Raw genomic sequence first — 55683 nt, forward strand, 5'->3', positions numbered from 1 at the left:
TGCACAAGATCAAGGAGAATATGGACAAGCAGCTGGAATGTTGCCACGAGGCGCCCTTCTACACGCTCGGCCCCCTGACCACCGATATCGCGCCCGGCTATGACCACATCACCTCCGGCATCGGCGCCGCCATGATCGGCTGGTTTGGCTGTGCCATGCTCTGCTATGTCACCCCGAAAGAGCATCTCGGCCTGCCCGACCGCAATGACGTCAAGACCGGCGTCATCACCTACAAGATCGCCGCCCATGCCGGCGACCTCGCCAAGGGCCACCCGGCCTCAAAAATCCGCGACGATGCCCTGTCCCGCGCCCGGTTCGAATTCCGCTGGGAAGACCAGTTCAACCTCGCCCTGGACCCGGAAACCGCCCGCGATTTCCACGACAAGACCCTGCCCAAGGACGCCCACAAGGTCGCCCATTTCTGCTCCATGTGCGGCCCGAAATTCTGCTCGATGGAGATCACGCGGGAGATCCGCGACAAGTTTGGCTCTGCGCGCGCGCCGAACGTGATCGCCGAGGCCGAAGCCGGCATGGCGGAGAAGGCGGCGGAGTTTCGTGAGAAGGGCGGGGAGATTTATCTCAGCGAGAGCGGCGAAGTCAGAGAGCCGATTGATTGACGGGCTGAGGGACTGGCACCTCCGGTGCCTGTCCCGGGGGAGACTCCGTTTTCCCATGGGACGCGTACCAGAGGTACACATCCCTCGTTGGGCGAAGCCAGGGAGGCGATTGATTGATGGAAGAGCACGACCCCTGGCGCCCATATGTGCGCATCGAGTCGGTCGATCCCAAGATGAGCTGGGGCCGTTGGGCCGGCGTGGCCTTGGGGGTCACCATGATCATCGTGCTGATCGTCCTGCCGGTCTGGATGGCGAAGTTTCAGGCCGCGCTCGTGCCCTGCGGCGAGTTGCGCACCGGTCTGGTCGAGCTGTCGGCGCTGCGGATCGATTCCGCTTCGCGCGGTTCAATCCGCAGAACCTGGACCACGCGCGTCCGCTTTCCCGAGGGCGATAGCATCACCCTGCGGCAGTCGCTGCCGAATGTACATCGCGGCGACCGCGTCACGCTCCAGGACCTGTGCCATCCGACGGGCGGCAATGTGCTGCGCCAGCGTGTGAATGCGGTCGAGCATATCGGTCATTGAACCAGGCTCGATTGACGCGATGAGGGACTGGCACCTCGGGTGCCTGTCCCGGGGAAGACTGAGACTATTGTGAATCGGCGGGTGTGCTGCTCTAATTGTGCCACCTTAGTATGTTTTTGACGTGGGGCCGATGTGCTTGAAGATATCGAACATCTCGTACTTCGATGCAGGTCAGAGCGGGCGCGCTCACACATCGAAGAGGCCCTCAAATGTTACCGAACCGGTGCAAATAGAGCGGCAATCGTATCTGCTTGGATCGCCTTCGTCTTTGATTTCATAGATAAATTATATGAATTGGCATCCGAAGGTGACGCTGAGGCAAAGGTGCAGGTGTCAAAATTTGAGAGCATTCAAAAAGCAATATTAGATGGCGATCCTCAGGGAATGGGTCGTTCGCTTGAATTTGAGAGAAGTGCACTTGACGTTGCGAGGGTAAAGCTCGAGCTACTAGATCACCATGCATATGAAGATTTGCGACGACTTAGAGAAGATAGAAGCAGATGTGCTCACCCTAGCCATAGAGCGGATGATCTTATCTATAGGCCGACGGGAGAGTTGGCGCGCCTGCATATTGTAAATGTTATTCTCCATATGCTCAGTCAAGCACCGTCTCGAGGACGGGCCCTTCGGGATCGTCTGATAGGAGTCATCCGCGATGACGGGTTCCCGACAGATGTTGAGGGTGCGCGAGGGTACTTGGAGCTGCACGGGTACGTTCGGCCACGAGAACCATTGGTCCGTGCGCTTGTGGATGCTGTTCAGTTCGGTCTCGTTGACTCGGAGCATCCGCTCTATCGGCTGACGAAAGCGATATCAGCGCTCCAGGCCGTCTATCAAATGAATATAGAGCTATCTGAACCACGGATCAGGGAGAATATGCGGAAGATCCGTGGCAGGGTCGCGGAGGTCGACGCGGTTCTCCTGATACCATTGGCGACTGCGTTGCCCCCCGTACGGGAAGAAATTAATGAAGCAACAGCGCGAAAGATAGTCGCTTCGTTGATGAAGTACTCCAAGCCGAAAAAGCATGACTTGCTTGCACAAGCTTTCGAGATACCGATTTTGCGAGAGCGAATTGCACCAAATCTTGGACAGGTTACTGATGCAGATCTTGGGATTGCCGCGGCTCTCGCCCAAAGCAAACCGCTGGTAGATCATGCTGTACAAAGGTTCGCGAAGGCGAGAAGTTGGATTGATGCCAACAGTAAATTTGAGACTCTTATTCTTCCTCTACTAGGAGTATTGGAGTTCGAGCATATTGAAATCATAGTTAGGGCGGCGGGAGATGGTTCGGCCGACTTGCTTGGCAGTCATGGATTTCACCGGTTCTTGAGTGAAATTTATGCCGAAGAGTCGAAATTTGAACGCGCCCGGTTGGACAAGTTGCTGACTGAGTGCGAATTGGAGAGAAAAATTCCTAAAGTCGAAGAGGTTGAGCTTGCATCCACCGAAGACGACGAAATTCCATTTTAGCCGCGGGAATGATCATTTTTGTGAAGCCCCCACACCCCACCTTAAACCCCATACCGAGAGTCAGCCTCAGGGGACAGGCACGGTCAAGGGCGTCGGAGGCGCCGCTTCGCGGTTTCACCTCCCGGGTCTGATGCTCCTGCGGTCAGAGGTTAGAATTAGGAGGGCGCATGTTTGATGCATTGAGGATTGAGCTTCAAAAGCGTGGAGTGGCAGAGGGTTTGATCGAAAAGGCGATATCCGCAGGGTATTTCCTTAAGGGATGGTTGGGTTCTGACGGAAAGCCATACTTCACTGTTAGCGATTCATTGTACGGAAACAAGGCATTATCTAGCTCTTTTGGTGTCGACCAATTTGCTCAATATTTGGTTGGCGAAAGTGTTTTCGATCAATTGCCGCCACTTAATCGAATTCGTGTTAAAAATAGAATGGAACTCGACGAATATCTGAATTGTGAACGTATAAAGAGGTATGTGAATGACGGCTCTTTAACCATGAGGGGGCAGTCGAGTGAGTATATGCTTCGTAGGGCAATACCTAACCCTGTGAGGGCGGATGCCCTTGGAAATGAGATTTCAATTATTCCAGGGTCGTATCGACAGCCTAGGGATAAGTATTACTCTTTAGAAGTTCCGATCCCGAGCGATTTTTCTATTAGGGAATATTGCCGTTATTTCGACGAAGAAAATGACGGGTACGCGATATACCACGGCTTCGATCATATGCGGGTAGAGCAGCATTACGCACGCCAAACGTCGGGCCTAGACATAACCTTCGATATCGACGTCGCGATCTTCTTCGCGACAAATAAGTCCTTTGAGCTGCCATCCGGCAGTTTTGGCTATGAACCAGTGCCCAGGGGCGAGCACGCAGGGGTCATCTATCTGTTTCGCTTTGGATCTCCTTCTGTCCGTCGGTCAGAGTTCCTAATTGAACGGTTTGATTTTTATAAAAGACACTATCCTCTACGTATTCTAAGGCAGATTTGTGGACTACCGCTGTTCGGACAGTACGAGCGAAACATCGCTGTTACCGACGTTGATACAGTAATAGAATTGGACCCCGATTTCGAAATGAGCTCAGTTTTGGCGCCCGAATTCATGTTTCCGAGTGCGGTGGAGGATAGCTTTTACGGCCAACTTCTTTCGTTGAAGGATCGCTTTCCGGAACGACTTGCTGATGTTGTCGAATACTCGTGGGCGCGGTGACATTTGGAAAACTGTCTGCACCGCGCCAGATACTGTCGCGCGTTGGAGTCTCAGTCGTGAAGGTAGTGGTCTATGGCTTCTTCTGCCACCCACACCCCACCTTAAACCCCATGCCGAGAGTCCGCCTCAGGGGACAGGCGCGGTCAAGGGCGCCGCAGGCGCCGCTTCGCGGTTTCACCCTTGACCGCGCCTGGCCCCTGAGGCCCTTTGGCTGGCAAGGGGTTTACGGGATGGCCTCGCCCGGGGGGAGGCTCAGGATGATGCAAAAGAAATTCAGATTGTATGGCCTGGTCTGCCTGGTTTCAGCGCTGCTCCTCGCAGCCTGTAACCCGCTTCGGATCAATGAAGCCGTGCTGGTCTGCCTGCCGGCGGGCACGGGACCTGCGGACATGCGGGGCTTTATGCTCGACCTGTCGCTGCGCCATGGATTCGAGTTTGAGGAGAATGGCGACCAGGTCGCGCGCGATTTGAGGGCGACGGGTGGGGGCGCCGCCAGAATACTGCCTGACGATCCCCTCAATGCCGGGCTCTATCAGCGCCGGCAGGCCGTTATGAAGGCGACAAATCTCGGGCTCGACGATCATGAGATACTGGTGTCCTTTGCGCGTCGTGACAGGCAAGCGGAGCTGGAGCGCTTCAAGGACGATGTCATTGCCGAGCTGAGTGAGCGCTGGGACACAAGGGTGTTCGACGGCTCGCCGGGGATCATCAAGGGGACATGCTCGTCGTCATCCGACTGACTCAACGCCAATCTCATCGTCATCCCGGCGCAGGCCGGGACGCAGGATCACGCACCCACGTCTTCCTTCTCCGCGAGGAGAAGGTGCCCCGGATTTGATCCGGGGCGGATGAGGCGGGCCATGTATCCGTCTGCAAGCGGGGCGCTGCCACCCTCACCCGCCCCTGCGGGGCACCCTCTCCCCAGGGAGAGGGCAGGGCTCGGCGCCCTTATCCCCGCCCCATCCCACCGCAAACCCCCGTCACCAAAGCCCAACCCGAAAATCCGCCCCGACTTGTCCCCGCCCCCTCGACCCGCGCCCATAATCGCCAACGGTTCCCGGGGTGGGAGGCGCAGGCCACGTCACTGATGCCCGGGAGCGAGCGGAGCCTGTCCGGGCGATCGGTGTGACGATCGAAAGCGCTGGCAGGGCGTCCTCTCTTCACGTCCGAGGGCACTAAACGACCGACCCGAGTACGTGTGAGGATTGGAAACGGGGTGGAGACGCCACGGGAAAACTCCGCAAGCGGGATGTCACGATGTCACGCGAATTTACATTACCGGTTCCCGGCATCGCCGGCATCCCGCTTGCCTCCCATCACTTCGGCGAACGCCGCGGAGCGCGCACCCCTGCGCGCGCGTGGCCACAAGACAAGGGATTTGATGATGACACGACGCCTGCAGACACAAGCCGCCAACCCCGTCCCGGCCAGCGAGCCGGTCTATGACGGGCTGGTCGCGATGTATGAGCACGAGGCGCTGAGACTGATGTTGCGCTGCCTCTACCGGCAATTCCTCGATGGGGAGAATGCCGCCGCCGTGCGCACCGCCGCCACCCTGCTCAAATCCCTGCCGGCGGCACGCCGCGGCGGCAAATGGATCGACCTGCTGGAGGAGATCAACCGGGACATCGCCCGGATGACGCCGGAGGAGATGGACGCGGAAATCCTGGAGGGCTTTGGTGTCGTGCCGGAGGCTGGGCAGGCCGGGGAGGCCGGGCAGGCTGGGGAGGCCGGGGGCGCTGAGGGCGAGGTCGAGTCTGGTGAGGTGGTGGGCGACTCTCGCACCCAACGCCAATCCCATCGTCATCCCGGCGAAGGCTGGGACCCGGATTCACGCACCGGCGCTGACAAGTCTGGCGCATAAACGCCTATCGGCCTGGCTCTACGAGGCTGGGTCCCAGCCTGCGCCGGGATGACGGTTGTGGGTTGGAGAGGGTGAGGTTGCGTCTGCAAAACTAGGCCGCCGGCGCCGCGCGCACCTTCTCGCCCATCACGCCATTGGCGCGGATTGCTTTCTGGCACTCAAAACTGCCGGCCCGGAAGGCGCGGCAGGCTTCGGGGCGGTGGTCGTAGACGGCGCACAGGGCCTCGCCGGTCTCAAGGCGTAGATGGGTGCAGTGGCCGCAGCTGAAATCGACAAAGGAGCGGCCGCCGTCCTCGAACAGGCTTTCCGGGGGCAGGGCGGCGGGGCCGATGCGGGCCTGGTCTTGCGGCAATAGAACGAGATAGCGCGGATGGCGGCTGAAACAACAGGCTCCGCAGGTGACGCAGTCAAACGCCAAATCCGACATGTGAAATAACAAGCCCACCGCGCGAGGACGGCCTTCCGCCCCGGCCCGCAGCGCGCGGGATTTACGCCAGTCGAGCGGGATTTGCATCCGGAAAATGCGGAGTCGCGCTGACCACACGTCCCGTTAATCCCGCCCGTGCTTGGCTGGCGTTTCAGCAAAACCTCGGGGAGGTCTTATGCATATGTCCATCCATGCCGGCTGTTTCGGGGCGCTTGCGGTTTGCGCTGCGGTCTTGATGCCGTTTGCAGTGCCCGCCGCCACGGCGCAGTCATCGGCCTCGCCCTCGGGGCAGGTCTATCAGACGCGCTTCGGGGCCGAGACGTCCACGAGGCTGGCGATCGAGTTCGGCAGCGGCGAGAGCGGCGGCACGGTGAGCATTACCGAGCTCGGTAATACACCCGCCCCGCCGCCGGCCGGCCTGGAATTCGGCATGCTGGGCCAATGGAGCCAGGCGGCGGACGGTTCGGTGACGGTCAGCGGTTCGCTCTATTTCCTGCCCGATGGCGGTCCGGCTCTGTGCGAGAGCTGGGCGGCGGATTATTCCGGGCAGGAGGAGACCTGCTGGTTCAACCATAATGACGCCAGCTATGGCCCGCTCCTGCTGCAATAGGTGCCGGCTGGCGGAAAACGCCTAAAATTGCAATGAATTCAGTGTGCCACCCTTAAACTCTGCCTGCTAGACCGGTGGGGAGGCTGACCGGAGACCAAGCATGATGAACCTGATGGCGACCCTGGCGCTGATGGCGCAGCCGGCCCTGACCGACACCTCCCATGCGGCCGTCCTGGACGAACCGGCGGCCCCGGCCGAGGATTTCGGCCTCACCAGGCATGGCGGCAGCTCCGGCGCGGAAGCACCGGCGTTCAATTTCCAGGCCGAAGGCCGGCGCTCCGACTAGCGGGCGTGCGCCAGTCTGGACCGTCCACCTGCCACCACAGCTGAAACCGCTCCTGTAGAGAAAAGGAAACTTCAATGAAAACTATCCTCCTGGCCAGCCTGAGCCTCGTCCTTCTCGCCCCTGTCGCGCTCGCCGATGACGGCCCTGCGGGACAGACCTTCACGGCGGTCGCGACCCGGGACACCGATTTCGCCCGCACCGGCCATACGGCAACCATCCGGTTCGAGAGCGGCGGCAATGTCACCGTGTCCGGCATTGCCGATGCAATGGGGTCCGACCCGTGGACGACCGACTGGCAGGAGCAATCCAACGGCGAGATCTCAAATGGCCTCTCCATCTTCTGGATGGATCCCTGGGGTGGCAGCCCGCTGTGCAGAAGCTGGCCGGACTATCCGATCGGCGCCGATGTCGAATCCGTCGGCGGCGACTGGGAAGCCACCGGCGTCTGCTGGCTTGGCCCCGAGGGTGGCGATCTGGCCTGGCGCATCACGCGCACCGAATAGGCTTCGGGCGGCGCGCCCGGCGACAAGCCACCAAATCTTAAGGATGATTGCCTAGCTCTGGTACCAGAGCTAGGCGGCCTGCCCGGGGTCGCAGCCAACCGGGAAGACTGCCATGCCCTTGACTGTTCCGGCCCGGATTGCGGCCGTCTTGCTGAGTGTCATCGCCCTTGGCGCTCCGGCCGGTGCCGAACTCCCGCAAGCCTATCAGGCGCTGCTGGCCGAGGCGGCTGACCGCCAGGATGATGATGCGCGCTTCCTCGAGACCGCCGACATGGTCGCCGTGCTGGTCGAGGGCGGGCGCGCCGCCGTGCATGCCGATATTCTCGCCCGTCTGCCGCATCGCGCCAGCGCTGTTGCCGACTGGCCCTTGCCGGCGCCTGCTGCATCTCCGGAGGGCGCTGCCGCACCGGCACCGCAGCCCGAGCATCGCAGCCTGGGCGGCGCGCCGATTGATCTGAGCGAGGCGCCCGAGGGTTCGGGCGGTTGGCTGGCCGGTTCGATCCGCATGCTGCGCCCGGACAGCTGGGCCGGTCATATTCGCGCCGGTATCCAGCTGGAACGTGGCAATTCCGAACTCACCGATTTCACCTTCGCCTTCGAGCTTGATCGCGAATTCGAGCAAGGCTGGCGCGTCGACAGCCAGTTCGAATACTTCCTCTCGGAAAGCGCCACAAATACCACGCGCGACAACTGGCTGGTCGAACTCCGCACAACGCGCGAACTCGATAGCGGGATCGGTTTCTATACCGGTGGTTCCTATGAGCGCGATCTGATCGGCCGTTATCAAAGCTCTGCCTTCCTGACCGCAGGCGGGATCTGGCATGTGCTCGACGGCGAGGCGGCCGACTGGGTGTTGCGCGCCGGTGCGGGCCAGCGCTATCGCGAGGACGCGGTGACCGGGGACAGGCTGAGCGACTGGGTTGCCGAGGCCGGGTCGAGTTTTCACTACCAGATTTCAGAGACCGCCAGCTTCGGCTCGGAAACCACGGCCTTTCTGGGCGGCGGTTCGCGCATCGACCAGCGCTTCACCCTGACCAATCGCCTGTTCGGCGACTGGGCGATCCAGACCGGTTTGCGCATCGAGCATGAATTCGAGGACCGCCCGGGCTATGAGCCGACCGATATGCGGCTGGACATTTCCCTGCTCTACGCCTTCGACTGATCTGCACTGGCGTCCGCGTGCCGTTCACGGCAAACTCGCAGCGCCGGCGGGAGCGCCGGCATGAGGGGGCGGGCATGAGCGAAATCCAACAGCGAGGAAAAGCCTGGATCTGGGTGGGCGCACGGCTCTTGCTCATTCTTGTCGCCGTGTGGCTGCTGGTGGCGCTGTTCTATGCGCTGCCCGGTTCGCGCTCGGCCGGCGGGCTGGCTGTCGGGCTATCCTCGCTCTTCATCCTGCCCTTCTGTCTGGGGGCTATTCTCGCCTTCGCCGTCGATCCGGGCGGGCAGGGCGGGCGTTTCGGTCCGGCGACACTGGCGGCCGCACTTTTGCTGGTGATCCTGGCGATTGCGGGCGCCTTCTTCCGCGAGGGCCTGATCTGCATGGTGATGCTGGCGCCGCTCTGGTGGGGCAGTGCCTGGCTGGGTGGCTCGACCGTGCGCGCGCTGCACAGGCGTTTTCGCGAACGCGCCCGGCTTCACGCCGCCGGCCTGATCGTGCTGCCCTTCGCCCTGTTGTTGCTGGGACCGCTGGCCGCCAATCCGACACATCATTTCGAGGTCCGGCGCTCGGTGGTGATCGAGGCCGGGGCGGAGCGCATCTGGCCGCATCTTCTGGCGCTGGACGACCTTTCGGAGGCCGAGGGTGTGTGGACAATTGCCCAGGACGTGCTGCGCATCCCGCGGCCGCGCTCGGCCCTGGTGGTCGGTGAGGGCGTTGGCGCCGTGCGGCTGGCGCGCTGGGGCGAGCAGATCGGTTTCGAGGAGCATGTGACGGGCTGGTCGCAGAACCGCCATCTGGCCTGGCGCTTCGTCTTCCCTGACGATTCAATCGCGCGTCATACCGATGCGCATATTGGTCCGGACAGCGAATATCTCGGCATCGAGACCGGCGGTTACACGCTGACCCCGCTCGCCGATGGCCGCACTCGCCTGACCCTGACGACGCGCTACCGCGCCAGTAGTCCGGCTAATCATTACAGCGCGGTGTGGGGCGAGATCATCCTCGGCGGTATCCAGCGCAATATCCTCACCGTGGTCGCAGACCGCAGTGAGGCGGAGGCGGGCTAGCCGGCCCACGCAATCTCGGGGGGACATGTACCGGCGGCATTGCGACCGGCCCCTGTCCCCCGGATTGAAAGCCTATTTCTTGCCCGGTGGCACGATCGTGCCCTTGGTCGATGGCGCGGCGGCGATGGTTTTCTTCTTCTCCGCTTTCGGCTTTCTGACTTCCTTGTTGGATTTTTGCTGACCCTTGGCCATGGCATGCTCCTTTGAGCGAGGTCCGGCGGACCGCGTCCGGGGATATTACGCCTGTCCGTTGCGGCGCGATAGCGTTGTTTCGCAAGTCACACGGGCCGGGCCCGGGCTCGCCGGGGCGCTCTGGGGCGTGATTATTCCCGCGCCCTGACCGGTTCGGCAGCAGGCCCGGAGAACGGGTCCCGGCGCTTCAGCGCCAAGTGATGCCCGGCCTGGTGACAGCGACCGGACTTGTCCGCCCCCCGAAGTGTTCGGCTTATGATGGGAAAATCCTGCAAGGGCCACTCTGTACGCATTGTCCGAACGGGTTGTATAAAGAGCCCAATTGTTCTGGGGAGGACACATGACGGATCCCATCATTGCGCGTGCGCGCACCAATACACGGGTCAATGTCAGGGCGGGGGCGCCGAAATTGTCGGCACCGATCCGCGAGACCCTGGCCTCTGGCACCGAGATTTTCATTACCGATACGCTGGGCGGCGACACAGTCGGCGGCAATGACCGCTGGTATGCCTGCCGCGGCGATGTCTTCGTGTGGAGCGGCGCCTGCGAGGATTATCGCGACGAGCCCGCACCGCCTCCCGATGATGCCGACGATGTGGAACGCCCGTCGCGCCTCGAGCTCGGTGAGGTGATGCAGCCGGAGTTCGAAACTCTTGCCGATGTCTTCCACAAGGTGCGCGGCTACCGGCCGAACGGGCTGGAAGGGCTGATCGTGCATTTTGATGCGGCCCGCACCCAGCCATCCAGCGACGCCTCGATGACCGGCGTGATGCGCTATGGCGCCGAGCAGGGTTATCATTATGGCGGTATCAGCCGCTCCGGCCGCATCTTCCTGCCGCAGGGCTTCAGCTGGGAAGGCTGGGGTTATCATGCCGGCAAGAGCGAATGCCCGGCGACGGGCCGCAAGGGCGTGTCGCAATATTATGTCGGCTTTGAGCTCAATAATCCCGGCCGGCTCTACCCGGCCGTCCAGACCGGCGTGTTCTGTCCCTGGTTCAATGCCGAGCGCGATGACAAGGGCCGCGTCGTGCTGGATGCGGACGGTCGCTGCACGCGCCGCGACGAGAATGGCGAATGGTATCGCGATTACGAGGTCCGGCTGTGCGAGGGCGGCAATATCGTCAAGGGCTGGTATCTGCCCTATAGCGCCGAGCAATTCGCCTCGCTGACCCGGATCTGTATCTGGCTGTCGCGCAAATTCCCCGACAGTTTCTCGCTGGAGCGGGTCTTCGGCCATGACGAGGTGTCACCGGGGCGCAAATCCGATCCCGGCGGTGCGATGGGGACGCCCACCGAGTTGATGACGATGGCCCAGTTTCGTCAGCATCTGGCGGAGATGGCGCAATAGAGGCTCCGTTAATCGGTCTGTGGCATGTTCAAGCCCTGTTTGCCCGTTAGAGGTGAGGCATGAGCAAGTCCGTTACATCGAGTTTCAGGCGCACATCCGATCATTTCGAGCCCGACCTGGTCCAGGATCCGGGCGAGCAACGCAAGCTGCGCGGCTATCTCGAACAGATCGACTATACCGTCTCGGCTGCCAACCAGGCGGTGATCCAGAAGGATATTCACCACGTCACGCTGGAAGATTTCCGCAATCTCGCCCTGACCGCCGCCAAGGCGCGAACGGCCTGGGTGTCGACCGCGATCGAGCTGGCCAAGCTGCACAAGGCACTGGAGCCGGAACAGTTGGCGAGATTGTCGCATTTGCGCGGCGTCTATGATGAGCTCTCGGAAGCTTATGAAGCGATGCGGCGCATGGTCGAGCGCGGCTATCTGAGCTATCACAAGGGCCTGCCCGCGAAAGGCTGAGCGAGCGCCTCTGTCCGGCTCAGGGCCGTTCGCGATTGAACCCTTTTCGTCGTGACGCGCACCTATACTCTGAACGGGGCCGTTTGACCGGTCCGGCAGGTGAGGGGCGTCAGCCATGCAGCGCGACAGCAGACGGGTTCTCGGGGAATTCCTCGTCATCGCTGCACAGACCGGCGACCGCGCCGCCAGCGGGCAGCTCGCCCGCCTGTGGCAGCCGGCACTCCTGCGTCATGCCTTGCGCCTGACCGGTGATGCCGAGCTGGCCCGCGACACGCTGCAGGACGCGTGGATCGATATCCTGCGCGGCCTGGGCGGCCTGTCCGACGCCGCCGCCTTTCCGGCCTGGGCCTATCGTATTGTCACCCGCAAGAGCGCTGCGACGGTGCGCGGCCTGCAGCGCCGCCGCCAGACCGGCGCGGCGCTCGCCGCCGAGCCCGCAGGCGCCGATGATGGTGAGCGCAATGCCGAGGCGCTGGCCGATCGCGGACCGCTGGCGCGGGCGCTGGCGGACTTGCCCGCCGGGCAACGCACGGCGATGGCGCTCTTCTACATTGATGATTTCACCGTGGCGGAAATTGCCGTCGCGCTCTCGGTTCCGGCGGGCACGATCAAGACCCGCCTGATGCATGCCCGCCGTAAAATGCGCGCGGCGCTCGAACTACCCAGTCCTCAAACACATGACACAGGAGGTCAGGATGACCGCAAGTGACAAGGATCTCGATGCGATGATTGCCGAGGCGCTCGACGCCGAGGATCGCGAACTGCTTGACCAGTTCGGCCCCGAGCCGGGCTATTTCGCCCAGGCTCTCGGCCTGTTCGGTGGCCGGCTCGGCTGGGTGATGTGGGTCACCTATATCACCAATATCGCCGCTGCCGGACTGGCGATCTGGGCGGCCTGGAACCTGGTTGGCGCCACCGACACGCTGGCTGCGATCCGCTGGGGCGTCGCAACCCTGGCCGCGATGCAGGTCGGCCTCTTCATGAAGGGGTTTCTGGGCCAGCAAATGCAGAATAACCGGGTGATCCGCGAAGTGAAGCGGCTGGAATTACAGCTGGTTCGCAGCCAGGCGCGGCACGCCGTCTAGACCCGGCAAACCGGTTGGCAAGCGGGTGTGTTTGGGCCAAACAGGGTCGCAACACACCCATTGGCCGGAGATTCCCGATGCGATTGAACCCTTTTGCCCAATGGCTCGGCCTTGCCGCCGCTGCCCTTGCCCTGGCGGCTTGCCAGCCCGAAGCCGCGCCTGAGCCGGGGACTGAAACCCCGATCATCATCGGGCAGGAGATCGCGTTCGATTCCGCGATCTATGGCGGCGGGCGCACCATCACCGTGTCGCTGCCCACCAGTTATGGCGACGGCAATCGACGCTATCCGGTGCTCTATCTCGTCGATGGCGGCGTGCAGCAGGACTTCATCCCGATGGCCGGCATGTCGGTGTTGGGCAGCCTGTCGACGCAATATCGTGAATTCATCCTGGTCGGCGTGCAGACCGAGAACCGCTATGTCGAACTGACCGCCGTTTCAGAGCTGGAAGACGATCTGCGCTGGCTGCCGGAAAACGGCGGCGCCGATGATTATCGCCGGCATCTGCTCGATGAGGTCAAACCTTATATCGAGAACCGCTACCGCACCTCCGGCGAGGACGCGATCATCGGCGAGAGCCTGGCCGGCCTGTTCATCACCGAGACCTTCCTGCGCGCGCCCGACAGTTTCGATCATTATATCGCCGTCAGCCCCTCGCTCTGGTGGCGCGCCGAGGGCCTCAGTCATGAAGCGGCCGACCTGCTCGCGGCGGGCGGCTTCGGTGGCCATTCGCTCTTCCTGACCATCGCCGATGAAGGCGAGGACATGCAGACCGGCATGGACCGTCTGGTCGCGGCGCTCGAGGCTGGTGCCCCGGAGGATCTCACCTGGTGGTATCAGCCAATGCATGATGAACATCACCACACCATCTATAATCCGGCGACCCTGCAGGCCCTGCGCCTGGTCTTCGCGCCGGATGAAGGCGACTGAGGACCCGCGAACCATCCGTGAATACCGGCCATGCGCGGCAATATGCCATCAATGGCGGTCACAGGGTTGTGATACACTCGCAATTGCAATTCCGGCTCCCTAAATAGGGTCTGGACAGGGAAGCTGCGCGCGGGTTCAGGGCGCCGTTTCCCGAGCAGGGATAGGGAAAATCATGGCTAATGCACTGTCGATCTCACTGTCTCCCGAGCAGGGGCTGTCGCGCTATCTCTCCGAGATTCGCCGCTTCCCGATGCTGGAGAAGGATGAGGAATTCATGCTCGGCAAGCGCTGGCGCGAGCATGAGGATGCCGGCGCCGCCGAAAAGCTCGTCACCTCGCATCTGCGCCTGGTGGCCAAGATCGCGATGGGCTATCGCGGCTATGGCCTGCCGATTGCCGAAGTGATTTCCGAAGGCAATGTCGGCCTGATGCAGGCGGTCAAGAAATTCGACCCTGAAAAAGGCTTCCGCCTCGCGACCTATGCGATGTGGTGGATCCGCGCCTCGATCCAGGAATATGTCCTGCGCTCCTGGTCGCTGGTGAAGATGGGCACGACTGCGGCCCAGAAGAAGCTCTTCTTCAATCTGCGCCGGATGAAAAGCCAGATGCAGGCGATTGACGATAATGATCTCAAGCCGGAACAGGCCGAGGCGATCGCGACCAAGCTGGGCGTGACGACCGATGAAGTCATGTCGATGAATGGCCGCATGGCCGGCGGCGACGCCTCACTCAACGCGCCGCTGCGCGGCACGGAGGGCGATGGCCAATGGCAGGACTGGCTGGCCGATGATGATGCGGAAAGCCAGGAAGACGAGCTGGCCGAAAGCGATGAGTTCGACACCCGTATGCAATTGCTGCAGACGGCGATGGGCGAGCTCAATGAGCGCGAGCAATACATCCTGCAAAAGCGCCGCCTGTCGGAAGAGCCTGAAACGCTGGAAGAACTGGCCGGACATTTCGGCGTCAGCCGCGAGCGTATCCGCCAGATCGAGGTCCGCGCCTTTGAGAAACTGCAAAAGGCGATGAAGGAATTGGCGGCCGATCGCGGCCTGATGAACTAGCCTCGATACCGGTGATCAGATCAGCGCCCGGGCTCAGCTCCGGGCGCTGTCATCGGGATGGCTCAGGCCCAGGGCGATACAGGCCTGGCCGCCGAAATAGCAGACCCAGACCACCGGCCCGGCCCAGTCGAGCATGCCGGCAAACATGCGCCAGGCCAGCACCGCGTCAGACACCAGGAAGAGCAGCGCGCCGATCACGGCCAGCCTGGGGGCCCGGCCGATCAGGGCCAGCGCCACCATCACCAGGATAATCCCGTTATAGATGCTGGCCGCGATGCGAAGATCGCCGAAATGCGGCTGTAGCGCCACAAGCATCACCGCGCCGAACACGATCATCACCGCCGTTGCCAGATAGCCCGGCAGGCCGCGATTGCCCCTGCGGCGCAGCGCGTCGGCGAACAGGCCGATATAGATGATATGGCCAATGCCGAAGGCGAGAATTCCGAAGGCCTGCTGGCTCGGTTCCAGGGCGAGGAATGCGTCACCGGCCGAGCCTGCGAGCAGGCCGAGGCCGAGCCAGAGCCGTCCCTGCCGCAGTGCATAAATGCCCAGCAATACGACGCCGCCAGCCTTGATGATCACATTGAGCGGGTAGGCGGCACCCATCCCGAAATCATCGAGCAGATAGATCGCGCCCAGTACCAGCGCCGCGAGCAGGATGAGTCGCGAGACGCGGTCGGATGCGATCGTGATCGGTGTGGCTGTCATGCTCTTCCCCCCTGAATATGCGGCAGGCTAGACTGAGAGCCGGGATGGGCAAAGGGGAAGTTTCATGACGGGAATGCCGCTCTTGCTGGCCCTGATGCTGGCTGCCCAGTCCGCTGATCCTGCGCCGGATGCGGAGGCGGTCGTCAGCCTGGCCGAAATGGAGGGCCTGCTGCTGACCCAGCCCGGTGCGGTCGAACAGGCCTGGACGCAATTGCGCCGCGGTGGCTTGCCGCGCGTGGAAGCGATTGCCGGCGATAATGACCGGTCGCGCGTGACCTTCCTCTACAAGGCGGGCAGCGACGTCACCGGCGTGCGGCTCAACAGTGTCGTCAATGCCGTGCAGGTCGACTGGCCGGTCGAGGATTTCGTGCGCGACTATACCTTGCCCCTGCAGCCGCTGGGCGGCAGTTCGATCTGGCGCCTCAGCCTCGACCTGCCCCGCGATGTCCAGGCCAGCTACAGTTTTCTCGTCACCGGACCGGGCGGCACCGACCGGGTCACCGATCCACATAATCCGCGCCATCTGCGCGGCCGTTCAGCCGAGGCCGTGGTGAGCCTCGACCAGGTCGCGGACATGTCCGCCCTGGCAGCGGTGCCGGCCAGCTGGATGCCACCTGTCGATCTGCAGGTGGTGGAGAGCGAGGCGCTGGCGCGGCCGGTCAGCCTGGAAATCTATCCGGCCGCGGGTGGCACGCCGGCATCGCCCGTCCTGATCCTCTATGACGCTTTCAATTGGGGCCGCCGGGCGCCGGCTAGGGAGATCGTCCATAATCTTGCCGCAGCGGGTGATATCCCGCCCATGCATGTCGTGCTGATCGACCAGCTCGACCCGGATAGCGAGCACAGCCTCTACCGCGACCAGAGCGCCTTCATCGTTGATGAGCTGCTGCCCTTTCTGCGCACGCAAATGGGCTGGCAATTGGCGCGTGAGGATGTGGTGCTGGGCGGCGCGTCGCGGCGTGGCCTGTCGGCGGCGATTACCGGGCTGACCCGGCCCGGGGCGATTGGCGCCGTGCTGTCACTCTCGGGCTCATTCTACTGGTCACCGCCCGGCGAGGCGCCGGAATGGCTGGCGCGGCACTTGATCGAAGCGCCCGGCGATGCGCCGCGCTTCCTGCTCGCCGCCGGCTCGCTGGAATATATCGTCACCTCCACCAATCAGGGGCATGTGATGCTGGAGACCAATCGCAATATGGCCGCAGCCCTGCGCGGTGCCGGCTACCAGACCGGTATCGATATTTATCCGGGCGGACATGACATGGCTGCCTGGCGGCTGGCGCTGGCCGACAGTCTGCAGACGCTTTACGCGCCCGCAGACTAGTCAGCCCCGATGCCGGCCTATTTCAATGGCTTGCCGGTGGGCGCCGGGCTCGGGCCATTATTGCCGATCCGGCCGGCGACGAAATCGTCATAATATTGCAGCCAGGCTTCCGAACGCACCGAAATATAGATCATCGGGCCGCCCGGATTGGAGCGGAAGTTCGAATCCGTCGCGATGACGAAATACTGATTGCCCTCGCGCACCATGAAAGGTGAGCCGCTATCGCCGCGCGTGGTATCGCAATTATGCGCCATGGTATTGTCGTTGAAGACTTCGGTGATGCGGCAGCCGATATTGCCTGACAAATGCGCACCGGTGTCCCAGCTATAACCGGCCTGGTAGAGGTCGGCTTCCCGGGCACCGCTATTGCCGGCGGTCTGGACCAGGCCGCGCACGCCGACATGGCCAATCTCGGCACCAAGCGCACGGTCAATCCGCAACAGGGCCCAGTCAGTGCCGTCAATTTCATCAGTCGAGCTGAAGCGTTGGTCATTCCAGTTCGGATCGATCAGATAGTCGGTGACGCGCGCCTCCAGAGGACCACCGCGGCGATCATAGCCGGTGGTGAAAACGGCGCGGGCGTCGATGCGGCCGTCATCATCGATACAATGGGCCGCGGTGATCAGGACATCGTCCGCGATCAGCGTCGCCGTGCAGGCACCGCCCGCTTCCATATCGATCTGGCCAACCGCACTCCACGGAGCCGCCGCCGTATCCATGAAGACGCGGTCATCACGGCCGAAAAAGTGATCATTGATCGTCAGCGGGCGTTCACGGCCGATACAGTCGGCGCGGTCGGTGCGCGCGTCGCAGCGGCCATCACCGACGCCGGGTTCGTTACAGACCCCGTCGAAGGCGGTCTCGCAGCTATCATTGCGAAAGCGCAGATCGATAACCGCGCCGCAATCGGTCAGGTCGGTCGCCTGGGTACAGGCGCCGGTGCCAAAGCCGGGCTCGTCGCATTCGCCATCATTGGCCCATTGGCAGCTATCATCCTCGACGCGCTCCGCGATGCGCCAGCAATCGGAATAATCCGTGCCCTGCTCGCAGGCGCCGGTGCCGATGCCTGGATCATCGCACTCGCCATCATTGGCCCATTGGCAGGTATCGGTGCCGCGATAGCTGGATGTCGAGACATCGCCGCCGCGCGTCGGCTTCTGGATCCGGTGCAGCCAGCGCGTAATATCGCGGCTGGACAGGGCGTCGGCATTGGCTCCTTCAAGGCGGGGCTCATCGGCCTGGCTCGTGGCAACACACATCATGGCGGCCAATGCCGCGATCAAACCCGTACGCATAATTTGCAGCTCCTGCCCCCGTCGCCTGGCCTCTTACCGCGCCTGTCTGCGCGCGGGCCAAGCCTCATGATCTGCCAGTTTATCGTTCATGGAGATGACTATTGCCTGAACGACGTATTCAAACCGCGCTCAGATGCCATGTGGTCGAATGCAGGCTTGAACATCAGCCACCGCAGGAGACTTGTCATGAATATCGCCGCCAAACTTGCCGCAGCTGCCCTCCTGGCCTCGATCGGCATGGCCGGTTTCGCCGGCGCGGCCAGTGCCGGCACCTGGCACGCCAATGCAGCGACCTGCCCGGATCTGCGTGAAGACCGGATCGACGCCCGGCATACCACCGGCCGCGCCGATCGCCGCGAGGATATTCGCGACCGTCGCGTGATCAATTGCCCGGCCCATGCCTGGCGCTATTATCCGGACCCCTATGAGCGTGTCGACATGCGCCGGATGGCCTCACCGGGCACGGTCTATCTGGATCGTTCCGGCCGCTATTACGCGGTCGACCGTCGCGGCTCGTCCTACAATATCAATGTGGTTATCGACTATCCGCGCCAGAGCACGGCCGTCGGCCTGCGCTTCGGCACGACGCTCGGCCTGAATGCCGGCCATAGCCGCCGCGATTACCGCGATCGCCGAGCCCAGCGCGATCATCGTCATCACGGTCGCAATGACCGGCGCAATGACCGGCGCAATGATCGGCGCCATCACTAGCCAGCACGGCTGATACAGCCGGCAGTCAGGTCCACAGGCGACCTTCCAGATAGCGCGGCGCGTGGCCATAAAGGGTCACGCGCCCGCCCTCTGTTTCTCCGCCATGCATCTCCACGTCCAGCGCGCCGGGGCGCGGTCCGATCTGGCGCGCGCTCATACGGGGTTTGCCGAGACGTTCGGCCCAGTAGGGGGCCAGTGTGCAATGCGCCGAGCCGGTCACCGGGTCTTCATCGACGCCGGAGGCCGGGGCAAAGAAGCGCGACACGAAATCGCTCCGCTCGCCCGGTGCCGTCAGGATGATATTGGTGTCGAGCTGGCGCAGCTGGCCATGATCGGGACGCGCATCGCGCACGGCGCTTTCATCATCCATCACCCACATCTGATAGCCGGCACCATGGATCCGGTTGACGCTCAGCACATCGCGCGGCTCGGCTGCGATCCCGAGCGCTGAAGCGATGGCATCATCGCGGCTGGCAGGCTGGTAGCCGATCAGTGGCAAATCCACCGCGAACCCCGCGCCATCGCGTTTGACCTCAAGCCGGCCCGAGCGCGTGTCGAAGCGGGCCGTGCCCGGCGTGCCGAGATCATATTCCAGCACCACTGCGCCGGCCGCCAGGGTCGCATGTCCGCACAGATCAACCTCGACCGTCGGCGTGAACCAGCGCAGCTGCCAGGACTGTGCGTCCGCGGGCACCAGAAAAGCGGTCTCCGAAAGATTATTGGAGGCGGCAATACCCTTCAGGATCTGATCATCGGGAAAGGCTTCCATCAGGCAGACGCCGGCCGGATTGCCGCTGAACGCCTGGTCCGGATCGGCGAAGGCATGGATTTCGAAATAGGGAATGGAGGGCATTGAAAGGCTCCCGGACGCCGCGGGCCGGGACTACCAGCGCTCGCTTTGATGCGGTTGAAAGACGAGGTTGAGATCGGGGTTCTGACGGTCCAGCACGGCGACGGTGTCGGCGGAAACCGGTTCGTCGCCTGCGATTTCGGTGAGGGCATTGATCACCATGGACCGCGCGGCGCTGCGCTGCTGGTCGACCTGGCGCGGCAGCTCACGGCGCCATTCATCGACCTCGTCATTCAGTGCCATGAAATTCTCCGGGCGCTCGGCCTCGGGCAAGGCCCGCCAGCGTCCGATATCGAGATAGGCCGCCGCGAGACGGTCGCCCTCTTCGTCCTCGAACAGCTCGACCTCGATCATCATCGCCTGGTAGATCAGCGAGGATTCCACAACCCCGCCGGCGCGCGGAACGTCGCCGGCCCAGCGCGCGAAATAGGCGCGTGCCGCTTCCACCGGTGTCGAGGCCGCCCGGCCCCAGGCTTCGCGCTCATCGCGATTGAGCAGGGTCTCGTCAGCCGGATCAATGACCATCACCATGGGCGTGGCATACAGCGCCGCGACGCCAAAACGGCGGATCACATCCTGGTTCTGGTCGCGCCAGCCCACATCGATGAAGCGCGTCACATAATGATCGGCGAGGGTGTCCGCGAGTTCCGCATCCTGGAAATGTGCCGCCAGGCCGCGGCTGTCATGGCACCAATTGGCACCGAAAACGAGCAGGAGACGTTTCTCCTCGGCCAGCGCTTCAGCCAGGGCTGCATCAACCACCGTCATGGCGGCATAATCCTGTTCGAACGGCGAGGGCGAAGTCTCATCCGCCATCGAAAGCGGGGCAATCAGCAACAGGGCAAACAGGCTGGCAAGCAAACGCATCACGACCTCGAAATGACAACAGGGCGGAGAAAAGCACGCCGCGCCACGCAGCACCAGTCAAGCCGATGTGATGACCGCACCCCGGCGCTTACCCCGCGGCCAGCGCCGCCAGCCGCGCATAGGTGCCGTCATCCTTGCTGGCCAGCTCGTCATGACTGCCCTGTTCGACGATCCGGCCCTTGTCGAACACCAGGATGCGGTCGGCATCGCGGATCGTCGAGAGCCGGTGGGCGATGATGATCGTGGTGCGTCCGCGCATGACCGCTTCCATCGCCAGTTTCACATCGCGCTCGGTCTCATTGTCGAGACTCGAGGTTGCCTCATCCAGGATCAGGATCGGGGCATCGGTCAGGATCGCGCGGGCGATCGCCACGCGCTGGCGCTCACCGCCCGAAAGCTTGACCCCGCGCTCTCCCACAAGTGTGCGGTAGCCCTGCGGCAGGCTGGTAATAAACGAGTGGGCATGCGCCGCCTGGGCCGCAGCAATGATATCCGACTCGCTCGCATCAGGTGAGCCATAGGCGATATTCTCCGCAATCGTGCGGTGAAACAGCGCCGGATCCTGCGGCACCAGGGCGACATTCTGGCGCAAGCTCGCCTGCGCCACCTCGCGCACATCCTGGCCGTCAATCTCGACCGCGCCTTCATTGACGTCATACAGACGCTGGACCAGCTTGACGAAAGTCGACTTGCCCGAGCCGGTCGCACCGACCAAAGCGACTTTCTCGCCCGGCTGGATGTCGAGGGAAAAGTCTCGATATAACGGGCGGTTCTGGCCTTCATAGGTGAAGCCGACCCGGTCAAACCGGATCGCGCCGGAGCCGGGCTCGAAGTCCCGGGCATCGGCGGCATCCTCCACCGTGCTCTCCTGCAGATCGAACACGGCGAGATCCTGCAACTCATCCATCGAACGCTGGATCGCCTGCACCTGCTCACCAAAGCGGCGCATATAGCCTGACACCAGCATATAGGCTGCCAGCGCCGCGACGACATCACCGGCGCTCGCCGCACCGCGCGACCATTGCCAGACCAGCAGTCCGACCAGGCCAGCCTGCATTGACAGGTCGGTGACGATATTGACCAGCCAGGAATTGACGAAGCGCAACCAGGTCTTCTTGGTCTCATTGCGCCAGCGCCAGGTCAGCGCGTGGAAGCGTTCATCCTCACGCGTTTCGGCACCGAAACTCTTGACCGTCGCAATACCCCCGACCGCATCGGCCAGAGCTCCGCCAATCTGGGAATCCAGGGCGTTGGAGCGCATATTCTGTGGTCGGATATAATAGCGGCTGAGCATCAGGGAGGAGGCGATGAAGGCGGCCATCACCACCAGCACGACACTGCCGACCAGCGGCCAGCGCACCGCCATCACGCCGGCGACGCCCAGCATGACGCCGAGCGAGGGCGCAATGCCGAGGAAGATATTGACCGTGATCGTGTCATAGGCCCACATCCCGCGCGTGATCTTGCGCACGACCGAGCCGGCAAAAGTATTGGCGTGCCAATCCAGCGAGAAGCGCTGCACCTTGGCAAAGGCGTCCGTCGTCAGATCCGCCATATTGGCGGAAGAGAAGGGCACCTCGCAGCGCGAGGCCAGCTGGCGTACGAAATAATAGGTCACCGCGGTGCCCAGATAGAGCGTAAAGGCCGGCCAGGGCTCGCCGGTTTCCGGACCGGCGGCGAGGGCATCGATCAGCCGCCCGGCGGCAACCGGGATGAAGACCTCGGCAATGGTCGCCAGCAGCATGAAACCGACCATGCCGGCCAGCAGGACGGGGCGGCGCAGCCATTGGCGGCGCAGAAAGCCCAGCACTTGCAGATTGCTCAGCGTGCGGACAATGGGTGTTTCGGGATCGGAAATCGACATCGCAGCAGCGGACCGGGCGGTCCGTCCTCATGAAAGCAGTTCATCAAACCTGTGAATGGCGAACGTCAGCGCTGTCGTGCGAAGCGGGGCCTGGATGCAGGCGCGGCGGGGTCACACGCGAAGGCGGCACGTTCGGCCACCCTCGAAGGTCAGATGGTTCTGTTCATGGGTCTGCTCCAATATGCCGGTTGGTCCGTGAGGAGGTGGTTACACCGGGCTTCCGCGGCCGGGCAAGGCCGGGCGGGTCATTTTGTCGCCTATCCGCCACGAGTGTGGCGATGAGGGCACAGGTTGCTAGGCCTCAATGCCGGCAATGCAGGCCTGCTCCAGCCCGGCCCGGACTGCATCGGGCAAATCGATGATCTTGCGCGCATCGAGATCCATCGGTGCGGCAATCCCCTCCATGGTCCACCAGGGCTTGCCGGTCGCCGGGTCGAGCACCCAGTGGACAAGATTGCGCACTTTCGGGCCAAAGGACTTCAATCCCGAACGCACCAGATAACCGTCTCCGGCGCGCGGCCAGCGCCGTGGCAAGATACGGCATTCCAGCAGGGCCGAGCCGATCCGGCCCTCGGCCTCGCCCTGGTGAAAGGCCCACTCCTCGGGGAAGGCATCCTTGAAATTCACCACCGAGTCGGAAATCCGGCCGAGCAGGACTTCGGTCCGCATGCGGCCGAACACATCCACCTCGTCCGGGGTGAATCGGCCCTGACCGACATGGGCCAGGCCGAGTGCGTCGGCGCGCTGCAAGGATGCCGACGGGCTGGAGCGCGTCTCGGCCAGACCGCGGGGCAGGGCAAAATCCGGGGCCGTTACCATCCGGTTCTGCAACCGCTCGGCAAAATGGCCCGGCCAGGGGAAGGCGCGGCCATCGCGCGGCGAGACATGGGCCAGATCAATCCGGAAGCTGGCCGCGGGTTTGCCGGTGCCGCCATGGCGCATGATGAACACGGCCGAGCAGCCGGTTTCGCTGAGCGCGGTCCAGCCCGCCTCGATCACCAGTGGGGCGCCGGGATGCGCTTCGGCGAGAAAGCGGATGTGCAGGGCGGTCGGCAGGAGGGTGGCGTTGGCGTCGGCGCGGTGGATCTCGTTCAGCCCGCTTTGCGCCGCCAGCCCGGCCAGGGCTTCGCTGGCCTTGGTCAGGTAGAATTTCACATTCATATGGCCCAGTTCGTCGCATTCCCAGGCATTCACATTACCGCGCCAGACCTCGATCATCGCCCGATAATCCCTCAGTGATCGCACTTGCTGCAATGGCCGAAATGCTCGATGACCGAACGCTCAATGCGGAAGCCTTCCGGACGGTGGGTGCTGACCGGAGCGCCATGACGCTCCTCGACCGCGCCGCAATGGGTGCAGATGAACAGCTCGGCGCAGCCATCCGAATGGGTATGGACCGTGGTGCAGCCGACAAAGGCGTTGAGCGCTTCCACCTTGTGCACCAGACCCAGGCCGATCAGGAAATCGAGCGCCCGGTACACCGTCGGCGGTTTGGCCGAACCCGGGCCCGGCTTGAGGGCTTCCAGCAGGTCATAGGCCTTCACCGGCCCGCTGGCCGTCAGGACAAGCTCAAGCACCCGGCGACGGACCGGCGTCAGCCGTTCGCCTTGCGTGGAGCAAAGCGCTTCTGCGGCCTCAAGGGCTGAGAGAGTGGAATCAGCGTGCATGGTGCGAGTATCTAACCCCAGTTCGCCGCAAAGCACACCCGCCGCTGCCGCATTCCCGATTCGGGCTGGGCTGAATGGTGGGGAGAGGTGTTTCGGGCCCGGTCGTGCGACAGGCTGACGCGCGGCGAAACGCACACTCCACCCGATGCATCGACGTCTCCATAAAGGCCATACAGTTTTTATGGATGAAGGGGCTTCCTGATGAAACGTCTCGTGTTTTCCGCTGCGGTTATCGCCACACTCGCGGCCGTCGCATCACCGGCAATGGCCGAGAGTGGCGACTGGCTGGTCCGCTTGCGGGCGATTGACGTCATGCCCAATGAGAGCGCAACGATCAGCGCGATCGGGGGCGATGTCGATATCTCCGACCAGATTGTGCCGGAATTGGACATCACTTATTTCGTCCAGGACAATTGGGCCGTCGAACTCATCCTCGGTGTCACCCCGCATGATGTGCAGGCAGTCGGCACCTCAGCCGGTGATATCGATCTGGGCGATGTCACGCTGCTGCCGCCAACGCTGACACTGCAATATCATTTCAACCCGGACGGACAGATGCGTCCCTATCTGGGCGCGGGCGTCAACTATACGCATTTCTTCAATGAAAACCTGCCGGGCGGGTCGGCGCTGACCAGTATCAGCTATGACAACAGTTTCGGGCTCGCCGCCCAGGCCGGGATCGATTTCGCCTTGCAGGACGAGTGGTTCCTCAATGTCGACGTCAAATATATCGACATCAATACTGACGTCCTGATCGATGGTGCCATCGCGGCCTCGGTCGATATCGACCCGCTTGTGCTTGGCGTCGGTTTCGGTCGCCGCTTCTGAGCTGGCCTCCGTCCGGATCGGGCTGCCGGATCCCGGTTACGGGGTCCGGCACTTGTCTTGCAGACCCGACATGCTTCTGTCCCTGCGTGGCTGCGTTGCCGCCATCGGGCATATCCGCTATCTAGCGCCGAAAGCAATGAAGGGGTTTTACATAATGGCCGACGCACCAACCACCGAGCCGCGCCTGACCGGTACGGTTCCGCTTTACAAGAATGTAGAGCCGCTCAATCGCACAAAACACAAGTCCTATGGCGTGAAAACAATCGCCGAGCCCTTCAGCTTCCTGAAGGATTGGCATTTCGTTCCCGCTATTGTCGGCGAATTTTCCATGGCCAGCGGCAGCTATCCGGTCATCTTCCTGGGCGACAAGAAAATGCCGGTCCTGGTAATGGGCCTGCGCCAGGGCAGCAATGTCTTCGTCACCAAAGACGGCCAGTTCGACCACGACCATTACGTCCCTGCCTATGTGCGTCGCTACCCTTTCGTGAGCGCCTCCAATCCGATGAACGAGCCATCGACGGTTTGTGTTGATATCGACGCCGATTTCGTCGTCAAATCGGACCCGGACATGCCCTTCTTCGACGAAGCCGGCGAGCCGACCGATTACACCAACCGGGCCGTTGAATTCGTCTCGGCCTTCGAGAATGACGCCAAGGTCACCGAGGGCTTTGTCGAACGTCTCACCGCGCTTGACCTGTTCGAGCAGAAGAACGTGCGCGTGGCCGACCCGAACAATCCGGAAAAGACGATCACGGTTGCCGAATACTGGGGTGTCTCCGAGGAGAAATTCTCCAATCTTCCAGCCGAGAAACTCGTCGAGATGCACAAGAATGGCGATCTGTTCGCAATCTCTGCCCATCTGATGTCCCTGCAACGCTGGGAGCGCATCATGCGCCGCGTTTCACTGCTGCAGGCAGCAGAGCCAGCTGCGCCGAAAGCCTAGGCTATTGGCATGACATTCTGACGGCTGCGGCCGCGCTGCAAGGCGCGGCCGTTTGCTTGTCTGCGATCACCATTGCGCGATCAGGCTTCGGTCCGGGACAAAACATGCCTATATGGCACCGATAATCGTCCTGCTTCCGCTTCAGCCTCGAGGTTCATTCATGCGTCTTCTTGCCAGTCTCGCTACGGCCTTCGCTCTCCTGACGGGCTTTGCCGCCACAGCGTCGGCCCAGCCGGGCTGGGCCAGCAATGAACCCATTGTTGAAGCGAGCCTGGTCTCCGACATGGCCGTGGTGGCCCCGGGCGATACATTCTACCTGGGCTTCCTGCAGGTTATGCCCGAGGGCTGGCACACCTATTGGCGCAATCCCGGCGATAATGGACTGCCACCGGAAGTGCGCTGGGAGGTGCCGGCCGGGGTGGTGATGGGCGCGTTTGAGTGGCCGGCGCCGATCGAATTGCCGCTCGCCGATACCATTCTCGACTACGGCTATCATGACGAGGTTGTGCTGCCCCTGCCGGTTCAGCTGGACGCGGATTTCGCCGCGTCCGAACTGGTGATCATCGGCCATGCCAGCTGGCTGGTCTGCGAGATCATCTGTGTCCCCGAGGAAGGCAGGCTGACCCTGACCCTGCCGGTCGCCGAACAGTCCGAACGCGATGAGACCGGCTACTGGTACATCCAGGCGGCGCTCGATTCCGTACCAGAGCCGGTTGCCGGGCTGGATGCACGGGTCGGCTTTGGCGAGGCCGCGGTGGTGATCGAGCTGCAGGGCGGTGATTTCTCCGCCGCGGCGCCGGACTGGCATGATCTCACTTTCTTCCCCTATGACGGGGCCCTGATCGAGCACGCCGCTGAACAACGCGCCGAGCGCGGCGATGGTCTGGCGCGGCTGATCCTGACGCGGGGCTATCGCGCCGATCCGCAGCTTGAAACGGCGCGCGGCGGTGTCCTGCGCTACACGTTGGGAAGCGGCGCGGACGCCCGCGAACAGGCGGTCGAGATCTGGGCTGAGCCGGATCCGGACATGGTGCTGCCAGCCTCTGCCGGCGCGCCGCGCAATGTTGCGGCGCCGGCGGTCGCGCCGGGGCTGATCGGGCTTCTCCTGCTCGCTTTTGCCGGCGGGCTGATCCTGAACCTGATGCCCTGCGTCTTTCCGATCCTGTCGATCAAGGTGCTGCAATTCGTCGAGGGGGCCCATGATGACCCGCTCCGGGTGCAGCGCCATGCGCTGTTCTTCCTGGCGGGTGTCATCCTGAGCTTTGTCGCCCTGGCGGCCGTTCTGGTCGGTTTGCGGGAATTCGGCCTGCCGGTTGGCTGGGGCTTCCAGCTGCAGGTTCCTGTCGTGGTCGCGGGGCTGACCCTGCTTCTGTTCGCGATCGGCCTCAATTTGCTCGGCGTGTTCGAGATCGGCACCAGCCTGCAAGGCGTTGGCAGCGGGCTGAGCCAGCAACCGGGCGCGCGCGGCGCCTTCTTCACTGGCGTCCTCGCCGTGATCGTGGCCGCCCCTTGTGTCGGACCCTTGGCCGCCGGCGCGCTGGGGCTGGCCTTGACCCAGCCGGCGATTATTGTCCTGCTCGTCGCGGCCGCAATGGGGGCCGGACTGGCGGCGCCCTTCGTGCTGGTCAGCTTCATCCCCGCGCTCCAGGGCTTCATGCCGAAGCCGGGCCGCTGGATGGAACAGTTCAAGCAATTCCTCGCCTTCCCCATGTTTGCCTCGGTGCTGTGGTTGAGCTGGGTGCTGGTGATCCAGTCCGGGCCGTCAGGCCTGTTGCTGCTGGGTATCGGCCTGCTGGCCCTGAGCCTGGCGGTCTGGGCGCGCAAGCAGAAGCACCTCGCCTGGACGGTCATCGCCATTATCTCGCTCCTGACCGGCCTTGGCGCGACGCTGGCGATCGCCCGCCTGCCGGCAGCGACCAGCGCGCCCAGCCTGTCGGGCGGTGAAGAGGCCTGGTCGCGCGAACGCGTGGCGGAATTGCGTGCCGACGGGCGGCCCATCTTCATTGATGTCACGGCGGCCTGGTGTGTGACCTGTCAGGTCAACAAGCTCGGCGCGCTCAGCGACCCGGCCGTGGCCGAGGCGTTCGAGCGTTATGGCGTTGTCGAGATGCGGGCTGACTGGACCAATCGCAATGACGAGATTGCGGCCCTGATCGCCGAGCATGGCCAGGCCGGTGTGCCGCTCTATCTGGTCTATCCGGCCAATGGCGGACCGGCGCGGGTTCTGCCCTCGGTACTGACGCGGGACATTGTCATTAATGCCCTGGCCGAGGCTGCAGGCTAGACCGCGTCAGTCGCGCGCCGCGGGGCAGGTGCCCGGCGGGCCCATTGTCTCGGGCAGGGCTTCGCCATCGGCGGCCGGTGCGATCTCGGCGGCATCATGCATCAGTGCGGAAATCTCGCGATAAATGCGCGCCTGGTCCGCGAATGTCTCAGCAGCGTGGAGCGCTTCCAGACGGCTGGCGGCGTCGCCGGACATACCGCGAAAGATACAGCGCAGATCGATCGGACCGCCAGCCTCATCGATGGTGCGGCTCAGGCGCATCGCATCGGCGGAGAACTGGTCGAGCGCGTATTGCAGCGGATCGCCAAGTTCGATGCCAGCAGCCGGCGCGGATGGCCGGGCCGCCGCATAATCGGCGCGCTCCCGGGCCTGGTCGGCGATAAGGCGGGCCGTCTCGGCGAGATCGGCACCCGGTCCGGCCAGGGCGGTGGCGCTGAGGCAGAGCGTGGCGGCGAGGGCGGGCAAGATGTGGCGCATGACTGGCCTTCCAGTGGCGGACGATCAGCGGAAACCCTAGCAGGAACAGCTTGACCGCCGATGAACAGGGGCGCCAAACACTGCCGAACTGGTGAAAAAACTGACCCGCACAGGCGGGTTCGATTATGAAGACCGCAGACACGCGGCCATTTGCCTGCTTTACAGGGCCCGGTCGCCAATAGATCAAGCCGGAGACGTCCATGAGCGCGAAGAAACCCTTTCGTCCCAAGGCCCGCCGCCCGCGCGGTTTTGAAGACCGCAGCGGTTCGGTCCTGCGTGCCGAACGTCACCTCGTCGATACGGCCAGCCGGATCTATGATGACTGGGGATTCGAGCCCCTGCAGACGCCGGCCTTCGAATTCGCCGATGCGCTGGGCAAGCACCTGCCCGACGAGGATCGTCCCAATGAAGGGGTGTTCGCCCTCGAGGATGATGACGGGCAATGGCTGTCGCTGCGCTATGACCACACCGCGCCACTGGCCCGTTTCGTCGCCGAGAATTTCCAGGATCTGAACAAGCCCTATCGCCGCTATCAGGCCGGCGATGTCTGGCGCAATGAAAAACCAGGCCCGGGCCGGTTCCGTCAATTCGTCCAGTGCGATGCCGACACGGTTGGCGCGCCCGGACCGGCCGCTGACGCTGAAATGATCGCGCTCTCGGCCGAAGTGATGCGCGCCGTCGGTCTCGCCGATGGCGAATACCTGATCCGGGTCAATGACCGGCGCATTCTCGACGGTGTGCTGGAGACGATCGGGGCCAGCGATCCGGAGCGCCGCATGCGCGTGCTGCGCGCCGCCGACAAGCTCGACCGGCTGGGCCGGGACGGTGTCGCTGATCTGCTTGGCGCGGGACGCAAGGATGAGTCCGGCGACTTCACCCAGGGCGCCGGCCTCGACCTCAAGGGCGTCGAGACGATTCTGGCCTTCCTCGATTCCAGCGGTGGCAGCCGGACCGAAGTGATCGGGCGGCTCGAACCCCTGGTCGGACAATCGGAAGCAGGCCGCCTGGGTCTGGCCGCGCTGGGCGAGATCGACAAGGTTCTGTCCGCCATCGGTGTCGGCGATAATCGCGCCGTGTTCGATCCCTCCGTCGTGCGCGGGCTGGGCTATTACACCGGGCCGGTCTATGAGGCCGAATTGCTGGCGACGGCGCACTATGATGACGGCAAGCCGATCCAGTTCGGCTCGGTCGGCGGCGGTGGACGCTATGATGATCTGGTCGCCCGCTTCACCGGCCAGGCCGTTCCTGCGACCGGTTTCTCCTTTGGTGTCAGCCGCTTTGCCGCCGCGCTCGCAGCGCTCGGCCGGGTGGGTGCCGGGCAGGAGCGTCCGCTGGTGATTGTGATCGCGGCGGAGAAGGATCAGTCGGCACGCTATCTCGCCATGGCGTCCGAACTGCGTGCTGCCGGTTTCCGCGCCGAAGCCTTTGCCGGCAATGGCAATATGGGCAAGCAGATGAAATATGCGGATCGCCGCGGCGCGGTCGCAGCCGTGATCATTGGCTCGGATGAGCGCGAACAGGGTCTGGTGACGATCAAGGACCTCAAGCTCGGGGCCCGGCTGGCCGCGGAAATCAGCGATAACAAGGAATGGCGCGAAGACCAGCCGGCCCAGATGACGGTCGCATCCGATGCCTGGATCGAAGCGGTGCGGATCGTTGCAAAACGCGACGACAAGACGGTTTGAGCTGTTGATAAATAACCGCTCTGTCCCAAATTGCGATCACTAGGCTTGACCTCGCATGACGTCTACGTCAACTTCGCATCTGGACCGGGCCTGACCGTCTAGTCCTTGGCGTTTCGGGGAGAAACGTCCTTTATCGACCAACCGCAAATTTCGGGGCTGGCTTTGGCCAGCCCCGCCTTTTTGGGTCCTTGCCCTCGCAAGGAAGGCCGGTTTGCATCGGCCTTCCTGCATACTCTCGCGGTGAGGCGGGTCGACTACTTCCCGTCATCCTCGTCGCGGTCGTCGAACTCGAATTCGAAGACCCGCTCACCTTCATCCGCTTCACCGCCGCGCAGGACGATGACGCGGCGTCCGGTCAGGTCGACTTCACGGCTGGAACCGTCTTCCCGGTCAAAGCGGACAATGCGGCGCTCCTGACGGCGTGGCTCGCCGTCCATGCCGCCCGCCAGGCGTTCGGCCTCCAGCTGGTTGAGCCAGCTGATCAGATCATCGCCGGTCTGTTCCTCGCCATTCACCCAGACCTGACGACGGCCGTCATCCGTGCGTTCGACGCGGATACTGCGGTTCTCCTCACCGCCGTGCGTGGCAACGCGGCCGACATGCCGGCGCTGCTCGCGGAGCACGCGCGCTTCCTGGCGGGCTTCCTCGCGCGCTTGGTCGCGTTCTGACCGGGCTTCGTCACGGGCGGCGCGTGCCGCATCCCGGTGGGCATGCGCGGCGTCACGTTCAGCATGGGCAGCCTCGCGGGCGGCGTGGCGCATTTCCACGCGGACGCGCCGTGATTCACTGTCGCCCAGTTCGCGTGCCTCGCGCATTTCGACGCGCATCTCACGCATCGCCTCACGGATTTCCTGGCGGGCTTCCTCGATCGAGGCGCGCACCTCTTCGCGTTCAGCCTCGGACAGCGCATCCCAGTCACGGGAATTGCCGGCCATGGCCCGCTCGGACTCCAGTCCCGCCAGGGCGGCTTCAAGCGAGGCGATGACCTCGGTCTCCACGCCTTCGGAATCGAAGTCGAAGCGGAATTCATGCCGCCCTTGCGACATGTGCGCCAGGGCCTCGGCGCGTTCGCTCATATGGCGTTCGAACTGACCATCGAAGCGATTGAAATCTCCGTCATTCATCACCTGGATCTGCTCACCATCGACGATGATCAGGCCGGCGCCGTCGGTCTCGACCAGCTGGCCGTCAATCATGACGCCGTCATCGCCAATGACGATGCTCTGTCCGTTGACGGTCAGCCGCGAGTGCGGGCTGTCGCCCTGGATGTGAATGGTGCGTGTGCCATCCTCACCACGGATTTCAATCACCGTGGCGGATTGACCACCTCCCATGGCCGGGGCGGCGGCGATGCGCACGTGCGTCCGGTGGTTATCGTCATCGAGCGCCCAGGCTGCGGTCCCGGCCAGCGCGGCTGCTGCGGTCGCGAGCAGTAATTTTTTCATGATATGTCCCTCTTTCATCTCAAGCTGGCACCACGCTGGACCCTTTCAGGTTACCGCGCCTTGGCCCGGGCCTGAATTTTTGGACAGGCTGGACGCTGCGGCCGCGCTTCCGGAGTGTGGAGAAAAGAAGGGCGCGACACCGGCTAGGGTGTCGCGCCCAGTCACTAAAGGGGCCGCTGATCGTGAAAAAGAGCGGCTGAGAACGAGCATGCTGGATGTCTCCCGACCCTGGGGTTGCAGAGATGTGACGTTTTCGCAAGATTGGCGGTCGCCGCTTGCGCCTCCATCCCGGGCTTGCATGACCGGCCCCCGCTTTGCATGGTGGCGGTCATATCTGTTTTGCTTCGGAGCCTCCAAAATGACTGACCCTGTTTGCGGCCCTGATCGCCGCCGTGTTCTGGGCTGGGCTGCCGCCGGAGCCGGCTTGAGCCTTGTGCCGGGATCCCTGGCTCTGGCCGAGGGGCTGAGCCTGGAACAGCGGATTGGCCAGATGCTGCTGCTCGGTTTCATTGGCTCGACCGTGGACACCGATGGCGCCGATCATATCGCCGCCCATCTCGAGGCCGGCCGTATCGGCGGCGTGCTTTTTCTGCGTCATAATGTGCGCTCGCGCGAGGGCGTTGAGGGTCTGACGGCCCGCTTCAGGGCGATCGCGCCCGATGCCTGGATGGCGGTCGACCAGGAGGGCGGGGTGGTCCAGCGGCTGTCGCGCGATCTGGGCTATGGCGCTGTGCCGCGTGCGCTGCTTGTGGCGCAGGCCGGCGATGCCGAGGCCGCGCATACGGTCTATGCCGCCGCCGCGCAGGAATTCCGCGCCGCCGGCTTCAACATGAATCTGGCACCGGTTGCCGACCTGAATGATCCGGAAAACGCCGTGATTGGCCGTCATGGCCGGGCCTATGGCGATGATGGCGCGACCGTCGCCGCCTATGCCAGTGCCTTTATCGACGCCTATCGCGAGGCGGGCGCGGTCTGTGCCATCAAGCATTTCCCCGGACACGGGCATTCGCGCGGCGACAGCCATGCCGGTTTTGTCGACATCACCGAGACCTGGACCGACGCCGAGCTCGACCCCTTCCGGCGCCTGATTGATGCCGGTGAGGCGCGGCTCATCATGGGCGGTCACCTGACCCAGCGCGGGCTCGACCCGGCTGATGTGCCGGTGACCTTCTCGGCACCGGTGATCGAGGGTCTGCTGCGTGGCGAGATGGGCTTTGCCGGCGCCGTGATGACCGATGATCTCGACATGGCCGCGATCCGCGAGAATTACAGCCAGCGCGAAGCCGTGCTGCGTTCGATCGAGGCCGGCAATGACATCATCATGCTGTCCAACTCCGCCGCACCCGATCCGGAACTGCCACAGCGCATTACCCGCTGGGTCAGCGAAGCGATTGCGGAGGGCCGCTTGACCGAGGCGCGCATTGATCAGTCCGTGGCGCGGATTGCGGCCTTGCGTCATCCGGTCTGACGCATCGGGGCGGCCCGAAGGCCGCCCGCATGCCCGGTCTTATTGTGCCGTTTCGCCTTCGCGCAGATAGGTGTCGAGGAAGCTGAGATAGGCCTCTGACGCGGTGATGCGGTTATCGCGGCCGCGGAAGCCATGGCCTTCATCGGGGAAGAGGACATATTCGACCGGCACGCCATTGGCGCGCACGGCGGCGACCATTTCATCGCTTTCCACCTGCAACACGCGCGGGTCATTGGCGCCCTGGATCACCATCAGCGGCTTGGTGATCGTGTCGGCATGGAAGAGCGGCGAGATGGCCCGGTGGCGTTCGCCATCGGTCTCCGGGTCGCCCATCTCGTCATACAGCGCTTCGCGGAAGCTTTCCCACCAGGGCGGGATGGAGGCCAGGGTGCGCTCCCAATTGGTGACGCCGAAAATATCAATCCCGACTTCAAATGCGTCCGGATGGAAGGCGAGGGCGGCGACCGTCATGAAGCCGCCATAGGAGCCGCCAATCACACCGACCTGGTCATCACGGACCCAGTCGAGCGAGCGCAGATAGTCGCCGGCCGAGACGATGTCCCGCAGGTCTTCCTCGCCATGGCGCCGATCGTCCATGTGGAAGAAGGTTTTTCCGTATCCCGACGAGCCGCGATTATTGGCGGCGTAGACGGCATAGCCGTGATTGACGAGATGCTGGATCATCGCCGAATAGCCGATCCGGCTTTGCCCGCCTGGTCCGCCATGGACCATGACGAGGGCCGGCACCGGATTGTCGGCGCTGGCGCCATGCGGGCGATAGAGGATGCCGGGAATCTCGACGCCGTCGAAGCTGGCAAAGCGCACCACTTCGGCATCGACCATATCGGCTTCATCGATCGCCGGATTGAGGGCCTGGGTCAGCTGGGTATGGGTCTGGCTGGCCAGTTCGACCAGATGGATATTGGACGGCGAGGTCGCCGCATTGATCGTAAAGGCGATCGAACCCTCATCGCGCGAGAAGCGGACCGAGCCGAGATCGCCGGATGGCAGCTCGGGCAGGGCGAGCGCTTCGCCGGTTTCCAGATCCGTGATCGTGACCTCGGTCCGGGCATCGGCATTGATGCCGGTGACGAGATAGCGGCCCGAAGGCGAATAGGTGACGAAGGACACGTCCCAGTCGGCCGTCACCAGTGCGCTCCGCTCGCCTGTAGCCAGATCATGCGACCAGGCCTGATTGAACTCGCCGTGCTCGTTGGTGGCATAGATCAGGGCGCTGCTGTCCGGTGTGAAGGTATAGGCGCCATAGGCGATATTCCCCTCATGGGCCGTGACCAGCGCCGGCTCGGGATTGTTGGCAGCGAGGTCGACCAGCAGGATGTCGCTATCGGCCGACGTGCGATTGCGCACCAGGGCGAGCCAGCGGCCATCGGGGCTTACGGCACCGATCGACAGCGCGTCAGTGTTCTCGAACACGAAGCCGCTCTCATAGCTCTGCGTATCGTATTGATAGATATCGAAGGCGCCGGCATCGCGCGCATTGCTGGCGACCCAGATATCATTGCCATCGGGCGAGAAGCCCAGGAAATCTGCTTTCACATTCTCGCCGGGAGTGATGTCGGTCAGACGGCCATCAAGTTCACGGACATAGATATGATTGAGCTCATCGCCGCCGCCATCGAAAGTGACCAGCACGCGGTCATCATTGGGGAACCAGCTGAGCGCGGCGGTGGCCGCTGTGGTTGAATCGGTCAGTGCCTCGCGGGCGCCGGAGACGGGATCAACGGCATAGGCGTTGTAGGTGCCGGTTTCGTCAGAGGAAATGAGAATTCGACCGTCCGAGGCTGAAAAGGCAAAACCGACATTATCCGCCATGAGGAAACTCGTGGTCATGAAGAAGGTGGCGGCATCATATTGTGCCACGGCGGGCGCCGGGGCCTCGCTGGTGGCGAGTACCGCTTCGTCGGCGGGCTGGCAGGCCGCCAGTGCGAATGTCATCGCGAACGCGGCGCCGATTGCGAAATACTTCATGCTGATCTCCCCAAAACCTGTGTCGCGCGCAACATAGCGCAGGGCGGGGCTCGATCCAGCAAAGAAAAAGGCCGCCCCCGTCGGGAGCGGCCTTTCCTGGTCATTCAGCGTGAGCCGAACGGCATGATTACATCATGCCGCCCATGCCGCCCATTCCGCCCATGTCCGGCATGCCGCCGCCACCGGCACCTTCTTCTTTCGGCGAATCCGCAACCGCGGCTTCCGTGGTGATCAGCAGGGAGGCAACCGAAGCAGCATCCTGCAGAGCAGTACGGACGACCTTGGCCGGGTCGATCACGCCGAATTCGAGCATGTCGCCATACTCTTCAGTCTGGGCATTGAAGCCGAAGGTGAGGGACGCATTTTCCATCACCTTGCCGACCACGATCGAGCCTTCAACGCCGGAATTTTCGGCGATCTGGCGGATCGGGGACTGCAGGGCGCGCGAGATGATCGCGATGCCCTGGGTCTGGTCAGGATTGTCGCCCTTCAGGCCGACCAGCTTCAGGGACGCCTTCAGCAGCGCAACGCCGCCGCCTGGAACGATACCTTCTTCAACGGCCGCACGGGTCGCATTGAGGGCGTCGTCGACGCGGTCTTTCTTCTCTTTCACTTCCATTTCAGTCGCGCCGCCGACCTTGATCACAGCAACACCGCCGGCCAGTTTGGCCAGACGTTCCTGCAGCTTTTCACGGTCGTAATCGGAGGTCGTGTCTTCGACCTGGCGACGGATCTGGGTGACCCGGGCTTCGATCGCTTCGCGGGCGCCGGCGCCGTCGACGATGGTGGTATCGTCCTTGGTGATGCCAACGCGCTTGGCGGTGCCGAGCATGTCGAGGGTAACGGTCTCAAGCTTGATGCCGAGATCTTCGGAGATGACCTGGCCACCGGTCAGGATGGCAATGTCTTCCAGCATCGACTTGCGACGATCGCCGAAGCCTGGTGCCTTGACGGCAGCAATCTTCAGGCCGCCACGCAGCTTGTTGACAACCAGGGTTGCCAGCGCTTCGCCTTCGACGTCTTCCGCGATGATCAGCAGGGGGCGGCCCGACTGAACGACGGTTTCCAGGATTGGCAGCATGGGCTGAAGCGAGGTCAGCTTCTTCTCGTGCAGCAGGATGTAGGGCTCTTCGAGCTCGACATTCATTTTCTCTGCATTGGTGATGAAGTAAGGCGACAGGTAACCGCGGTCGAACTGCATGCCTTCAACGACATCCAGTTCGGTGTCGAGGGATTTGGCTTCTTCAACCGTGATGACGCCTTCATTGCCGACCTTTTCCATGGCGCGGGCAATCATGTCACCGATTTCAGTCGCGCCATTGGCGGAGATGGTGCCAACCTGGGCGATCTCGGCCTGGCCCTTGATCGGGGTGGCGGACGCCTTGATTTCGGCGACGACAAGGGCAACGGCCTTGTCGATGCCGCGCTTCAGATCCATCGGGTTCATGCCGGCGGCAACCGATTTCATGCCTTCGCGGACGATGGACTGGGCCAGGACCGTGGCGGTCGTGGTGCCGTCGCCGGCTTCGTCATTGGTCTTCGAGGCCACTTCGCGCAGCATTTGTGCGCCCATATTCTCGAATTTGTCGGCGAGCTGGATTTCCTTGGCGACCGAAACGCCGTCCTTCGTGGTGCGCGGGGCACCGTAGGATTTTTCCAGAACGACATTGCGGCCTTTCGGGCCGAGGGTCACTTTGACGGCGTTAGCCAGGATATCGACACCGCGCAGCATGCGCTCACGGGCATCGGAACCGAAGAGTACGTCTTTAGCAGCCATGGGATTATTTCCGTTTGCTAGAGTTGTTCAAAAAGGGATCGGGGCGGCCGCTTAGGCGCCAACAATGCCCAGGATGTCGGATTCTTTCATGATCAGCAGCTCGGTGCCGTCGAGGGTGACCTCGGTGCCGGACCATTTGCCGAACAGGATCCGGTCGCCGGCCTTGACGTCGAGGGCGCGGACAGAGCCGTCTTCCTTGATGGCGCCGGTACCCACGGCGACGACTTCGCCTTCCTGGGGTTTTTCCTTGGCGGTGTCGGGGATGATGATCCCGCCTTTGGATTTGGATTGTTCTTCGAGGCGCTTCACAAGGACGCGGTCGTGCAGAGGACGAAAGCTCATCTTGGCGTATCTCCAACAAGAGGACAGAAAATCAAAAAACAGCCGGGAAACGAGTTTGGCACTCACGTCCGTCGACTGCTAACAGGGGGCAGATAAGCAGTCGGCGTGACGGCGTCAAGGGTGGCGATGTGTGCGGATCGGGGGTAAAGACTGCACCGTGATCGGGCCTGCTCATTTGGCGTTCATCGCGCGATTGATATCGCTCGTTCGCAATGCCTGTGATAATGAATGCTGTGACGGTCCACTGGACCGCGAAGCTGAGAGGTCGAACCCATGAAGATCCGTACTGCGCTGATAACGACTGTTGCTGCGCTGGCCATGACGGCCTGCACTACCACTGACCCCTATACCGGCGAAGTCCGCCCGAATTACACCGGACGCGGCGCGCTGATCGGTGCGGCCGCTGGTGCCGCGCTGGGCTATCTCACAAATACCTCGGATTCCCAGGAAGGCCGGACCAATGCGCTGATCGGCGCGGGGATTGGCGGTCTCGCCGGAGCCGGAATCGGCAATTATATGGATCGTCAGGAAACGGCGATGCGCGAAGCGATGTCCGAAAGCGGCGTCGGCGTTCGCCGCCAGGGCAATGATCTGCTTCTGATCATGCCGGGCGATGTCACTTTCGACACCAATTCCTCGTCGATCAAGCCGGACTTCTACCGCATCCTCAATGATGCCTCAGAGGTCCTTAACCGCTATCCCGCCACCTATGTCGACGTGGTCGGCCATGCCGATTCGACCGGGGCTGATGACTATAACCAGCGCCTGTCCGAGCAGCGCGCCTCGTCTGTGGGCAGCTATCTGATCTCCCAGGGCGTGTTGCGCGACCGTTTCTATATTGCCGGCATGGGCGAGCGTTCGCCGATCGCCAGCAATGACACGGCCGAGGGCCGCGCCCGCAACCGGCGTGTGGAAATCCTGATCCGTCCGCACACGACGTCCTGATCCGGACATCCGTGAATTGATCGAGGCGGTCCACCCCCGGGTGGGCCGCCTTTTTCATGGCGGGCTGGCGCTCGCGGGCGCAGCCACCGAGCCGGGTTTACCTTCGTTAACCAAACGACAACCGGTGCGGGATCAGCTTAGGGTTCGGTATTGCCACCGATTCGTTTTCGGCAAACCCGGTTCAACAAGGCTGCCCATGCCCCGCGCATCAGACATTCTCATTCTGCTGACCTATGTGATGATCGCGGTCGTCGCAGCAATCGGCTTCGAATTTTTCGGACTGATGTCGACAGCGACCGCGTGGATGATGGGGGCGATTGTCTTCATCGCGGCCGGCATGGCGCATTCCGCTGCCTCGCATGCGGCTGAACGCCGGACGACCGAAGAGGAAATTCGCGGCCTCAAATCCGCCAATCTGGCGCTGGCCGAAGAGTTCGAGGCCGCCCAGCGCCGGCTCGACGAGATTACCGACGAGCTGCGCTGCGAGGCGGTCGAGCGCGATAATGCCTTTGTGCATGAAGTCAAAGTGCTTGAGGATCTGGTGCGCCGGGTCGGTGAACCCATTCCGGACCGCAGCGGTCACGCCATCGAGGCGAGCGGCAAGGCGGTCAGTATCGACGTCGTGCGCGAGGCCCTGCAGGCCAACCGCGTCGATCTCTACCTCCAGCCCATCGTCACCCTGCCGCAGCGTCGGATCATGTTTTATGAGAGCTTCACCCGGCTGCGCGATGCGGCCGGTCGTGTGCTGGCTCCGGGCGTCTTCCTCGAGGTAGCCGAGCGCGCCAACCTGATGACGGAAGTCGATAATGTTCTCCTCTTCCGCTGCGTCCAGATCCTGCGCCGGCTGACGCAGCAGGACCGCCGGGTCGGGATTTTCTGCAATGTCTCTCCCAACTCGCTGGCCGATGAGAGCTTCTTTCCGTCATTCCTCGACTTCATCCGCCAGAATAATGACCTGGCCGGGGCGCTGATTTTCGAGATCCCGCAGCGCGCCTTCATCGAACGCAATGCGATCGCCGCGCGCAACATGTCGCGCATGGTCGATTTTGGCTTCCGCTTCTCGGTCGACCAGGTCACCGATGTCGATCTCGACCTCAACGAGATGCAGCGCGCCGGTGTGCGCTTCGTCAAGATTGCCGGCGAGCGCCTGCTCGACGCCGTGAACAATAATGAATCGATCGCCGGGCTCGAGCCGGGCTCGATTGCCCATGAAGACATGGCCGGTGTTTTTGCCCGTCACGGGATCGATCTGATCGTCGACAAGGTCGAGACCGAAGCGACAGTCGTTGAAGTGCTTGAGCTCGATGTGGCGTTCGGCCAGGGGCATTTGTTCGGTGAACCGCGCCCGGTGCGCGATGAGGCGCTCGACGAGACCGGCCAGGTCATCCGGATGGCTGGCTAGCACCAATTGACCTGGCGCGGCGGCGCTGCTTCAAACCGTCCATGACCCAAGCCATTCCACTGCCACAACCCGCCACCCTGTCCCAGCTGCGCGACCGTTATGATGTCCTGTATTGCGATGTCTGGGGCGTGATCCGCGATGGCCGCCGGCTCTTGCCAGCGGCTGTCGATGCGCTGGTGCGTTTTCGCCAGTCTGGCGGCTATGTCTGCCTGGTCTCCAATTCACCGCAGCGCGCACGCGGGCTGGCAGCCATGCTCGGCCAGATGGGCCTGAGCGGCGGCAGTGTCGATGCGATCGTGACCTCGGGCGATGCGATTCATGCCGAGTTGGCCGCGCGCACGCCGGGGCGGGCCCTGCGGATCGGACCGGACGATGATGACCAACTCTATGAGGGGCTGGCGATTGAATTCACCGGTATCGCAGAGGCGGACTTCATCAGTTGTACCGGGCCGGACGATTACTGGAACGGCAAGCCGGAGGATTATCGGGCGGTACTGGAGACGGCGCTGGAGCGCGATCTCGACCTGGTCTGTGCCAATCCCGACATCGTTGTCCAGTCCGGTGACCGCCTGATCTATTGCGCCGGCGCCATCGCGCGTCTCTACACGCAAATGGGTGGGCGCAGCGTGGTCGCGGGCAAGCCGCACCGGCCGATCTACCAGCTGGCGTGCAGCAAGGCCGAGGCCGCAGGCAGAATGTTTGATCCGGCGCGCGTGCTGGCGATCGGGGATGGGCCGGAAACCGATATCGCCGGAGCTGTTCGGGTGGGGATTGATGCCCTGTTTGTCGCCGATGGCATCCATGGCGCAGACTTGAACAGCGACAGCCTCAATTCCGAGACTGTCGCTGGCATGCTGGATAGCTATGGCGTGCACACCCGCTGGTGGGCATCCAGGCTGGTCTGGTCGGACTAGTCGAACAGCGAGTCGATGGAGCCCTGGTCGAGATCATTGACCGGCGGGGTATCCATTGCGGAAAACATCGCGTCGATATCGTCCTGGCTCGTCTCCGGGCCGCCCATGGCCGGGCCATTGAGCAATTGTTCGCGGTCGCGCTTTTCTTTTGCCGTCTCTTCCTGAGGGGCATAGTCCGCATCGCGAACACCCATCACATCGGCAAAGCGGGCGACGCGTTCTTCGACGTGACGCAGGCTATTGACCACTTTCGAGACGCGCTGACCGGCGAGATCCTGGAAACTGCAGGCCTCGATAATCGTCATCATCCGGGCTTCGACATTGGCCCGATAGGCCGCGAAGTCCTCGCCATCATCACACAACACTTCCTCGGCTGCCGACATGATGGTCTCGGTGGCCTTTTCAGTGTCCCCGACGACGGCTTCCAGCTCGGCGCCGGCGGTCGGAATGCGCTGGGTCTTGATATCATTGGGGCGTAGGGCGGCAATTTCGTCCCGCGTCCGTGAGATATACTCGGCGATATAATTGAATTCCTGGCAGATCGACTGGTCGAGAGAGCTGAAGAACAGCTTCATCGTATCCGTCAGCTGGTGGGCCAGCTTCAGAACTTCCATGATCTGCGCACCTTGCAGATCGCCGGCCTTCAGCGAGGCGAGCGATGTGCGGACTTGCGCGGCGACATTGGCGGCGGGCATGGGGCCCTCCTTGCTTGGCAGGTTCATACAGCGGATCGTCGAGGCCAGGGCCTAGAAGTCACCAAGAACGGCGGACATCTTTGATTTCAAAGTGCCGGCATTGAAGGGCTTCACGATATAGTTGTTCACGCCGGCGCGTTTCGCGGCCACAACATTCTCGGTTTTGGATTCTGCGGTCACCATGATGAAGGGCGTTGCTTTCATGCCCTCATCTGCGCGAACCTTCTGCAGAAGCTCGTAGCCCGTCATCGGTTCCATGTTCCAGTCGGATATGACCAGCCCATATTTGTTTTCCTGCATTTTCGCGAATGCTTCCTGCCCGTCTGCGGCATCATCAACATTCTCGAACCCAATCTGCTTGAGCAGGTTGCGTATGATTCTGATCATGGTTTTGTAGTCGTCCACGACCAGGATCGACATTGTCATATCGACAGCCATGCTAAGTCTCCATCCACTCGGCGTGTTTCCTGGGACAGCTTGTTCCGCTGTCTTCACCAATGACCCTAGACAACTGCGGATAAAAATCGGTTAAAGCGTGCGAAGAGACGGAGAGAGTCATGGCTGAAATCGTTGGAATCGCCTTGGAAGACATGCAAATCGGCCAGTCGGCGGAAGCAGCACGAGTCGTTGTGGAAGCCGATCTGGAGCAGTTCGCGAAGGTTTCAGGCGATTATAACCCTGTCCATATGGACGAGGAATACGCCCGGTCGACGCCATTTCGCGGCCGGATTGTGCACGGCGCCCTGGTCGCCTCCCACATCTCCGGCGTGCTCGGAAATCAGCTGCCTGGACCGGGCGCGATTTTCCTCGCCCTGAATATGCGCTTTTTCCAGCCGGTGCGGATTGGCGATGAAGTGCTCACCAAAGTCACGGTCAAGGATATCGACATCAAGGCCCGGCGCCTGGTGATGGATTGCGTCTGCACTGTCGACGGCAAGGTCGCGATGCAGGCCGAGGCGGAAGTCATGGTGCGCAAGCGGCGCCGCAAGCCGGTAGAATAGTCCTTGATGCAGACTTTCCACGGATACCAGCGGCTCGAGCCGGAACACCGCGGCGCCGTCATCGCGCTGGGGAATTTTGACGGCGTGCATCTGGGCCATCGTGCGGTGCTCGATATTGCCCGCCGGCTGGCCAGCGACGGTGATGCCAAGCTTGGCGTCGCCCTGTTCGAGCCGCATCCGCGCCGCTATTTCGCGCCCGACGCGCGTGCTTTCCGCCTGATGAGCCCGGCGCGCCGCGATGCGACGCTCGACGCGCTCGGCATCGCGCAATTGCACGTGCTCGAGTTCGACGAAGCGATGGCGAAGATGAGCCCGGAGGGTTTCGTGCAGACCGTTCTGGACGACGGGCTGGGGATTGGCGGCATTGTCACCGGATCCGATTTCCGTTTCGGCGCGGGCCGTGCCGGTTCGACTGTCGAGCTGGCGCAATTATGCACCGCGCGGGGAATTCGCTCGGAGTTTGCCGAACTGACCGGCAACGGGTCTGACAAGGTCTCCTCGACGCGCATCCGCAAGGCGATCCATGACGGCAATATGCAGGCTGCAGCCGAATTGCTCGGCACTCGCTGGACCGTTGATGGCTGCGTAGCGCAGGGCAATCAGCGCGGCCGCACGATCGGATTTCCGACCGCCAATATCGATATGGGCGATTATGTCCGCCCGGCCTATGGCGTCTATGCCGTCCTCGTCGGGATTGATGGTGAGCCCGCCAGCCGTGCCGCCGTTGCCAATATCGGCAAGCGACCCACGGTCGATGGCGTCACCGAAGTGCTGGAGGTTCACCTGCTGGACTTTGAGGGCGACCTCTATGGCCGCGAGCTGGCGATCGAGTTTCATGATCACTTGCGCGCCGAGCACCGCTTTGACGGACTCGATGCGCTGAAGGCTCAGATTGCGCTCGATGCCGCGCGTGCCCGCGATGTGCTGACGCGCGTGGCTGGACCGGCCTGACAGGCTCGGATATATGCGGAGCATGGTTTGTTCCCGATTGCAGATATCTGATGCGGCGCTGTCTGCGGCATCGCTTGACCGGCGAATTAGCGGCCCGGGCCGCCGGGATTGATCCCGCGCGGTTCCGGGAGACTGCCGCTCCTCCAGAACTTTCCACGATATTGACCGCAAGGACCTGATCCGATGACGGATACGCCTGCCGATAACGGAACCGACACTGCCGATAGCCGCGATTATCGCCAGACCCTGTTTCTACCCAAAACCGATTTCCCCATGCGCGCCGGCCTGCCCAAGCAGGAACCGCTCTGGCTCGAACGCTGGGAGAAGCTGGAAATCTATCGCCGCCTGCGCGAGCAGGGTGCCAAAAAGACCCGCTTCGTGCTGCATGACGGCCCGCCCTATGCCAATGGACACATCCATATCGGCACCGGCATGAACAAGATCCTGAAGGATTTCGTGGTGCGCTCCCGGCAGATGTCCGGTTTCGATGCGCCCTATCGTCCGGGCTGGGATTGTCATGGCCTGCCGATCGAATGGAAGGTTGAACAGGCCTATCGCGCCAAGGGCCGGAACAAGAATGATGTTCCGACCAAGGAATTCCGCGCCGAATGCCGCGCCTATGCCGGCGGCTGGATCGATGTCCAGCGCGAGGAATTCAAACGGCTCGGCGTCGCCGGCGAGTGGGATAATCCCTACACCACCATGGCCTTCGATGCCGAAGCGGTGATCGTGCGCGAATTCCTCAGCTTCGTGAAACAGGGCCTGGTCTATTGCGGTTCGGCGCCGGTGATGTGGTCGCCGGTCGAGCAGACCGCGCTGGCCGAAGCCGAAGTTGAGTATCACGACAAGGTGTCGACCACGATCCATGTCCGCTTTCCGCTGCGTGGCCTGCGCCATGACGGTTCGGCCATTCCGTCGTCCTGTATCGGCGCCCATGTCGTCATCTGGACGACGACGCCCTGGACCATCCCGGCCAACCGCGCCATCTGCTATTCGCCCGACATCAGCTATGGCCTCTACGAAGTCACGGCGATGGGGGAGAGCGAATTCAAGCCCTGGGCGATGCCCGGCGACCGGCTGATCGTCGCCGACAATCTGTGGGAAGAGACCGCGGCTGCGGCCAAGATCACCCGCGCCGACCGCATCATGTCGGTCGACCCCAAAGGACTGGTCTGCGCCCATCCGCTCGCCAATGCCGACAAATACTGGAGCTATGGCGTGCCCTTGCTCGCCGGTGAGCATGTGACCGACGAGACCGGGACCGGCTTCGTTCACACGGCCCCGGGGCATGGTGCCGAGGACTATGTCGCCTGGATGGCGCATCCCGAATGGCATGACCGCAACACGCCCGTGCCACAGACGGTCGGCGAGGACGGCGCGTTCTACGAGAATATCCCGCTGTTTGGCGGCCTGCACATCATCCGTGTCGACGGCAAGAAGCAGGGCCAGGACGGTCCGGCCAACAAGGCGGTGATGGATGCCCTCATCCTGCAGAATCGTCTGCTGGCGCGTGGACGTCTGGAACACTCCTATCCGCATTCCTGGCGCTCGAAGGCACCGGTGATCTTCCGCAATACGCCGCAATGGTTTGTTGCCCTTGACCGGCCGATGCAGGATGGACGCACCTTGCGTGACGTCGCCGTGAAGGCGATCGGCGATACGCAGTGGACGCCGAAAGTGGCGGAAAACCGTATCCGCGCCATGGTCGAGGGCCGGCCGGACTGGCTGGTCTCGCGCCAGCGCGCCTGGGGCGTGCCGCTGACCCTGTTTGTCGAGGCGGGCACCAAGCGCGTTCTCAACGACCCCAAGGTCCATGCCCGCATCATCAAGGCCGTGGAAGAGGACGGGGCTGATGCCTGGTTCGAGCGTCCGGCGGCTGAATTCCTCGGTGAGGAATACGACCCGGAGGCCTTCGAGAAGGTCACCGACATTCTCGATGTCTGGTTCGACAGCGGCTGTACCCACGCCTTTGCGCTGGAACCGCGCCCGGACCTGAAATGGCCGGCCGATCTCTATCTGGAAGGCTCCGACCAGCATCGTGGCTGGTTCCAGTCCTCCTTGCTGGAAAGCTGCGGCACGCGGGGCCGTGCGCCCTATGACGCCGTGCTCACGCATGGTTTCGTGATGGCCGGCGATGGCCGCAAAATGTCGAAATCGCTCGGCAATGTTGTCGCGCCCGATGATGTCGCCAAGAAATACGGCGTCGAGATCCTGCGTTTGTGGGCGGCGGGTCAGGACTACACTGATGATCTGCGGATTTCCGACGAAATCCTGCAGACCAGCGTCGATGCCTATCGCAAGCTGCGCAATACGATGCGCTATGTGCTCGGTGCGCTGGATGGCTTCTCGTCATCGGAGACGGTGCAGCATGACCGCATGCCGTCACTGGAGCGCTGGGTGCTGCATCGCCTGCATGAACTCGATGGCATCGTGCGCGAGGGCTATGCCGCTTACGACTTCAAGAAAGTCTATTCGGCCCTGTTCAACTTCTGCGTCGTCGACCTGTCGGCCTTCTATCTCGATGTCCGCAAGGACGCGCTGTATTGCGACCGTCCCGACGCGCTGCGCCGGCGGGCGGCGCGGACGGTGATGAATGAAGTCATCGACCGTCTGACAGCCTGGCTGGCGCCGATCATGCCCTTCACCATGGAAGAGGTCTGGCTCGGCCTGCATCCGTCCGACACGGACAGTGTGCATTTGCGCACCTTCCCGGACACGCCGGCCGACTGGCATGATGGCAGCCGTGCCGAACGCTGGCAGACCATCCGCCGCCTGCGCCGGGTGGTGAACGGGGCGCTGGAAGTCGAGCGCCGCGAAAAGCGCATCGGCTCCAGCCTCGAAGCCGCACCGCAAGTCTATGTCACCGACCCGTCCTACCGCGCGGCCCTGGCGGCCGAGGCCGATGGCGACGTGGATGAATATCTGGCCGAAATCGGCATCACCAGCCAGGCCTATCTGATCGATGGCGAGGCGCCGCAAGTCGGCTTCAAGCTTGAGGATGTCGCCGATATCGTCGTCATCCCCGGCCGGGCTGTCGGGCGCAAATGTGCGCGCTCGTGGAAATACTCGACCGCGATTGGTGCCGACAGCCGTTATCCCGACCTCAGCCCGCGCGATGCCGAAGCGGTGGCTCACTGGGACGCGATGAATGCTTGATCGCCTGAACGGGATCGTGAAGGCCATCCGGATCACGGCCGATGCCCGCCTGGGACTGATCCTGGCGGGCAGCGTGCTGGTGCTCGACCAGGTCAGCAAATGGCTGGTACTCGACCGGCTGGCCTTTTCGCCGCCCGGTTGCCTGGACTTTCAGCGCGCCGATGCCCTGGCCCGCTCCGGCATGGTCAATAATTGCGGCCATATCGAAGTGTCGCCCGTGTTTGACCTCACCATGGTGTGGAATAAGGGCGTCAGCTTTGGCCTACTGGGTGCCGACGGCATGCTCGGCCGCTTCCTGCTGGTCGGGTTCTCGGTGATTGTTGCGCTGGCCCTGCTTGCCGGCCTGCTGTCGCTGGGGCCGTTCAAGGCGGTGCGGCGCTGGCAGGCGATCGCCTTTGGCCTGATCATCGGCGGAGCGCTGGGCAATGCGGTCGACCGGGCGCTCTATGGCGCGGTTGCCGACTTCCTGAATTTCTCTGACATGATGTTTCCTTGGGTGTTCAATATCGCCGATGTGGGCATCAATCTCGGGGTCGCGGCGATCCTGATCGATGTGTTTATTTTCGACCGGGAAAAGCGGCCGACAAAGATGTAATGGTCTGCGGGCTGGAGATCGGTGAGACTCTTCGCTACATATGATTTGAAGAATGACTGGAGCTTAGTCCACATGCGTTTGCCATCCGTACTTATTGCCGCTGCTGCGGCCTCTTTCGCCCTGACGGGTTGTGCCGCTGTCGAGCGGGGCTTCGGTGGGGGCAAGGTCACGCCGGACGAATTCCGGACCGTCACGATTGCACCGCTCAGCGTGCCGCCTGAATTCAATCTGCGGCCACCTCAGCCCGGCGCCCCGCGCCCCGACGAGATTTATCCTGACCAGATGGCCCGTGCGGCCTTGCTCGGTTCCCAGGGTGAGTTCCAGGGCAGCGATGCCGAGGCCTTGCTGGTTGCCCATGCGGGCGGCGGCGCAGCCGATCCTTTCATCCGCTCGATCATTGATGGCGAAACCGCCGGCGTCGTGCACAAGACCCGCAGCTTTGCTGACCAGGTCCTGTTCTGGCGTAATGGCGAATACCAGCCGCCGGTCGATGCGACACCGCTCGATTCGTCCGCAGAGGCTGCGCGTCAGGAATCGATCCTGAACGTGACCGGTGGTGGCGAAGTCGAGATCGAACAGGATCGCCGGCTGTTGCCGAAACTGCCTGGCCTTTGATCGCAGCATCGCTGCACACTTGACCGACTCAGGGCCAGCCGAAAGGTTGGCCCTATGTCTTTGACCATGACCCAGCCGATTATCCGCCGCCTGCCCGCGCAGACCGTCAATCGCATCGCCGCCGGCGAGGTGGTCGAACGGCCGGCCTCCGTGGTCAAGGAGCTGGTCGAGAACGCGCTCGATGCCGGCGCCACGCGGATCGATATTGTCGCGGACAGTGGCGGCCTCACGCGTCTGTTGATCGAGGATAATGGCAAGGGCATGAGCGCCGAGGAGCTGGGCTTGTGCATCGAGCGCCACGCCACCTCGAAACTCCCGCTCGGGGAGGACGGCCAGGACGATCTGCTCAATATCGCCACCATGGGGTTTCGCGGCGAGGCGTTGCCCTCGATCGGTTCGATCGCCCGTCTGTCCATTATCAGCCAGGCGCGTGGTGCCGGCGATGCCTGGTCGGTCAGTGTCGAGGGCGGGCAGGTCAGCGAAGTCGCGCCGGTGGCACCGCTCGGACGCCCGGGCACCCGGATCGAAGTGCGCGACCTTTTCTATGCGACGCCGGCACGCCTGAAATTCCTCAAGAGCGAACGCGCGGAAAATCTCGGCATTTCCGATGTCGTCAAACGCCTGGCCATGTCACGGCCTGATGTCGGCTTCTTCCTCGTGCAGGACGGGCGCAAACGCCTGTCCATCGCAGCGGAGAGCGGCGATGATGCCGAGGCACACAAGGCCCGCATGACGGCGGTGATCGGCGCAGATTTCGGCGCCAATGCGCTGGAGGTCGACCAGGTGCGCGAGGGCGTTCGGGTGACCGGCTTTGCCAGCCTGCCGACCTATTCACGCGGCAATGCGATGCACCAATACCTCTTCGTCAATGGCCGCCCGGTGCGTGACAAACTGCTCGGCGGCGCTGTGCGCGGAGCCTATCAGGACTTCCTTGCCCGCGATCGCCACCCGGTGGTCGCGCTCAATGTCGAGCTGCCGACCAGCCAGGTCGACGTCAATGTCCACCCGGCCAAGGCCGAGGTGCGATTCCGCGATGCCGGGCTGGTGCGCGGCCTGATCGTCGGCGCGCTGCGCCATGCCCTCGCCGGGGCCGGTCACCGGGCCTCCACGACAGTTGCCGGCCATGCCCTGGGTGCGGTGAGGCCCGAGGGCTATCGGCCGCCACAGGGCCTCCAATACCAGGCCTCGGCCCATTCGGCCCTGTGGGGACGCATGCCCGAACCGCATCAGCCGGGCGTGTTCGAACCGGGTATGTCGGCGCGGATCGAGCGCGATGAGACGCCGGGCTATGCGCCGGGTGTTGCCGAAGGCATGGAGGCTGCGCCGCAGGCCCCGGCACCGGACTGGCCGCTGGGTACGGCGCGGGCGCAATTGCACGAGACCTATGTCATCGCCCAGACTGCGGACGGGATTGTCATCGTTGACCAACATGCCGCGCATGAGCGGCTGGTCTATGAGCGCATGAAGACCATGCTGGCCCAGACCGGCGTGCAAAGGCAGCGCCTGCTGGTGCCGGAGATCGTGGATCTCGAGGAAGCCGAAGCCCAGCGCCTGCTCGACCGCAGCCATGAACTCGCCGAACTGGGTCTGGTGATCGAGAGTTTTGGCGCCGGTTCGATCGCCGTGCGCGAAACACCGGCCCTGCTCAAGAAACTCAATGTTCAGGGCTTGATCCGCGACCTCGCCGATGATCTGGCCGAATATGATCAGGCGCTCGCGCTGAAGGAAAAGCTGGAAGATGTCGTCGGCACCATGGCCTGCCATGGTTCGGTCCGCGCCGGGCGGCGTCTCAATGGCGAGGAGATGAATGCCCTGCTGCGCGAGATGGAAGCGACGCCGCATTCCGGCCAGTGCAATCATGGCCGTCCGACCTATGTCGAGCTGAAACTGGCCGATATCGAACGCCTGTTCGGGCGGCGCTAGAGCCGCCTCGTCAGCGATCCGGGCCGGTTGTGGTTCGCCGCCGTCCTAGGCGGGGCGTTTCAGCGCGGCGGGCTCGTCATAGCTGATGCCCAGCGAGTGAGCCAGTTCACCGATAAGCTCGTGGGCAATATCGACATCGATCCTCGCATCGGCATCCTGCCCCTGGCGGTAATTCCAGAAGTCGCAGGCATGTGAGATCTCGCCGATGGCGCGTCCGATCTCGGTGAAGGACCGGCTGGCTGTCCGCAAAAACGTCTGGAACGGTATCGGGTCATTATCGTCAATCAGGGCCTGGAAGGCGGTGTCATAGCCAATGATATGGACTTTGACCGAGCCAAAATTCTCGTCGATCTGCTGCAGGATCCGTCTCACCAGGCCGTAGAGATAGACCTTGTCCTCATGGCGCGGCCGGTTGAGCCGCATGCTCGCCATTCGGGTTGCGACCGCGGGGAAGCCCTGCAACAGGCGCGCATAGCACCATTTATAGTACAGCACGCCCTTCCAGCCCTTCAGCGAGTGCTCGAAATCCTCGGCCCCGAATCTGAGCGCCTTGCGCAGGGGGGCGAGAGACGGGCTGGCCGCGTCTTCCATCATCAGGCGGCTTAAACGCTCGGCGGTCAGGTCGGTATCAAAACCGGCACCGTCATTGGCGCGCTCGACCAGGGCGCGCATGTCGCGATGCAGAAAGCTTCGGACGGCGCGGATGTCGCGCGGTGAAATATTGAAATAGCAATCGGCAACCTTGCGGCCCTGACCGCGCGCCACATCGCGCAGCAAATAGGGGTCCAGCGAGGGCAGGCGCGCGATCTCGCGCAGTAATTCAATGTCCTGATTGACGCTCTCGATGGGGGTGTTCGAGCCCATGGCTTCGCGGAAGGCGGCGTCCAGATTGGGCTGTTCGATGAAAAGGCTATAGCCACCCAGCTTGAGGTCGGACTTGCTGATCGGGAAGACGATCTTGGTCGCCGTGGCGCGCGGTGTGCACACATAGGGGCGATCCTGGGCGCGCAGGGCGTGCTTGAGCAGAATCGCCTCATTCAGACGCCGGCAGCTGAACAGCGGCATGGCAGCGTGTTCGGGATTGGCGGCATTGGTATTGGCGATTTCGTGCAAATTCAGCACGCGTGCCGAAGCTGCTGTCTGGGCGATGCGATGAAGGCCCCGGAGTTGTTGCATGCCAGTCATGGTCAGGCTCAGCCGCGCGTGTCTCAGCGAAATTGCTATCCCCTAGAGAATACAGCTAAAACTCGAACTTACGGTTAATGCCCGCCAATCAGTCCGGGTGGATATCACCCGGTTCAGTTATCGCGTTCGAGGAACATCACCTTGGCGGCGCCATATTCGCGCTCATTGGCCAGGATCCAGCCGGGCGTCTCCGGCTTTTCCTCAATGCCGACTTCCAGCATGGCGACGGCATCCTCGGACACCCATTTGCCGGTCAGCAATTTAGCCAGCGCCTTTTCCCCCAGACCGCTGCCATAGGGCGGATCAATGAAGACCAGCTCGAAGGGTTCGGCCATGGCGGCCGGTTTTGATCCCATCGCGGTCGCATCCTTGCGGTGCAGGCTGGTCTGGGAAAAGAGTTTGAGCGTCTGGATATTCTCATGGATCGCGGTGCGGGCACCGGCCTCATTATCCACGAAAAGGCAGAAGGCCGCGCCGCGTGACAGCGCTTCCAGCCCCAGTCCGCCAGAGCCGGCGAACAGGTCGAGCACGCGGGAGCCGACGAGGGGCGGGGCCCATTCGGCATGGTCGAGCACATTGAAGATCGCTTCGCGGGCGCGATCCGAGGTCGGACGCGTGGTGCGGCCCTTGGGAGCAATAATGGTTCGGCCTTTATAGAGACCGCCAACAATTCTCATGATCTAGCTCCGCCCTCTGGGCTTGCGGTCGGCGCCAGGCCTGCCGGAATTGCCCGTCGGCCTGGTGGTCGCGCCGCGATTCTTGCCGGCCAGCTGGAAGCCGGTCTTCGGCTTGCCGCCGGGGCTGCTGCCCGCCGGCGCCTTGCCGGCAAATTTACGGCCTTCGCCACGTTTCGGTTCGGCCGTCTCGGCCGCGCCGCCGCGTGGATCAGCGCGTTTCGGGCCGCCCCGCTTGGCATCGGGACGCTTGGTATCGGGACGTTTGGAATCGGCGCGTTTCGCGTCCGGGCGGCTGCGCGGGCCACGCGTGGTCGAATCTTCCAGATACTGGACGGGTTTGGCGAAGCCGGGCTGGCCGGCACCGCCCATGGTCCGCTTGGCCGGGCGTTTGGCAGGACGGGGGCTGGCGGCGGCCAGCTCCTCGAACACATGGCCCGGTTCCATCAGATGCCCGCACTGATCCTTGAGGATGCGTGAGCCGATGGATTTGACTTCCCCGCGGTCGATCGTACCGAGCTGAAACGGGCCATAGGCGATCCGGATCAGCCGGTTGACGCGCAGGCCGACGGCATCGAGGGCGCGGCGAACTTCGCGATTCTTGCCTTCCTTGATGCCGATCGTCAGCCAGATATTCGATCCGGTCTCGCGTTCGACATCGACTTCCATTGGGCCGTATTTGATGCCTTCAACCGTGATGCCGGCCTGAAGTTTGGCGATGGCGGCATTGTCGATCGTGCCGAAGGCGCGGGCGCGATAGCGCCGCGTCCAGCCGGTGGAGGGCAGTTCCAGGGCGCGGGCGAGGGCGCCGTCATTGGTCAGGAGCAGCAGGCCTTCAGACGTCAGGTCGAGCCGGCCGATCGAGATCACCCGGCCGATTTCCTTCGGCAATTTGTCGAATACGGTTTCGCGCCCTTCCGGGTCGCTATGCGTCGTCACCAGGCCGGCGGGCTTGTGATACAGCCACAGCCGGGTTGCCTCCGGTGTCTCGACCGTGATGCCATCGACAATGATGACTTCCTGGCCCGTCACCTTGAAGGCCGGGGTGTCGAGCGTCTTGCCGTCAACCTTGACGCGGCCGCCTTCAATCATGCGCTCGATCTCGCGCCGCGAAGCGACGCCGGCACGGGCAAGGTATTTGGCGATGCGTTCGCCGCTCTGGACTGCGTCGGTCAAACTTGACCCTTTCCCATTGGCGCTCTACGCCGCCGCTATGACAACGTCGCGAGATACCGGGTTTATGGAGGCGGCACTACGCCTGGCAAAATCGGCAGCACAAGCTGGCGAGACGCCAATCGGTGCAATCATTGTCGATCCGGCCACGGACGAGATCATCGCGAGCGCGCATAATAGCCCGATTGCCGGTCATGATCCAACCGGGCACGCAGAAATACTCGCCTTGCGCGCTGCGGCGGCGAAACTGGGCAATTACCGGCTGCCCGGTCTGGAGCTGTTTGTGACGCTGGAACCCTGCGCCATGTGCGCCGGCGCCATTTCCCATGCGCGCATTGGCCGGCTGGTTTACGGGGCCGATGATGCCAAGGGCGGCGCCGTGGCCCACGGTCCGCGCTTCTTCCAGCAGCCGACCTGCCATTCCCGCCCGCAGGTTTCGTCCGGCATCCTGGCCGAAGAGAGCGCCGCGCTGTTGCGCGGATTCTTCCGGGCACGGCGCAAGCCGAAAAACGATGGCGGCTGAGCCCGGGCGGGTTGGGTATCGGATCAGGCCGTCAGGCGTGCATCGAGCCCGGCTCGCGCCGCCGGCCACTCATCCCTGAGCATCGAGAAATACACCGAGTCCCGCCATTCGCCGGTCCAGCTCAGGATCTGGTGGCGCAGGACACCCTCACGGGTCGCGCCCATTTTGAGCATGGCATTCTGTGAACGCTGATTCTTGTGATGGGTCTTGAGCTCGACGCGCTCGGCACCGGCATCGAAAGCATTGCCAAGCAGGAGGCGTTTGCTGGCCGGGTTGATCTTGCTGCCGCGCGCCTCGGCGCGATACCAGGTCCAGCCGACCTCGAGCCGTTTATGCGCCGGCGTGATCCCCAGATAGGCGCTATGGCCCAGCGCCGCACCATCGCCCTGCCGCCGCACCAGGTGCGAGATCTGGTCGCCGTGCGCCTGACCGGCCAGCATCAGGTCAAACCAGCCGTCGAAATACTCGCCATCGCCGCGGATCGAGGTCAGGGCCCAAAGCTCGGCCTCCGCCGCCAATGGCCGCAATTCCTCGCGATGCGTCTCGCCAAGCGGCTCCAGGCGGACGATGTCATTTTCCAGAATGTGTGGTTTGATCTGCATGGCTCAATTCCCGGTCAGAAGAAGCAGCCCCCGTACCACATAGATCGCGCCAATCCCTGTCACGATCCATTTCGTCCAGTTACGGAACTGGACATCGCTCATCACCTCAAGCAACCGCGCGCCCAGCGTCGTGCCGATGATGGCCAGCGGGCCTGCGATCAATAGCCAGTGGGTTTGCGGCAGGGCACCGGCAGCCATGGCCGGGGCGATATAATAGGCCACCTTGACCAGGTGCGAGACGACCTGGGTCGCCGCCTTGGTCGCCACAATCATGCGCCGGTCCCGCGGCGCCGCGACGAAAAACACATCGACCAGCGGCCCGGAAACGCCGGCGACGGTATTCAGACCGGTCACCAGGAAGCCGCAAATCGCCGCCTGCACCGGATTTCCGGCATCGAGTCTGAGCCAGTTCTTCGGGATCCAGATTACCGCCGGCACCAGGCCCAGGGCGATGAAGAGCCACGGCTTTGGCAGTTGAAAAGCCGCGAAAAACAGCACTGTAGCGGCCATCGCCGAACCGGTCAGATAAATCCCCAATATCCGCCAGTCGATCCATTTTCCGAGCAATATGGCGCGCCAGCCATTGGAGACGGTCTGCACTACACCATGCACCACCATCGCGGCCGACACCGGCAATATCATCGCCAGCACGCCCATCAGGATCAGACCGCCAGCCATGCCGAACACGCCGGATATGAAGGCCGTGATGAAGACGGCGATGATGAGAATGAGGATGCTCATACAGCGCTCACCGGCGCGGCGTGAAGTCCGGCAGGGACATGCGGAATGCGATGGCAGGCTGTGGTGGGCACGCTATGTGGTCCTTGCTGCTTCAAGGCTTGATGCAAACGGCCGCCCGGATCAGCGCGGTGACGATGCGCTTCACGCGACCGTCGGGACAAGCATGCCGAGGATGAAGCGCCCTAGGCGCCCGCATTCTTCGCAAATCCCCACGCACCCTCGGCCAGCGGCTTGACCGCCTGGCCGGTTTCCAGCGCCTTGGAATTGGACGCATTGCCCTGCAGGGCGCGGGCATAGACGCCCTGGCAGATCGAGGCGAGGCGGAAGAGATTATAGGCGAAATAGAAATCGAGCTCGGGAATCCCGGTCCGGTTGGTGCGCGCGCAATAGGCCTGGGTATAGGCGGCGACATCGGGAATGCCGAGCGGGGCGAGGTCGACACCGAGAAAGCCGCTGCGGATCGCCGGCGGCACCATCCAGCCCATCAGCTGATAGGTGAAATCGGCCATCGGATCGCCCAGCGTTGAAAGCTCCCAGTCGAGCACGGCAATGACGCGCGGCTCGGTCGGGTGGAAGACCATATTGTCGAGCCTGTAATCGCCATGCACGACGCTGATGCGTTCCTGCTCCGGCGCAGCGGTGGGCAGCCAGTCGATCAGCTTGTCCATCGCCTCGATCGTGTCGGTCTCGGCGGCGCGGTATTGCTTGGACCAGCGGCCGATCTGGCGCTCGAAATAATTGCCCGGCTTGCCATAATCCGACAGACCCGCCGCCTCGACATCAATGCCGTGCAGCTGCGCCAGCGTTGCATTGGAAGCGTCATAGATCGCGGCGCGCTCGGCCGGTTCCATGCCCGGCAGGAGCGGATCCCAGAAAATCCGGCCCTCGACGAATTCCATGACATAGAATTCGGTGCCAATGACGTCGCGGTCCATGCAAAGACCATACATGACGGGGCAGGGAAAGCCGGCCTCGCCCAAGGCCTTCATCACGCGAAATTCACGGTCTACGGCATGCGCTGACGGCAGGAGCTTGCCCGGCGGCTTGCGGCGCAGGACATAGCTTTTGGCCGGGGTTTCCAGCTTGTAGGTCGGGTTGGACTGACCGCCCTTGAACTGGCTGACGCTGAGCGGTCCGGCATAGCCGGTGACGTGCTCGGCCATCCATGCCGCCAATGCCGCCTGATCGAAGGCCAGCGCTTCGGCGACGTCCTTGGTGCCGGAAAAATTGCGATCAATCTGAGACATAATGCAT

The 55683-nt window shown here is 63.0% G+C and carries 55 protein-coding genes (1 of these 55 running past the window's edge); 34 read left to right on the forward strand and 21 right to left on the reverse strand.

The genetic code is table 11. From position 1 onward, the window contains the following. The 6 genes from thiC to BLT42_RS14990 form a co-directional block, all read left to right on the forward strand. On the forward strand, positions 1-617 hold the 3' end of the coding sequence (gene thiC, locus BLT42_RS08050; RefSeq protein WP_091769552.1) for a phosphomethylpyrimidine synthase ThiC. The gene continues 1390 nt to the left of window position 1, outside the view; only the last 617 of its 2007 coding nucleotides appear in the window; the start codon falls outside the window, past its left edge; it ends in the stop codon at positions 615-617. A gap of 116 nt (positions 618-733) precedes the next feature. Then, the gene (locus BLT42_RS08055; RefSeq protein ID WP_091769555.1) at positions 734-1141 is read left to right on the forward strand and encodes a hypothetical protein; all 408 of its coding nucleotides are present in this window, start codon (positions 734-736) and stop codon (positions 1139-1141) included. A 132-nt stretch (positions 1142-1273) separates the two neighbouring features. Further along, positions 1274-2614 carry a hypothetical protein gene (locus BLT42_RS14985; RefSeq protein ID WP_143024086.1) on the forward strand — a complete coding sequence of 447 codons (1341 nt, stop codon included), beginning with the start codon at positions 1274-1276 and terminating at the stop codon, positions 2612-2614. Between the two features lie 167 nt (positions 2615-2781). Next, a complete protein-coding gene (locus BLT42_RS08070) occupies positions 2782-3819 on the forward strand; it encodes a hypothetical protein (RefSeq protein WP_143024087.1) in 1038 nt (345 codons plus the stop codon). A gap of 257 nt (positions 3820-4076) precedes the next feature. Continuing rightward, positions 4077-4559 (forward strand): hypothetical protein, encoded by a 483-nt coding sequence (locus BLT42_RS08075; RefSeq protein ID WP_143024088.1) that lies wholly within the window; start codon positions 4077-4079, stop codon positions 4557-4559. Between the two features lie 644 nt (positions 4560-5203). Continuing rightward, positions 5204-5683 carry a hypothetical protein gene (locus BLT42_RS14990; protein WP_143024089.1) on the forward strand — a complete coding sequence of 160 codons (480 nt, stop codon included), beginning with the start codon at positions 5204-5206 and terminating at the stop codon, positions 5681-5683. Positions 5684-5774: 91 nt separating this feature from the next. Here the strand turns inward: BLT42_RS14990 and BLT42_RS08090 are convergent, their stop codons facing one another. Further along, positions 5775-6110: a YkgJ family cysteine cluster protein gene (locus BLT42_RS08090; protein WP_176780298.1), complete on the reverse strand. Its 336-nt coding sequence runs from the start codon at positions 6108-6110 to the stop codon at positions 5775-5777. 175 nt (positions 6111-6285) lie between these two features. On the opposite strand from BLT42_RS08090, the gene BLT42_RS08095 reads away from it, so the two are divergent. The 11 genes from BLT42_RS08095 (at position 6286) to rpoH (ending at position 14813) form a co-directional block, all read left to right on the forward strand. Beyond that, complete coding sequence (locus tag BLT42_RS08095) at positions 6286-6720, forward strand: hypothetical protein (protein ID WP_091769576.1); 435 nt, start codon at positions 6286-6288, stop codon at positions 6718-6720. A 100-nt stretch (positions 6721-6820) separates the two neighbouring features. Continuing rightward, positions 6821-7006, forward strand: a complete 186-nt coding sequence (locus tag BLT42_RS08100) for a hypothetical protein (protein WP_143024090.1) — start codon at positions 6821-6823, stop codon at positions 7004-7006. A 74-nt stretch (positions 7007-7080) separates the two neighbouring features. Continuing rightward, on the forward strand, positions 7081-7509 hold the full coding sequence (locus BLT42_RS08105; RefSeq protein WP_091769582.1) for a hypothetical protein: 429 nt from the start codon (positions 7081-7083) through the stop codon (positions 7507-7509). Between the two features lie 112 nt (positions 7510-7621). Then, on the forward strand, positions 7622-8671 hold the full coding sequence (locus tag BLT42_RS08110; RefSeq protein ID WP_091769585.1) for a DUF481 domain-containing protein: 1050 nt from the start codon (positions 7622-7624) through the stop codon (positions 8669-8671). A gap of 74 nt (positions 8672-8745) precedes the next feature. Then, entirely contained in the window at positions 8746-9738 is a 993-nt protein-coding gene (locus BLT42_RS08115; protein ID WP_091769588.1) for an SRPBCC family protein, read from the forward strand. 532 nt (positions 9739-10270) lie between these two features. After that, entirely contained in the window at positions 10271-11278 is a 1008-nt protein-coding gene (locus BLT42_RS08120) for an N-acetylmuramoyl-L-alanine amidase (protein WP_091769592.1), read from the forward strand. Between the two features lie 59 nt (positions 11279-11337). Beyond that, a complete protein-coding gene (locus BLT42_RS08125) occupies positions 11338-11739 on the forward strand; it encodes a hypothetical protein (RefSeq protein ID WP_091769595.1) in 402 nt (133 codons plus the stop codon). Positions 11740-11854: 115 nt separating this feature from the next. Next, positions 11855-12448, forward strand: a complete 594-nt coding sequence (locus tag BLT42_RS08130) for an RNA polymerase sigma factor (RefSeq protein ID WP_091769598.1) — start codon at positions 11855-11857, stop codon at positions 12446-12448. Continuing rightward, positions 12435-12824: a DUF6768 family protein gene (locus BLT42_RS08135; protein ID WP_091769600.1), complete on the forward strand. Its 390-nt coding sequence runs from the start codon at positions 12435-12437 to the stop codon at positions 12822-12824. Before BLT42_RS08130 ends, BLT42_RS08135 begins: the two co-directional genes overlap by 14 nt. Before the next feature lie 77 nt (positions 12825-12901). Next, positions 12902-13753 carry an alpha/beta hydrolase gene (locus BLT42_RS08140; RefSeq protein WP_091769602.1) on the forward strand — a complete coding sequence of 284 codons (852 nt, stop codon included), beginning with the start codon at positions 12902-12904 and terminating at the stop codon, positions 13751-13753. A gap of 172 nt (positions 13754-13925) precedes the next feature. Next, positions 13926-14813 carry an RNA polymerase sigma factor RpoH gene (gene rpoH / locus BLT42_RS08145; RefSeq protein WP_091769604.1) on the forward strand — a complete coding sequence of 296 codons (888 nt, stop codon included), beginning with the start codon at positions 13926-13928 and terminating at the stop codon, positions 14811-14813. A gap of 33 nt (positions 14814-14846) precedes the next feature. Here rpoH and BLT42_RS08150 read toward each other — a convergent pair whose 3' ends face one another. Further along, positions 14847-15521 (reverse strand): lysoplasmalogenase, encoded by a 675-nt coding sequence (locus BLT42_RS08150; protein ID WP_091769606.1) that lies wholly within the window; start codon positions 15519-15521, stop codon positions 14847-14849. 64 nt (positions 15522-15585) lie between these two features. Between BLT42_RS08150 and BLT42_RS08155 the strand changes: the two genes are divergently transcribed. After that, positions 15586-16842, forward strand: a complete 1257-nt coding sequence (locus BLT42_RS08155) for an alpha/beta hydrolase-fold protein (RefSeq protein ID WP_091769607.1) — start codon at positions 15586-15588, stop codon at positions 16840-16842. 17 nt (positions 16843-16859) lie between these two features. Here the strand turns inward: BLT42_RS08155 and BLT42_RS08160 are convergent, their stop codons facing one another. After that, positions 16860-18137: a trypsin-like serine peptidase gene (locus tag BLT42_RS08160; RefSeq protein ID WP_091769609.1), complete on the reverse strand. Its 1278-nt coding sequence runs from the start codon at positions 18135-18137 to the stop codon at positions 16860-16862. Between the two features lie 186 nt (positions 18138-18323). On the opposite strand from BLT42_RS08160, the gene BLT42_RS08165 reads away from it, so the two are divergent. Beyond that, complete coding sequence (locus tag BLT42_RS08165; RefSeq protein WP_091769611.1) at positions 18324-18848, forward strand: hypothetical protein; 525 nt, start codon at positions 18324-18326, stop codon at positions 18846-18848. 25 nt (positions 18849-18873) lie between these two features. Here BLT42_RS08165 and BLT42_RS08170 read toward each other — a convergent pair whose 3' ends face one another. From BLT42_RS08170 to BLT42_RS08190, 5 genes are all read right to left on the reverse strand, one after another. Beyond that, positions 18874-19701 (reverse strand): PhzF family phenazine biosynthesis protein, encoded by an 828-nt coding sequence (locus BLT42_RS08170; protein ID WP_091769613.1) that lies wholly within the window; start codon positions 19699-19701, stop codon positions 18874-18876. Between the two features lie 30 nt (positions 19702-19731). After that, entirely contained in the window at positions 19732-20565 is an 834-nt protein-coding gene (locus BLT42_RS08175) for a thioredoxin family protein (protein WP_091769615.1), read from the reverse strand. An 88-nt stretch (positions 20566-20653) separates the two neighbouring features. Then, positions 20654-22429 (reverse strand): ABC transporter ATP-binding protein, encoded by a 1776-nt coding sequence (locus BLT42_RS08180; RefSeq protein WP_091769617.1) that lies wholly within the window; start codon positions 22427-22429, stop codon positions 20654-20656. A gap of 294 nt (positions 22430-22723) precedes the next feature. Next, positions 22724-23647: a thioesterase family protein gene (locus BLT42_RS08185; RefSeq protein ID WP_091769619.1), complete on the reverse strand. Its 924-nt coding sequence runs from the start codon at positions 23645-23647 to the stop codon at positions 22724-22726. A 14-nt stretch (positions 23648-23661) separates the two neighbouring features. After that, positions 23662-24096, reverse strand: a complete 435-nt coding sequence (locus BLT42_RS08190; RefSeq protein WP_091769621.1) for a transcriptional repressor — start codon at positions 24094-24096, stop codon at positions 23662-23664. Positions 24097-24297: 201 nt separating this feature from the next. Between BLT42_RS08190 and BLT42_RS08195 the strand changes: the two genes are divergently transcribed. The 3 genes from BLT42_RS08195 (at position 24298) to BLT42_RS08205 (ending at position 28151) form a co-directional block, all read left to right on the forward strand. Further along, entirely contained in the window at positions 24298-24924 is a 627-nt protein-coding gene (locus BLT42_RS08195) for an OmpW/AlkL family protein (RefSeq protein WP_091769623.1), read from the forward strand. Between the two features lie 154 nt (positions 24925-25078). Continuing rightward, on the forward strand, positions 25079-25867 hold the full coding sequence (locus BLT42_RS08200) for a SapC family protein (protein ID WP_176780299.1): 789 nt from the start codon (positions 25079-25081) through the stop codon (positions 25865-25867). Positions 25868-26027: 160 nt separating this feature from the next. Beyond that, positions 26028-28151 carry a protein-disulfide reductase DsbD family protein gene (locus BLT42_RS08205; RefSeq protein WP_176780300.1) on the forward strand — a complete coding sequence of 708 codons (2124 nt, stop codon included), beginning with the start codon at positions 26028-26030 and terminating at the stop codon, positions 28149-28151. Positions 28152-28157: 6 nt separating this feature from the next. Here BLT42_RS08205 and BLT42_RS08210 read toward each other — a convergent pair whose 3' ends face one another. Continuing rightward, positions 28158-28628: a hypothetical protein gene (locus tag BLT42_RS08210; protein ID WP_091769629.1), complete on the reverse strand. Its 471-nt coding sequence runs from the start codon at positions 28626-28628 to the stop codon at positions 28158-28160. A 200-nt stretch (positions 28629-28828) separates the two neighbouring features. On the opposite strand from BLT42_RS08210, the gene hisS reads away from it, so the two are divergent. Beyond that, the gene (gene hisS / locus BLT42_RS08215) at positions 28829-30313 is read left to right on the forward strand and encodes a histidine--tRNA ligase (protein WP_091769631.1); all 1485 of its coding nucleotides are present in this window, start codon (positions 28829-28831) and stop codon (positions 30311-30313) included. Positions 30314-30567: 254 nt separating this feature from the next. Here the strand turns inward: hisS and BLT42_RS08220 are convergent, their stop codons facing one another. Beyond that, the gene (locus tag BLT42_RS08220; protein WP_091769633.1) at positions 30568-31758 is read right to left on the reverse strand and encodes a hypothetical protein; all 1191 of its coding nucleotides are present in this window, start codon (positions 31756-31758) and stop codon (positions 30568-30570) included. A gap of 358 nt (positions 31759-32116) precedes the next feature. Here BLT42_RS08220 and BLT42_RS08225 point away from each other — a divergent pair, with 358 nt between their 5' ends. After that, entirely contained in the window at positions 32117-33226 is a 1110-nt protein-coding gene (locus tag BLT42_RS08225; RefSeq protein WP_091769635.1) for a glycoside hydrolase family 3 N-terminal domain-containing protein, read from the forward strand. A 39-nt stretch (positions 33227-33265) separates the two neighbouring features. Here BLT42_RS08225 and BLT42_RS08230 read toward each other — a convergent pair whose 3' ends face one another. The 3 genes from BLT42_RS08230 to groES form a co-directional block, all read right to left on the reverse strand. Further along, positions 33266-35215, reverse strand: a complete 1950-nt coding sequence (locus tag BLT42_RS08230; protein ID WP_091769637.1) for a S9 family peptidase — start codon at positions 35213-35215, stop codon at positions 33266-33268. Between the two features lie 127 nt (positions 35216-35342). After that, complete coding sequence (groL, locus tag BLT42_RS08235; protein ID WP_091769639.1) at positions 35343-36992, reverse strand: chaperonin GroEL; 1650 nt, start codon at positions 36990-36992, stop codon at positions 35343-35345. 51 nt (positions 36993-37043) lie between these two features. After that, positions 37044-37334, reverse strand: a complete 291-nt coding sequence (gene groES, locus BLT42_RS08240) for a co-chaperone GroES (RefSeq protein WP_091769641.1) — start codon at positions 37332-37334, stop codon at positions 37044-37046. A gap of 273 nt (positions 37335-37607) precedes the next feature. On the opposite strand from groES, the gene BLT42_RS08245 reads away from it, so the two are divergent. From BLT42_RS08245 to BLT42_RS08255, 3 genes are all read left to right on the forward strand, one after another. Next, on the forward strand, positions 37608-38279 hold the full coding sequence (locus tag BLT42_RS08245) for a YiaD family glycine zipper/OmpA-like lipoprotein (RefSeq protein ID WP_091769643.1): 672 nt from the start codon (positions 37608-37610) through the stop codon (positions 38277-38279). Between the two features lie 196 nt (positions 38280-38475). Next, positions 38476-39681, forward strand: a complete 1206-nt coding sequence (locus tag BLT42_RS08250) for an EAL domain-containing protein (RefSeq protein WP_091769644.1) — start codon at positions 38476-38478, stop codon at positions 39679-39681. Positions 39682-39722: 41 nt separating this feature from the next. Next, positions 39723-40595, forward strand: coding sequence for a TIGR01459 family HAD-type hydrolase (locus BLT42_RS08255; protein WP_091769646.1), 873 nt, complete (start codon positions 39723-39725; stop codon positions 40593-40595). On the opposite strand, the gene BLT42_RS08260 is transcribed toward BLT42_RS08255, so the two are convergent. Together BLT42_RS08260 and BLT42_RS08265 are read right to left on the reverse strand one after the other, a co-directional pair. Further along, positions 40592-41290: a protein phosphatase CheZ gene (locus BLT42_RS08260; RefSeq protein ID WP_091769690.1), complete on the reverse strand. Its 699-nt coding sequence runs from the start codon at positions 41288-41290 to the stop codon at positions 40592-40594. The genes BLT42_RS08255 and BLT42_RS08260 overlap by 4 nt on opposite strands. 51 nt (positions 41291-41341) lie before the next feature. Continuing rightward, a complete protein-coding gene (locus BLT42_RS08265; RefSeq protein ID WP_091769648.1) occupies positions 41342-41728 on the reverse strand; it encodes a response regulator in 387 nt (128 codons plus the stop codon). 119 nt (positions 41729-41847) lie between these two features. Between BLT42_RS08265 and BLT42_RS08270 the strand changes: the two genes are divergently transcribed. The 6 genes from BLT42_RS08270 to mutL all read left to right on the forward strand — a co-directional run bounded on the left by BLT42_RS08270 (position 41848) and on the right by mutL (position 49531). Beyond that, on the forward strand, positions 41848-42291 hold the full coding sequence (locus tag BLT42_RS08270) for a MaoC family dehydratase (protein WP_091769650.1): 444 nt from the start codon (positions 41848-41850) through the stop codon (positions 42289-42291). 6 nt (positions 42292-42297) lie between these two features. After that, a complete protein-coding gene (locus BLT42_RS08275) occupies positions 42298-43242 on the forward strand; it encodes a bifunctional riboflavin kinase/FAD synthetase (RefSeq protein WP_091769652.1) in 945 nt (314 codons plus the stop codon). Between the two features lie 183 nt (positions 43243-43425). Continuing rightward, a complete protein-coding gene (gene ileS / locus BLT42_RS08280) occupies positions 43426-46398 on the forward strand; it encodes an isoleucine--tRNA ligase (protein ID WP_091769654.1) in 2973 nt (990 codons plus the stop codon). Beyond that, positions 46391-46993 carry a signal peptidase II gene (lspA, locus tag BLT42_RS08285; RefSeq protein WP_091769656.1) on the forward strand — a complete coding sequence of 201 codons (603 nt, stop codon included), beginning with the start codon at positions 46391-46393 and terminating at the stop codon, positions 46991-46993. Before ileS ends, lspA begins: the two co-directional genes overlap by 8 nt. A 72-nt stretch (positions 46994-47065) precedes the next feature. Next, positions 47066-47608: a DUF3035 domain-containing protein gene (locus BLT42_RS08290; protein WP_091769658.1), complete on the forward strand. Its 543-nt coding sequence runs from the start codon at positions 47066-47068 to the stop codon at positions 47606-47608. 66 nt (positions 47609-47674) lie between these two features. Further along, a complete protein-coding gene (mutL, locus tag BLT42_RS08295) occupies positions 47675-49531 on the forward strand; it encodes a DNA mismatch repair endonuclease MutL (RefSeq protein WP_233342390.1) in 1857 nt (618 codons plus the stop codon). A 45-nt stretch (positions 49532-49576) separates the two neighbouring features. Here mutL and BLT42_RS08300 read toward each other — a convergent pair whose 3' ends face one another. The 3 genes from BLT42_RS08300 to BLT42_RS08310 all read right to left on the reverse strand — a co-directional run bounded on the left by BLT42_RS08300 (position 49577) and on the right by BLT42_RS08310 (position 52566). After that, a complete protein-coding gene (locus BLT42_RS08300) occupies positions 49577-50707 on the reverse strand; it encodes a hypothetical protein (RefSeq protein ID WP_233342391.1) in 1131 nt (376 codons plus the stop codon). 122 nt (positions 50708-50829) lie between these two features. Further along, positions 50830-51393, reverse strand: a complete 564-nt coding sequence (rsmD, locus tag BLT42_RS08305) for a 16S rRNA (guanine(966)-N(2))-methyltransferase RsmD (protein WP_091769664.1) — start codon at positions 51391-51393, stop codon at positions 50830-50832. Positions 51394-51396: 3 nt separating this feature from the next. Beyond that, complete coding sequence (locus BLT42_RS08310) at positions 51397-52566, reverse strand: pseudouridine synthase (protein ID WP_233342392.1); 1170 nt, start codon at positions 52564-52566, stop codon at positions 51397-51399. 37 nt (positions 52567-52603) lie between these two features. Here BLT42_RS08310 and tadA point away from each other — a divergent pair, with 37 nt between their 5' ends. After that, positions 52604-53086: a tRNA adenosine(34) deaminase TadA gene (gene tadA, locus BLT42_RS08315; protein ID WP_233342393.1), complete on the forward strand. Its 483-nt coding sequence runs from the start codon at positions 52604-52606 to the stop codon at positions 53084-53086. Positions 53087-53109: 23 nt separating this feature from the next. Here the strand turns inward: tadA and BLT42_RS08320 are convergent, their stop codons facing one another. From BLT42_RS08320 to BLT42_RS08330, 3 genes are all read right to left on the reverse strand, one after another. Continuing rightward, a complete protein-coding gene (locus tag BLT42_RS08320) occupies positions 53110-53688 on the reverse strand; it encodes a GNAT family N-acetyltransferase (RefSeq protein WP_091769668.1) in 579 nt (192 codons plus the stop codon). A gap of 3 nt (positions 53689-53691) precedes the next feature. Further along, positions 53692-54429, reverse strand: coding sequence for a sulfite exporter TauE/SafE family protein (locus BLT42_RS08325; protein ID WP_091769670.1), 738 nt, complete (start codon positions 54427-54429; stop codon positions 53692-53694). Positions 54430-54611: 182 nt separating this feature from the next. Continuing rightward, on the reverse strand, positions 54612-55676 hold the full coding sequence (locus tag BLT42_RS08330) for a phosphotransferase (protein WP_091769672.1): 1065 nt from the start codon (positions 55674-55676) through the stop codon (positions 54612-54614). Positions 55677-55683: the final 7 nt, after the last annotated feature.

It is taken from the genome of Maricaulis salignorans (assembly GCF_900103475.1).
GTDB lineage: Bacteria > Pseudomonadota > Alphaproteobacteria > Caulobacterales > Maricaulaceae > Maricaulis > Maricaulis salignorans.

What these genes read in the sequence shown, in the direction of transcription:
- BLT42_RS08100 (WP_143024090.1), top strand. Translation starts at nt 6,821, where the DNA reads ATGATGAACCTGATGGCGACCCTGGCGCTGATGGCGCAGCCGGCCCTG.
- BLT42_RS08070 (WP_143024087.1), top strand. Translation starts at nt 2,782, where the DNA reads ATGTTTGATGCATTGAGGATTGAGCTTCAAAAGCGTGGAGTGGCAGAG.
- BLT42_RS08105 (WP_091769582.1), top strand. Translation starts at nt 7,081, where the DNA reads ATGAAAACTATCCTCCTGGCCAGCCTGAGCCTCGTCCTTCTCGCCCCT.
- BLT42_RS08245 (WP_091769643.1), top strand. Translation starts at nt 37,608, where the DNA reads ATGAAGATCCGTACTGCGCTGATAACGACTGTTGCTGCGCTGGCCATG.
- mutL (WP_233342390.1), top strand. Translation starts at nt 47,675, where the DNA reads ATGACCCAGCCGATTATCCGCCGCCTGCCCGCGCAGACCGTCAATCGC.
- BLT42_RS08095 (WP_091769576.1), top strand. Translation starts at nt 6,286, where the DNA reads ATGCATATGTCCATCCATGCCGGCTGTTTCGGGGCGCTTGCGGTTTGC.
- BLT42_RS08120 (WP_091769592.1), top strand. Translation starts at nt 10,271, where the DNA reads ATGACGGATCCCATCATTGCGCGTGCGCGCACCAATACACGGGTCAAT.
- BLT42_RS08165 (WP_091769611.1), top strand. Translation starts at nt 18,324, where the DNA reads ATGAATATCGCCGCCAAACTTGCCGCAGCTGCCCTCCTGGCCTCGATC.
- groES (WP_091769641.1), bottom strand. Translation starts at nt 37,334, where the DNA reads ATGAGCTTTCGTCCTCTGCACGACCGCGTCCTTGTGAAGCGCCTCGAA.
- BLT42_RS08160 (WP_091769609.1), bottom strand. Translation starts at nt 18,137, where the DNA reads ATGCGTACGGGTTTGATCGCGGCATTGGCCGCCATGATGTGTGTTGCC.
- BLT42_RS08220 (WP_091769633.1), bottom strand. Translation starts at nt 31,758, where the DNA reads ATGAAAAAATTACTGCTCGCGACCGCAGCAGCCGCGCTGGCCGGGACC.
- BLT42_RS08250 (WP_091769644.1), top strand. Translation starts at nt 38,476, where the DNA reads ATGCCCCGCGCATCAGACATTCTCATTCTGCTGACCTATGTGATGATC.
- tadA (WP_233342393.1), top strand. Translation starts at nt 52,604, where the DNA reads ATGACAACGTCGCGAGATACCGGGTTTATGGAGGCGGCACTACGCCTG.
- BLT42_RS08205 (WP_176780300.1), top strand. Translation starts at nt 26,028, where the DNA reads ATGCGTCTTCTTGCCAGTCTCGCTACGGCCTTCGCTCTCCTGACGGGC.
- BLT42_RS08255 (WP_091769646.1), top strand. Translation starts at nt 39,723, where the DNA reads ATGACCCAAGCCATTCCACTGCCACAACCCGCCACCCTGTCCCAGCTG.
- BLT42_RS14990 (WP_143024089.1), top strand. Translation starts at nt 5,204, where the DNA reads ATGACACGACGCCTGCAGACACAAGCCGCCAACCCCGTCCCGGCCAGC.
- BLT42_RS08210 (WP_091769629.1), bottom strand. Translation starts at nt 28,628, where the DNA reads ATGCGCCACATCTTGCCCGCCCTCGCCGCCACGCTCTGCCTCAGCGCC.
- hisS (WP_091769631.1), top strand. Translation starts at nt 28,829, where the DNA reads ATGAGCGCGAAGAAACCCTTTCGTCCCAAGGCCCGCCGCCCGCGCGGT.
- ileS (WP_091769654.1), top strand. Translation starts at nt 43,426, where the DNA reads ATGACGGATACGCCTGCCGATAACGGAACCGACACTGCCGATAGCCGC.
- BLT42_RS08125 (WP_091769595.1), top strand. Translation starts at nt 11,338, where the DNA reads ATGAGCAAGTCCGTTACATCGAGTTTCAGGCGCACATCCGATCATTTC.
- BLT42_RS08195 (WP_091769623.1), top strand. Translation starts at nt 24,298, where the DNA reads ATGAAACGTCTCGTGTTTTCCGCTGCGGTTATCGCCACACTCGCGGCC.
- BLT42_RS08130 (WP_091769598.1), top strand. Translation starts at nt 11,855, where the DNA reads ATGCAGCGCGACAGCAGACGGGTTCTCGGGGAATTCCTCGTCATCGCT.
- BLT42_RS08275 (WP_091769652.1), top strand. Translation starts at nt 42,298, where the DNA reads ATGCAGACTTTCCACGGATACCAGCGGCTCGAGCCGGAACACCGCGGC.
- BLT42_RS08320 (WP_091769668.1), bottom strand. Translation starts at nt 53,688, where the DNA reads ATGCAGATCAAACCACACATTCTGGAAAATGACATCGTCCGCCTGGAG.
- BLT42_RS08230 (WP_091769637.1), bottom strand. Translation starts at nt 35,215, where the DNA reads ATGAAGTATTTCGCAATCGGCGCCGCGTTCGCGATGACATTCGCACTG.
- BLT42_RS08155 (WP_091769607.1), top strand. Translation starts at nt 15,586, where the DNA reads ATGACGGGAATGCCGCTCTTGCTGGCCCTGATGCTGGCTGCCCAGTCC.
- BLT42_RS08075 (WP_143024088.1), top strand. Translation starts at nt 4,077, where the DNA reads ATGATGCAAAAGAAATTCAGATTGTATGGCCTGGTCTGCCTGGTTTCA.
- BLT42_RS08170 (WP_091769613.1), bottom strand. Translation starts at nt 19,701, where the DNA reads ATGCCCTCCATTCCCTATTTCGAAATCCATGCCTTCGCCGATCCGGAC.
- BLT42_RS08300 (WP_233342391.1), bottom strand. Translation starts at nt 50,707, where the DNA reads ATGCAACAACTCCGGGGCCTTCATCGCATCGCCCAGACAGCAGCTTCG.
- BLT42_RS08055 (WP_091769555.1), top strand. Translation starts at nt 734, where the DNA reads ATGGAAGAGCACGACCCCTGGCGCCCATATGTGCGCATCGAGTCGGTC.
- groL (WP_091769639.1), bottom strand. Translation starts at nt 36,992, where the DNA reads ATGGCTGCTAAAGACGTACTCTTCGGTTCCGATGCCCGTGAGCGCATG.
- BLT42_RS08150 (WP_091769606.1), bottom strand. Translation starts at nt 15,521, where the DNA reads ATGACAGCCACACCGATCACGATCGCATCCGACCGCGTCTCGCGACTC.
- BLT42_RS08135 (WP_091769600.1), top strand. Translation starts at nt 12,435, where the DNA reads ATGACCGCAAGTGACAAGGATCTCGATGCGATGATTGCCGAGGCGCTC.
- rpoH (WP_091769604.1), top strand. Translation starts at nt 13,926, where the DNA reads ATGGCTAATGCACTGTCGATCTCACTGTCTCCCGAGCAGGGGCTGTCG.
- BLT42_RS08200 (WP_176780299.1), top strand. Translation starts at nt 25,079, where the DNA reads ATGGCCGACGCACCAACCACCGAGCCGCGCCTGACCGGTACGGTTCCG.
- BLT42_RS08115 (WP_091769588.1), top strand. Translation starts at nt 8,746, where the DNA reads ATGAGCGAAATCCAACAGCGAGGAAAAGCCTGGATCTGGGTGGGCGCA.
- BLT42_RS08180 (WP_091769617.1), bottom strand. Translation starts at nt 22,429, where the DNA reads ATGTCGATTTCCGATCCCGAAACACCCATTGTCCGCACGCTGAGCAAT.
- BLT42_RS08090 (WP_176780298.1), bottom strand. Translation starts at nt 6,110, where the DNA reads ATGTCGGATTTGGCGTTTGACTGCGTCACCTGCGGAGCCTGTTGTTTC.
- lspA (WP_091769656.1), top strand. Translation starts at nt 46,391, where the DNA reads ATGCTTGATCGCCTGAACGGGATCGTGAAGGCCATCCGGATCACGGCC.
- rsmD (WP_091769664.1), bottom strand. Translation starts at nt 51,393, where the DNA reads ATGAGAATTGTTGGCGGTCTCTATAAAGGCCGAACCATTATTGCTCCC.
- BLT42_RS08270 (WP_091769650.1), top strand. Translation starts at nt 41,848, where the DNA reads ATGGCTGAAATCGTTGGAATCGCCTTGGAAGACATGCAAATCGGCCAG.
- BLT42_RS08110 (WP_091769585.1), top strand. Translation starts at nt 7,622, where the DNA reads ATGCCCTTGACTGTTCCGGCCCGGATTGCGGCCGTCTTGCTGAGTGTC.
- BLT42_RS08290 (WP_091769658.1), top strand. Translation starts at nt 47,066, where the DNA reads ATGCGTTTGCCATCCGTACTTATTGCCGCTGCTGCGGCCTCTTTCGCC.
- BLT42_RS08185 (WP_091769619.1), bottom strand. Translation starts at nt 23,647, where the DNA reads ATGATCGAGGTCTGGCGCGGTAATGTGAATGCCTGGGAATGCGACGAA.
- BLT42_RS08330 (WP_091769672.1), bottom strand. Translation starts at nt 55,676, where the DNA reads ATGTCTCAGATTGATCGCAATTTTTCCGGCACCAAGGACGTCGCCGAA.
- BLT42_RS08265 (WP_091769648.1), bottom strand. Translation starts at nt 41,728, where the DNA reads ATGGCTGTCGATATGACAATGTCGATCCTGGTCGTGGACGACTACAAA.
- BLT42_RS08225 (WP_091769635.1), top strand. Translation starts at nt 32,117, where the DNA reads ATGACTGACCCTGTTTGCGGCCCTGATCGCCGCCGTGTTCTGGGCTGG.
- BLT42_RS08325 (WP_091769670.1), bottom strand. Translation starts at nt 54,429, where the DNA reads ATGAGCATCCTCATTCTCATCATCGCCGTCTTCATCACGGCCTTCATA.
- BLT42_RS08175 (WP_091769615.1), bottom strand. Translation starts at nt 20,565, where the DNA reads ATGCGTTTGCTTGCCAGCCTGTTTGCCCTGTTGCTGATTGCCCCGCTT.
- BLT42_RS08140 (WP_091769602.1), top strand. Translation starts at nt 12,902, where the DNA reads ATGCGATTGAACCCTTTTGCCCAATGGCTCGGCCTTGCCGCCGCTGCC.
- BLT42_RS08190 (WP_091769621.1), bottom strand. Translation starts at nt 24,096, where the DNA reads ATGCACGCTGATTCCACTCTCTCAGCCCTTGAGGCCGCAGAAGCGCTT.
- BLT42_RS08260 (WP_091769690.1), bottom strand. Translation starts at nt 41,290, where the DNA reads ATGCCCGCCGCCAATGTCGCCGCGCAAGTCCGCACATCGCTCGCCTCG.